The sequence below is a fragment of the Halomonas sp. NCCP-2165 genome, from assembly GCF_023708045.1.
In the GTDB taxonomy this organism is placed as follows: domain Bacteria; phylum Pseudomonadota; class Gammaproteobacteria; order Pseudomonadales; family Halomonadaceae; genus Bisbaumannia; species Bisbaumannia pacifica.
Genome location: NZ_BRCY01000025.1, coordinates 1 through 43,689, shown reverse-complemented (window position 1 = coordinate 43,689; position 43,689 = coordinate 1). Strand labels below are relative to the sequence as shown.

Genomic DNA, 43,689 nt, shown 5'->3' with positions numbered 1-43,689 from the left:
GGGGCCGGTATCTGCTGGTTTGGCTTCACCAGTACAACTGGCATCGACCGCATGCCAGCTTGGATTACCATCCTCCGGTTAGCCGGCTAGGTCTTTCCGTGAACAACCTGGTGGGTTTACACACCTAGCCAGGCCATCGCCCTGCAGCGGGAGTTGGCGCGGCGGGTCGAGCGCCGCGATCGCCTGGACCCGGTGAGCCATATCGCCGGCGTCGATATCGGTTTCGAAGCGCAAGGCACCATCACCCGGGCCGCGGTGGTGGTACTGGCCTGGTCCCCCGAGGCGCCATCGTCGGGGCCGACGCTGGTCGAGCGGGTCGTCCACCGGGAGCCCACCCGCTGGCCCTATATTCCCGGCCTGCTCTCCTTTCGCGAGGTGCCCGCCGCGCTCGGCACCTTCGCCCGCCTGACGCTTCGTCCGCAACTGGTGATGGTGGACGGTCAGGGCATCGCCCATCCGCGCCGCCTCGGCGTGGCCTCCCACCTGGGACTGTGGCTCGACCTACCGACCATCGGCGTGGCCAAGTCGCGGCTCTGCGGTCGCCATCAGGAGGTCGGGCCCGAGCGCGGCGACTGGACGCCGCTGCGAGATGGCGACGAGCCGCTCGGCGTGGTGCTGCGCTCCCGGGCCGGCGTCAAGCCGATCTACGTCTCCCCGGGGCACCGCCTGGGGATCGAGTCGGCTCGGGAGTGGGTGGTGCGTTGCCTGGGCAAGACCAAGCTTCCCGAGCCCACCCGTTTGGCGGATCGCCTCGCCTCCCGGCGGGGCGATCTCTGACCTCCTGTTCTCAAGGCTTTGTCCGAAAAGTCGGCGAGCGAAGGTTAGACAAGGCAAAAATTGGCGAAAAGACGGAGTTTACGGGGTGTAAATGAGTACTTTGAGCCGATTTTTAACGCCGTATAGCCGAGCGCAGCCAGTTTTCGGGCATAGCCTAGACGATATCCAGTGGTAACTTGCGCGTCGGCGCCGGGAAGGCCGCCTCCAGGCGCGCCAGGCTCGCGTCGTCGAGCGGGATATCCAGCGCCTTGGCGTTCTGTTCCACATGTTCCGGCTGGACCGCCTTGGGGATGGCGATCACCTCGCGCTGCTCCGCCTGGGCGCGAATCGCCCAGGCCAGCAGCACCTGGGCGGGAGTGGCGCCCAGTTCGCCGGCGACCTCCAGCAGGGCCGGTTGGCCGAGCAGGTCGCGACGCAGGCGGCCGGCCTGGGCCAGGGGGCAGTAGGCCATCAGTGGCATGCCCCGTTCGCGCATCCAGGGACGCAGGGCGTAGTCGATGCCCCGGGAGCCCAGGTGGTAGAGCACCTGGTTGACGGCACAGGCCTCGCCGCCGGGCAGGCCATGAAAGGCGGCCAGCTCGTCCACATCGAAATTGGAGACCCCGAAGCGACGGATCTTGCCCGCCTCCTGCAGCCGCTGGAAGGCCTCCAGGGTCTCTTCCAGGGGAATCGAACCGGGCCAGTGCAGCAGGTAGAGGTCCAGGTGGTCGGTGCCGAGGCGTCGGAGGCTACGCTCGCAGGCGGCGATGGCGCTATCGCGGCCGGCGTTCCAGGGGTAGACCTTGGAGACCAGGAAGGCCCGGTCGCGGCGGCCCACCAGCGCCTCGCCCACCACCTCTTCGGCGCCGCCTTCCGCATACATTTCGGCGGTATCGATCAGCGACAGGCCCAGCTCCAGGCCCTGCTGCAGGGCGCGCACCTCGTCGCGGCGCGGGGCCAGCCCCTCGCCCATAAACCAGGTGCCCTGGCCGATGGCGGGCAGGTCGACGGCGGCCTGGCCGGCGGTGGCGGGCAGGGTGACATGGGGACGTACGCTCATCGGGGCCTCCGGAATTCGCTATGTAATCGTGGAATGCATTTCTATAAATATGCTCGACCAGGCGGGGGCGGAATGCAAGATACGCTAGGGGTATACTGCCAGGCCAATTGCCAGCCGAGCCCTGCCATGACCGCTACTGACGCCTGCCTCGCCGCCACCCGCACCTGGGTGGAGACCTTCGTGGTCGCCGAGAACCTCTGTCCCTTCGCCGGACGCGAGGTGCAGCGCGGCAGCATCGACTACCGGGTGATCGATGGCAGCGACTGGCCCCGGGCCCTGGCGGCCTTGATCGCCGCCTGCCGTGAGCTCGAGGCGACGGAGGCGATCGAGACCTGCCTGCTGGTGATCCCCGAGGGGCTTGAGGCCTTCGACGACTACCTGGATTTCCTCGAGCTGGCCGAGACGCTGATGACGGATCAGGGCTACGAAGGCATCTTCCAGCTGGCCAGCTTCCATCCCGACTACTGCTTCGCCGATGCCGAGCCGGAGGATCCCGCCAACTACACCAACCGCTCCCCCTGGCCGATGCTGCATCTGCTGCGCGAGGCGAGCCTGGAGCGGGCCCTGGCTGCCTACCCGGATCCCGAGGCGATTCCCCAGCGCAATATGGACCGGCTCCGGGAGATCGGCGACGAGCCGCTGGCCCGCGCCCTGGCGGCCCTGCGCGACAAATAGGGGGAGGGGAGACCTAGGACGGCTCAGGTCTGTGCCTGCCAGGCCTGCTGGCTTGGAGAGAGCGGCGGCCTGACGCCACTTAGGCGAGACATGGGACGGCTCAGGTCTGCGCCTGCCAGGCCTGCTGATGACGGCGGGCGGCATCCACCAGGGCGCGAATCAGCCGCTGCTGGGGGCGATTGAAGATCAGCCACTCCGGATGCCACTGCACGCCGATCAGGAAATCGTGGCGGGCGGATTCGATGCCCTGCACCAGCCCCTCGCGGTCCCGGGCGACGATCTCGATGCCCTGGCCGGCCCGCTGCACCGCCTGATGGTGCAGGCTATTGATGCGACACCAGCTCACCCCGAGGATGCGATGCAGCTGACTGCCGCCGACGATATCCACCGTCTTGCGGGGCAGCACGGTGCGCCGCCGCTTGAGGCCCTGGTGGGTGGTGTAGATATCGCCATCCAGGGTGCCGCCCAGATAGACATTGATCATCTGGGCGCCCCGGCAGATGCCCAGTACCGGGCAGTCCCGGGGAATGAAGCGCGCCAGCAGCGCCAGCTCCAGCTCGTCCCGCTGGGGGTCGACCCGCACGTCCAGCTGCATCTCGCCGCCATAGAGGTGCGCCTCGATATCGTCGCCGCCGCCGATGATCAGGCCATCCAGGGCCTCGGGCACCGGCCGCGACGGCGACAGGCGCAGCGGCCGCCCGCCGTGGCGCCATACCGCCAGCCAGTCGAAGAACCAGGCGATGCGGCTCTTGTGATCCGAGGTGGTGATGCCGATGCGCGGTCGGGTCATTCGTCCATCCAGCCGCGCAGCTTGTCGAGCCAGCGGGTCATCGGCGATTGACGGTGATGGGCCACGTAGGCGGCGGCACGTTCGATCAGCAGGGGCGGATCGGCGGCCAGGCGCTCCACCTCCAGCCAGCGATTCCACTCCACCACGGCCCCCCAGCCGGGGCGCGATAGCTGGGCATTGGGCAGCCGGTAGTGGAAGGTGGGGCGCGGCTTGACCAGGTCGTCGGCGAGCAGCGGGCTGGGGTGTCCGGGGCAGAGGTGGGCGAAGAGCGGGAAGAGGTCCAGCTCGCGGTTGCGGGTGGGATTATCCACCAGGTAGTCGTCGATCAGGGTGGTCAGGTCCGGCGAGTAGTCCGGATCGAGCACCTTGAGGGCATACTCCTTGGGGAAGGGGTTGGCATGGGGCAGCACCTCCCGGGTGATATCGATATCGATATCCCGGCGCAGCCACTCCGCCAGCAGCAGGTAGGCACGCAGATGCGCCAGCAGGCCGGTCACCGAGGTATCGGCCAGCTCCGGGTTGAGGTGCAGGCCGAAACCGTAGAGCAGGCTGGCGTCGGTACCCTTGGCCCCATGGTCGCGGAGCCCCTCGAAGAGGGCGTCCAGCTCGCCCAGTTCCGGCCAGGGCACCGGCGGGCAGACCACCTCGGTGGGCACCAGCCCCGCCACCACGTCGCCGATCAGCTCCCGGGTACGGCAGTGCAGGTCGAGGCGCAGCTCATGGCGTAGCCGCTCCCACTCGCCGTTGCCCGCGGGGGCGCGGTCGGTGACCCGGGCATCGGGGTGGGCATACTTGGCGTCCAGCTCGAGGGTGAAATCGCCCCAGCGGGCGCCTTCCACCTTGAGGCGATGGGGGCTGACCGGCCGCGCCCTGCCACCGAAGCGCTCGATCACCACTTCGGCGGCCTGGGCCGGCGCGATGCCGGCAAACTCGATCTCCACCCCGATGCGGCGGGGGTGACCCTCGGGGTTGGTGGCGCAGGGGGGCGCTTGCGGTTCCATGCGCTGACTCCTGGTGGCCTCACGGGGTTGGAGTCCCGAGACTAGCATAGTCCCCGGCGCGGTATGCACCCGGGGTGGTTTTCCCCGGGCGGCGGCTCCATTACTCTTGCCGCATTCCCCCTTGATTCGGAGTCACTCATGCCCCGTCCCCTGCCGATGCCTGTGTCGTTGCCGCTGCTGGGGGTCTGGCTGCTGTGCCTGGTGCTGTCGTCGCTGGCCGGGCCGGCCCAGGGGCAGGGGCTGAGCCTGCCGGGGCTCGCCGGCGAGAGCGAGGGGGCCACGACCAGCGACCCGGAGGCGCTGCGGCGCTCCCTGGACGAGGTGATCGCGACCCTGGAGGACGGCCAGCGCCGCGATGACCTGGTGGCACGGCTCAAGGAGCTGCGCGCGGCCACCACCCGGTTGGACGGTCCGGCCGGCGAGCTGCCCCGCCAGGGGTTGCTGGGGGCCCTGGCGGATACCTTCAGCGACCTGGGCGATCAGGCCGAGTCGGGGCAGTCGCCCCTCGACGCCTGGCAGCGCCAGCTGGCCCAGGCCGCCGAGGAAGCCGGCGAGCTGGCCCGCCAGTCGAGCCATGCCCAGATGGCACGCTTCGCCCTCGAGGCGGCGGTCCTGCTGGCGGTCTGGCTGTCGCTGCTCAGCCTGCTGATAGCCCTGGGCCGCTGGCTGACCCGGCGCCGCGGGCTGCCGGCGGCCCTGCCCAGGGAGCCCAAGGCCTGGCTGGTGGGGGTGCATTTCCTGCGCCGGGTCCTGCCCTGGCTGCTGGCCTTCCTGATGACCCTGGCCCTGGGCCAGTCGCTGGCCCCCAATCCGGGGCGTGACCTGGTCCTGGTGGTGGCCTATGTGGCCCTCTGCGGGCGCCTGGTGGCGGCGGTCTGGGAGGCGCTGATCTCGGTGTTTACCCGCGGGCATCGTTTCGTCGCCGTGCGGCAGCTGCGCCAACGCAGCCCGCGCCGCCTGTTCGTGATCGGCGCCCTGGTGGCCCTGGCCGATGCCCTCGACTCGGCGCGGCTGATCACCCTGGTGGGCGGTGATCTGGCGAGTTTCCTCTCGGTGGTGGCCAATGCCCTGGCGGCGCTGCTCAGCGGCCTCTTCGTGGTGCGCTTCAAGCGTCCCATCAAGCACCTGATCCGCAACCGCCCCTACCATCAGCGCCGCGAGGGCAAGACCATCCTGGAACTGGTCCGGGTGCTGGGCGGCCTCTGGCATATTCCGGCGCTGCTGATGGTGGGGGCCTCGCTGCTGGCGATCTTCGTCTCGGCGGGGGATGCCGGGGGCGCCCTGACCCGCGCCCTGGCCAATGCCTTGCTGCTGATCCTGACCCTGGTGGTCGCCAGCCTGATCCGTCGCCACGGCGCGACGGTGACCCGGCGCAAGCGCATCTCCCAGTATCGCCGGCGGCTGGAGCGCTTCGGCTATGCCCTGGCGCATATCCTCTGCTGGCTGACCTTCGCCGAGCTCTCCCTGCAGGTCTGGGGGACCTCGCTGATCGGCTTCGGCGGCGAGGCGGTGGCCAGCGCGCGGATCGGCAAGGCGCTGCTGGCCATCGGCTTCACGGTGCTGCTGGCCTGGCTGGCGTGGATCTTCGCCGATACCGCCATCCAGCGTGCCCTGACCAGCTCGGCCCGGGCCCGCGGGCGGCGGGTCAACCAGGCCCGCGCCCAGACCATCACCCCGATGATCCGCAATATCATCTTCGCCGCCATCGTGATCATCGCCGCCATCGTCGGCCTGGCCAACCTGGGGGTCAACGTGACCCCGCTGCTGGCCGGTGCCGGGGTCATCGGCCTGGCCATCGGCTTCGGGGCCCAGACCCTGGTGCAGGACCTGATCACCGGGATCTTTATCCTGATCGAGGACTCCCTGGCGGTGGATGACTTCGTCAGGATCAACAGCCACATGGGCACCGTGGAGGGGCTGACCCTGCGCACCGTGCGGCTGCGCGACCTGGATGGCGTGGTGCATATCATCACCTTCAGTCGCATCGACTCCATTCACAACATGTCGCGGCAGTTCGGCACCGCGCTGATGAAGATCCGCATTCCCCACGACATGAAGATCGATGACGCCATCTCCCTGATGCAGGAGACCGCTCAGGCGCTGCGCCAGGACCCGGTGATGCGCCACCATATCTGGTCGCCGCTGGAGATGCAGGGCATCCAGGCCTTCGAGGAGGGGTGTCCGGTGCTGCGCATGCGCTTCCGTACCGCCCCGGAGATGCAGTGGGACGTGGCCCGGGCCTTCAACCTGCTGCTCAAGCAGCGCATGGAGGCCATGGGCGTCGACCTGGCCATGCCGCGCCTCAATATCAGCATGGAAGGACGCGGGGGCGGCCCGTTGCCGGCGCACGCCGAGGCGATGCATGGGGTCGATCCCCCGGGGCAGGCGCCGGGGGCGGCGGGTGGCGGCGACGCCGCCCCGGATCCCGGGCGCTAGGCCAGTAGCCAGTGGCAGGCGGCGGCGCCGGCCACGAGGCCGAGCAGGAAGAGGCCGAGCCCCAGGGCCGGGGCCCGCCAGCGGCGCCAGCGATCGTGGGCCAGGGCAGCGCGGCTCAGGCGCCGCATCAGGGCCTCGTGGTGGGAGCCGGCCAGGTCGGCGGGGCAGGAGAAGTCGTCGGCCAGGCCATCCCGCCAGTGGGCGCCATGGGTCAGGCCGAGGCGTGCCCGCAGCCGGCCGATATCGCCGAGGGTGGCGTGGAGGGCGTCGTACTCCCGGCGATGCTCGGCCACGCTCAGTGCCGCCTCGGCGTCGCGCCGCAGGGTGCGGTGCTCGCAGGCCTCGAGGGCCCGGCCCAGGGCCTCGCTATCGCTGTCCGGCGTCACCCCCAGGCGACGGTAGAGATCACGCATCAGGAGACCTCCCGCATCAGAAAATCGTAGGCCTGCTTGATGCGCTGGAAGCGTCGCGAGGCGCTGGCCATCACCGCCTCGCCCTCGGCATGGAAGCGATCCGGGTGGTGAGCCTGGGCCAGGCGGCGATAGGCGCGGCGAATCTCCTGGCGGCTGGCGCCGTCGGAGAGTCCCAGCACCCGGAGGGCGCGGCTCTGGCGTCCGGGGGGCGGCTGGTGCCGGCGTCGCTCTTGCCATTCCCGCTCGCGTTGTCGCCGCTCCCGTTCCTCTCGGTGGCGGCGTGCCTCGTCGTCTTGCCGGCGTTGCTCCTGGCGGCGCCGCTCTTCCTGGTGGCCCCAGCGCCTCTCGCCGTCCTCGCTTCGCCTGCGCCTGGCCTCGTCCCCTTGCCCGCGCTTAGCATCGCGCTGTTTCTCCTCCCTCGCCCGGGCCTGCGCCTCGGCCTGGCGGCGGGCCTCCTCCTGGCGCGCGCGCTCCTCGAAGCGGGGCTGCCAGTAGGCGTGGCGGCTAGGGTCGTCGGGCTCCTGCAGCGGGCGCTGGCTGGTGGCTTCGAAGAGGGCGGCGAACTCCTGAGGGGGGACCCCCAGCAGGTCGGCGAGAAAGCGCAGCACATGATGGTTGGCCGGGCTCGGCTCGCCCTGGCCGGCGGCCAGGGCGATGGCCAGGCGCAGGAAGGGATAGCCGCCCCGGGCCTCCCGTTGCAGTACCTCGGCGGCCAGCTGGATGGCGTCCAGGTCCTGGGCGGCGGCGATCTCCAGCAGTGGTTCCAGGGCATGGCCGTGGCGAAAGTCCCGGGTCAGGCTCGCCAGCCGAGCGCGCTGGGTCTCGCCCACCGGTCCCTGGTTGACCAGCACCCAGCCCAGCAGCAGCAGGGCGGCGGTGTCGGCCTGATGGCGGCTGGTGAGTAGTAGCCGCTCGAAGGGCGTGAAGCGGGCGATGGACATAACGGGCTCCGGGGCATGGGCTGGGACGGCTCGCCTGGCGACATATCGGCGGCGGGGCGGCAAACTTGAATCGTCCCCCTGTGATATAAAGGGAAGATCGGGGCGGAGGGCAAGTCATTGATCACGCTGGAGCGCAGGGACGGGTTTCATCTCAAGCTGTCACGGGTGCTGCGGGAGTCCACCTCCCACAAGCTCGACCTCTACCTCTTCGTGCCCGCCGAGCTGGACCTCTCCGCCGAGGTGATCTCGGAGCAGGCCTTCTACCATCACGCCATTCACCTCAGCCGTACCTACTACAGCGACCGCCATCAGCTGCCCCTGGTGCATAGCCGCCTGGCGCGACGCGGCGAGCCGGACAGCGACCAGTATCGCCTCAGCCTGAGCCTCTATGCCTACCAGTATGTGGTGGCCCTGGAGCGCTCGGTGCGCGAGTTGCGCGCTTATCTCCGGAGATCCCGGGGCGACAAGCGCCGGGAGGCGAGGCATGAGGAGGCCGCGGCGCTGGAGGCGCGTGTCGAGGAGGTGCTGGCCCTGGCCCTGGATATCCTCAAGCGGCTGCGGCGCAGCGTGCCGGAGCGCGAGAGCCTGCTCAAGTACTACACCAATATCGACAACTACCTCTCCTGGTTCACCGAGCAGCGGCTGCTGGAGCTGCTCGCCCAGTTGCCCCGGGAAGCGGACTATGCCGGCGTGCGCCGGCGCCTGGTGGCGCTCTGTCGGGCGGAGGCGGCGCACCGGGAGGCGGAGGAGTACAACTCGCCGCGGGTGGTGGAGGACCCTACCCGCCTGTCCAACAAGATGCGCCTGCTGCGGCGCCTGATCGAGTACCCCCTGACCCTGCGCCAGCGCACCCAGGAGCTGGGCGGCGGAGAGCAGAAGGCGGTCAAGGCCCTGGCCACGGCGGTGGTGATGATCTTCGTCTCCCTGGGCCTGCTCCAGGCCCGGGAGTCCCTGGGCGATATCACCCTGCTCTTCGTGCTGGCGATGGCGGCGATCTACGCCCTGCGCGAGGTGTTCAAGGACGACCTGCGCAATACCCTGTGGCGACTCCTGCGCAAGGGGCGCCCCAAGTGGCGGCGCCAGTACCTGGATCCCACCAGTCAAGCGCTGGTGGGGCGGCAGCTGGAGTGGTGCGACTACCAGCGCTACGCCAAGCTGGATGAGCCGATCAAGTGGGCGCGCAAGCGCAACCTGGCCCAGCGGGAGGAGGTGGTGCTGCACTACCGCTCCAGCTCGCGGCTGTCGCCGACCCGCTTCCTGAGCGGTTACGAGCAGGTGCGCGAGACCCTGACCCTCGACCTGAGCCTGGTGGCACGGCTGATGGACAAGGCCAGCCACCTGGTCTATCGCCTGGAGGGCGAGGAGGTGAGTCGCGAGCGGGTGGAGCGTCGCCACCTGATCAACCTGGTGACCCGGGAGCGCCGCGGCGACGGCGAGGCGGTGATCCAGCGCTGGAAGGTGGTGATGAATCGCTCGCGGATCGTCGATATCGAGGAGGTGGCGGTGGCCCCCCGACAAGAGCGGGGGCAATAGGGTATGCTGGCGCGCTAGCTTTCCCCATCATCACGAGGATGCCATGCGAGTGCTGATTCGCTATTTCTTTCGCACCCTGCGCCTGCTGCTGACGCCGCCGATGCTGCTGGCCGAGAAACTCTCCACCCCCAAGGCGGCGGTACCTCGCAGCGACGAGGCCCAGGCCGAGGTGGATCGCCAGTGTCGGTCGCTGGCGCTCTACCAGTTCCGCGCCTGCCCCTTCTGCGTCAAGGTGCGCAAGGAGATGGCGCGCCTGGGACTGACCATCGAGCGGCGCGATGCCCAGCGCGATGCCGACCATCGCCAGGCGCTCGAGGCCGGGGGCGGGCGGGTCAAGGTGCCCTGCCTGCGTATCGAGCAGGCCGACGGCCGTGTCGAGTGGCTCTACGAGTCCGACGCGATCAACGCCTGGTTGCGCGAGCGCTTCGCCACGAATGAGGCCATGCCCCAGCAGGGCTGACGCGGCCTGCGGTTCCCGAACGCCCCCGGCGGATTCGTTTCGCCGGGGGCGTCGTCGTTTCGGGGACTACGCCAGGGCCAGGAAGAAGCCGGCGATGGAGGCCGACATCAGGTTGGAGAGGGTGCCGGCGAGCACCGCCTTGAGGCCGAGGCGGGCGATATCGTGGCGGCGGCTGGGAGCGATGCTGCCCAGGCCGCCCAGCAGGATGGCCACCGAGGCCAGGTTAGCGAAGCCGCACAGGGCGAAGGAGAGGATCGCCACCGTATGCGGGGTCATCGCCTCGCCGGTGGCCGCCACCAGCTGCTCGCCCGAGATATAGGGCGCCAGATTGACATAAGCCACGAACTCGTTAACCACCAGCTTCTGGCCGAGGAAGGAGCCGGCCAGCGTCGCCTCCTCCCAGGGCACGCCGAGGAGGAAGGCCAGCGGCGCGAAGAGCCAGCCGAGCAGCAGCTCCAGGCTCAGCGACTCCATGCCCAGCCAGCCACCGAGGCCGCCCAGCACGCCGTTGATCAGGGCGATCAGGCCGATAAAGGCGATCAGCATGGCGCCCACATTGGCGGCCAGCTTGAGCCCCGAGGCGGCTCCGGCCGCGGCGGCGTCGAGCACATTGCTGGGGTGGTCCTCCTCCTCCTCGAGGCGCGCCTCGACGGCGGAGACGCTGTCCTCCGGTGCCTGGGTCTCGGGCAGGATCAGCTTGGCGAACAAGAGCCCGCCCGGGGCGGCCATAAAGGAGGCGGCCACCAGGTACTCCATGGGAATGCCCAGGGCCGCATAGCCGGCCAGCACCGAGCCGGCCACCGAGGCCAGGCCGCCGCTCATCACCGCGAACAGTTGCGACGGGGTCATCCGCGCGATAAAGGGACGCACCACCAGGGGCGCCTCGGTCTGGCCGACGAAGATATTGGCGGTGGCCGACAGCGACTCGGTGCGCGAGGTGCCCAGCACCCGTTGCAGGGCACCGCCCAGCAGGCGAATCACCCACTGCATGATGCCCAGGTGGTAGAGCACGGCGATCAACGAGGAGAAGAAGACGATTACCGGCAGCACCTTGATGGCGAACACGAAGCCGACCCCGCTGGGGTCGGCCAGGCCGCCGAACAGGAAGTCGATGCCGTCGTTGGCATACAGCACCACCTGGCTGACGGCGCCGGAAACGGCGGCGAGCATCGCCTGGCCGGCGGGCACATAGAGCACGAAGGCGCCGATGCCGGCCTGGATGGCGAAGGCGCCGCCCACGGTGCGCAGGCGGATGGCGCGGCGATGGGAGGAGAAGATCAGGGCGATGGCGATCAGGCTCGCCATGCCGACAAGGCTCATGGTGATTGTCATTGGAGTTCCTTCATGATCCGGGCTGTCGGGGCGCCGGGCGCCCTCACAGGAGGTTGAACTTGAGGGTGTAGATCATGGCGTTCTGGTAGGCGTCGGGGGTGCCCAGCTTGTCTTGGGCGTAGCGGTACTGCACCCCGGTGGTGAGGCGTTCATGGGGGTGCCACCAGAGGCTCACCGCGCCGTTGGTGCCGACGGAGCCGGCCGCCTCGCCGACATAGTTCTGGGCGAGGTAGGCAGCGTCCCGGTCGAAGGTCTGCTCGTGCCACTGGGTGAGGCTGAAATCCTGGCCGAAGGCCTGGAAGTCGTAGCCGGCGACCCAGCCGGCCATATAGCCGTTGCTGCCATCGAAGCCGCCGCTGCCGCTTTCGACCCAGGCCCTGGCGAGAAACGGCTTGATCCACAGGCCATTGGCGAAGGTATGGCGGTAGCCCAGGCCGAGGACCCGGTCCTGCTCCTCCACCTCGAAACCGTAGTCGCGGAAGTCGTAGACATGGGCATAGAGGGAAAAGGGCGAGTCGCCCAGGTAGAGGTGAGAGGTGACCTTGAAGGCGCTGCGGCGGTTGTCGCGTCCGTCCTCCTCCAGGCTGTCGTTGTGCGGGTTCTCGAGGTCGTAGAAACCGTAGAACTCGCCCCAGGAGAAGCCGGCGCCCCCTTCGGCCTCGAGGTAGAAGAAGTCGCCCTTGGCGGCGTTGTCGGCGGTGCGAGCCTCGGTGCCGTCGGACCAGTCCAGGTAGTTGAGCGAGACGTTGGCGAAGGACCAGACGGGTGACAGGGTATCGGCCTGGAGGCCGGTGGGCAGCAGCAGGGCGCCGCCGAGCAGGGCCGGCAGCAGGCGACGGGAAGCGTGGGAAAGAGGCATCTTGTTCTCCTTGTCGGGGTAAGGGGCTCAGGCGACTCGCTCGAGCAGGGCATCGAAGGCATGGTCGAAGGCGGCCAGGCCTTCCTGTTGCAGGACCTCGCCCTCGGCGTCGAGGTCGATGCCCAGCGTGGCCAGCTCGGCGAGCCGCCGGTGGGCGGTGTCGAGGTCCCGGGTCAGGGTCGCGGCGGCCTCGCCGTGGTCGGCGAAGGCCTCGAGGGTCGCCGCCGGCACGGTGTTGACGGTGTCGGGGCCGATCAGCTCCTCCACGTAGCGCACGTCGGAGTAGGCCGGGTCCTTGGTGCCGGTGCTGGCCCACAGGCAGCTCGGGGGCCGGGCGCCGGCGGCGCGGAGGGCGGCGAAGTCGTCGCCGCCGAATACTTCCTTCCAGCGGGCATAGCCGGCCCTGGCGGAGGCGATGGCGATGCCGCCGCGCAGCGCCGGGGCGACTTCCGCCAGGCGCGGATCGAGGCGGGTATCAACCCGGCTGAGGAAGACGCTGGCCACGCCGCGCAGGCCGGCCACCGGGAGTCCCGCGGCGTGGCGGGCGGCGAGGCCCTCGCGGAAGGCGGCGAAGACGGCGTCGAGCTGGCGCGGCGAGAAGATCAGGGTGACGTTGATATTGATCCCGGCGGCGACGGCGTCGCGGATCGCCGGCAGGCAGGCTCGGGTCGCCGGGATCTTGATCATGGCGTTGGGGCGGTCGATATCCGCCCACAGCCGGCGGGCCTCGGCCAGGGTGGCGTCGGCGTCCTGGGCCAGGCGCGGCGAGACCTCGAAGCTGACATAGCCCTTGTCACCTCGCGATTCGTCGTAGCGGGGGCGCAACAGGTCGCAGGCCTCGCGGATATCGGGCAGCACCAGGGCCTCGAAGCGTCGCTCCGGGTCCGGCTCCTCGGTGCGCAGCCGGGCCAGGTCCTCCTGGTAGAGCGGGTCCTCGGCGATGGCCTGCTGGAAGATCGCCGGGTTGGAGGTGACTCCGGCGATGGCGTCCTCCTCGATCAGGCGGCGCAGTCGGCCGCCGCGCAGCCACTGGCGCGACAGCTGGTCCAGCCAGACCTGCTGGCCGAAATCGGCGATACGACGTAGACGACTCATGATGAGACCTCCTGGTGGGGGAGAGTGGATGTCAATAGCTGGCGCGCCCTTTGGGTCACGGCGTCGGCGGTAATGCCGAAGTGGGCATAGAGGGCGTCGGCCGGGGCCGATTCGCCGAAGGTGTCGAGCCCCACGACATCGCCCTCGAGGCCCACATATTTGCGCCAGTAGTCGGTCACGCCGGCCTCCACGGCCAGGCGGGGGACCCGCGGAGGCAGCACCGCGTCGCGATAGTCGCGGTCCTGGCGATCGAAGGCGAAGGTTGAGGGCATGGAGACGACGCGCACCTGGATGCCATCGGCGGCCAGGCGCTCCTGGGCCTGGATCGCCAGCTCGACCTCCGAGCCGGTGGCGATCAGCACGATATCCGGCGTTCCGCTTTCGTACCGGAGCACATAGCCGCCGCGGCGGATCGCGGTCAGTTGCTCGGCATCGCGGGGCTGGGCGGTCAGCGCCTGGCGGCTGAGGATCAGGCTGGTGGGGGTGGCGGTGTGCTCGAGGGCGACCCGCCAGGCCACCTGGGTCTCGACGGCGTCGCAGGGGCGCCAGACGTCCATGTTGGGCATCAGGCGGAGGGTGGCGGTCTGCTCCACCGGCTGGTGGGTGGGGCCGTCTTCGCCGAGGCCGATGGAGTCGTGGGTGAAGACGAAGATCGGGTTGATCTTCATCAGGGCGGCCATGCGCAGGGCGTTGCGGGCGTATTCGGAGAACATCAGGAAGGTGCCGCCGAAGGCGCGCAGGCCGCCATGGAGGCACAGGCCGTTCATGACGGCGGCCATGCCGAACTCGCGCACGCCATAGTGCAGGTAGTTGCCCCCGCCATCACGGGTGATCGCTTTGGCCTGATCCCATAGCGTCAGGTTGGAGCCCGCCAGGTCGGCCGAACCGCCGACGAGCTCCGGCAGTTGCGGGGCGAAGGCCTGGATGGCCTGCTGGCTGGCCTGGCGGGTGGCGAGCCGCTCCGCACGCTCGGCCACGGCCTCGAGGTGGCGCTGCGCCCGCACCGCGAAGTCGTCCGGTAGGGCGCCGTCGAGGCGGCGCTCGAAGTCCGCGGCGGCCTGCGGATAAGCCTCGGCATAGCGGGCGAACAGTGCCTGCCAGGCGGCCTCGTCCCGGGCGCCGCGTTCCCGGGCGCTCCATTCGGCGGCGACGGCCTCGGGGATCTCGAAGGGCCCGTGGGGCCAGCCCAGGGCCTCGCGGGCGGCCTGGATCTCCGTGTCACCGAGCGGCGCGCCGTGGCTTTCGTGGCTGCCCTGCTTGGTGGGGGCGCCTTTGCCGATCAGCGTCCGGCAGCCGATCAGGGTGGGGCGGTCGTCGGTCTTGGCCCGGGCGATGGCGGCCTCCACCGCGGCGACGTCATGACCGTCGACGGTGGCGATCACCTGCCAGCCGTAGGCCGCGAAGCGCTGCGCGGTATCGTCGGTGAACCAGCCCTCGACCTCGCCGTCGATGGAGATGCCGTTGTCATCGTAGAGGACGATCAGCTTGCCGAGCCCCAGGGTGCCGGCCAGGGAGGCGGCCTCGTGGCTGATGCCTTCCATCAGGCAGCCATCGCCCACGAACGCATAGGTGTGGTGGTCGACGATGGCCAGGCCGTCGCGGTTGAACTCCTCGGCCAGCAGCTTCTCGGCGAGCGCCAGGCCCACCGCGTTGGCCAGGCCCTGGCCGAGCGGGCCGGTGGTGGTCTCGACGCCGGGGGTATAGCCGAGCTCCGGGTGCCCCGGGGTGCGGCTGTGCAGCTGCCGGAAGGCGGCGAGGTCGTCGGCGGAGAGGTCGTAGCCGGTCAGGTGCAGCAGGGCATAGAGCAGCATGGAGCCGTGGCCGTTGCTGAGCACGAAGCGGTCGCGGTTCGGCCAGTCGGGGTTGGCCGGGTTGTGGCGCAGATGGCGATGCCACAGGGCGACGGCGATCTCGGCCATGCCCATGGGCATGCCGGGGTGGCCGGAGCCGGCGCGCTGCACGGCGTCCATGGACAGGGCGCGCAGCGCGTTGGCGAGGGTGTCGGTATCGGGTGTTGTCATTATGGGGGTCGTCCAGCGTTGAAGGTTCTTGTCGGGGAAAGCGAGCTCCTGCGTGGCCGTCAGGCCGGATCGACCGGGGCCGATTCCGCGTCGATAAAGGTCTCCTTAAAGAGTGCCAGCAGGCGCTCGGCGTCGACGGCCACGCAGGCCTGCTGGGAGGGCAGGCCGTCCCAGTCGCCGGGGGGAAAGTCCCGGTCGTCGGGACGCTGCAGGGTCTGGCCCATGGCGATGCCGGTGGTCACCGCCCTCACCGGGCCCCGGCGTACCTCGAACAGGCTCGGTTCGATCACGTAGGCCACGGCGCTGGAGTCGTGGACATAGCAGCCGTCGATGGCCTCCCGGGCCGAGTAGAAGTCGACGTAGTGGCGGGAGATCTGCCACATGAAGGCGCCATCCTCGCCGCCCCGCTCGCGCAGTTGGGCGAAGTCGGCGTTGCTCATCAGCACCCGGTGGGTCACGTCCAGGCCCACCGCGGTGACCGGCCAGGGAGCGGTGAAGACCAGGTCGGCGGCCAGGGCGTCGCCGTGGATATTGGCCTCCGCCGCCGGGGTGACATTGCCGCCCTGGCCGTCGACGCCGAAGGCGCCGCCCATGATCACCACTGCCTTGACCAGCTCGGCGATCGCCGGGTCCTCCTTGAGGGCCAGGGCCAGGTTGGTCAATGGCCCCACCGCGATCAGGGTCACCTCGCCGGGGTGAGCGCGAACGGTATCGATGATCCAGCGATAGGCGGGACGCGGGTCCGGCTCGCGGCTGGGCGTGAAGCTCAGGCCGACGTTGCCCAGGCCGTCGTCGCCGTGAACCATGGCCGGCGATGCCGACTTGGCCATCGCCAGGGGTTCCCGGGCACCGCGGGCGACGGGCGCCTCGATAGCGAAGCGCTCGGCCAGGTAGCAGGCGTTGCGGGTGGTGGTGTCGATGTCGGCATTGCCATGCACGGTGGTGATGCCGAGCAGCTCGATGGCCGGGTGACGATGCAGGAAGAGCAGCGCCATGGCGTCGTCGACGCCCGGGTCGGTATCGAAGATCACCTTGTGAGCGGGGGCGGAGGTCATGGACATTCTCCTCAGGAGGTGACGAGGGGGAGTTCGTGGCGATGGGGGATCGCCGCCTGGGCACCGGGGCGGGTGACGGCGATGGCGGCGGCGGCCTGGCCTTCCTGGAGTGCCGTGGTCACTTCGGCGCCGCGGGCCAGGGCCGCGGCGAAGGCGCCGACGAAGGTGTCGCCGGCGCCGGTGGTATCCACCGCCGCTACCGGCCGGGCTGGGGCGTGGTGGCGTCCCGATTCGAGGCCCGCCACCACGCCCTGGGCGCCCAGGGTGATCAGCACCCGGCGACAGCCCAGGGCCTGCAGCCGGGCGATGGCCCGGGCCGCCTGGTCGGGGTCGGTCACGGGGCAGCCGCTAAGGGCCTCGGCCTCGCTCTCGTTGACCACCAGCCAGTCGACCAGGGCCAGCAGGTCGCCGGGCAGCGCCATGGCCGGGGCGGCGTTGAGCAGGGTGGTGGCGCCATGGGCCCGGGCGCGCTTGAAGGTGTGACGCACCGTCTCGAGCGGCACTTCCAGTTGGCAGACCACCAGCTTGGCCGCGGCCAGCAGGGCCTCGGCGGCGTCCACATCGTCGGGGGTGAGTTCGGCATTGCTGCCGGGGATCACCACGATGCTGTTCTGGCTGGCGTCATCGACCTGGATCATGGCCACGCCGGTTGCCCCGGCGGGGCTGGTGCGCACGGCCTGGTGGCGGATGCCTTCGCGAGAAAGGTTGTCGCGCAGGGCCCGGCCGTAGGCGTCATCGCCGAGGCGGCCGATCATCGCCGTGGTGGCGCCGAGGCGTGCCGCGGCCACGGCCTGGTTGGCGCCCTTGCCGCCGGGGGTGGTGGCGAAGCCGTGGCCGAGCAGGGTCTCGCCGGGGACCGGGTGGCGCGGCGTGCGTACCACCAGGTCCATGTTCAGGCTGCCGACGACGACCACCTCGGGGGCGGTGCTGCTTGAGGGGGTGAGGGGCATAGTGAGTGTCACCGTGTTGATCCTGGGAGTTGGCGGAAAGACACCGAGTCCTGGGGCCGGAGGGCAGGCAGCCGCGGGTCGCCGGCGGGGGCGGAGCGGGAAGATGCCGAAGCGGGGGCGCCGCGAGTGCCGGGGCGGATAGCATGGTCGGCGCGGGGCGAGTATCGGTGCCGGCCACAGGCAGGTGATGCGTGGGCTGCCATGGGGTTACCTCAGGACTTGTGGTTGTTTTCTGCCTACCCTAGGCAAATAAAAACGTTTGCGCAATCGTTTTCTTTGCTCCGGTTCGCTAGCCTGTCGATAGGGGGAAGGCACCGCCAGCCGGGCGTCTGCGGCGATTTCGGCAGGTGGCTTAATCACAAAATCAAGGGGTTATATTGTGTGGCACTGGGCGATGGCGGCCCGGATCGCGTATCCTGAGCGTCCCGCCCGGGACGATGGGCATTTCACGAGCGCACTGGCGGAGGCTGGCAATGGTGACGATTACCGATGTGGCGAAGGCGGCGGGGGTCTCGGTCTCCACCGTTTCCCATGTGGTGAACGGCACCCGCTTCGTCAAGCCGGAGACCCGGGCCCGGGTGATGGCGGCCATCGAGCGCCTCGATTACACCCCCAGCAGCTCGGCGCAGTCGCTGAAGAAGAACGTCACCCATACCGTCGGCATGATCGTCACCAGTTCCACCAACCCCTACTTCGCCGAGGTGGTCTCCGGCGTGGAGGCGGCCCTCTATGCGGCGGGCTTCAACCTGATGCTGTGCAACTCCGGGCGCGATATCGACCGGCAGCGCAGCTATATCCGTACCCTCAAGGGCAAGCGCATCGATGGCCTGCTGGTGCTGGAGTCGGTGATCTCCGAGGAGTTCCTGGAACTGCTCACCGCCTGTCCCTTCCCGGTGGTGCTGATGGACAATGAGGCCCCGACGCTGACCAGCGTGGTCGACGACTCCGAGCAGGGCGGTTACCTGGCCACCCGTTACCTGATCGAGCAGGGTCACCGGGCCATTGGCTGCATCACCGGCCCCGCCGACCACTACCAGTCTCGGCAGCGCTATCGCGGCTTTCGCCGCGCCCTGGACGAGGCGGGGCTCGTCCTCGAGGAGGCCTGGGTCCAGGCCGGTAACCTCGAGGTGAGTGGCGGCGAGGCGGCCATCCAGGCCCTGGCCGCCGGGCCGCGGCGCCCCACGGCGCTGTTCGCCTTCAACGACCTGCTGGCCCTGGGGGCCATCGGCGAGGCGACGCGCCGGGGCTGGCGCGTACCCGAGACGCTGTCGATCATCGGCTACGACGATATCGAGATCGCCCGCCTGCTGACTCCCTCCCTGAGCACCCTGCGCCAGCAGACCGATCGCCTGTGTGGCGAGGCCTGCCGGCTGCTGACGGCGGCCATCGCCGCCAAGGCAGCGGTCACCGAGCATGTGCGCATCGCCCCCGAGCGGGTGATTCGCGACTCGGTGTGCGCGCCGCCGACGGATCTACACTGAGAGGTGTCGCGCCGGAAGGCATCGCCTTCCGGAATCCCTAGAGGAGGCGTCACCATGAACGATACCGTCAAGCTGCACCCGTCGGTGGATAACGGCATCACGCCGGCCGATCCGGCCTTCGACGGGGCCACCCTGCAGTGCCATTGCGAGGAAAATCCCGTGGTGGTGGCCATCCACGAGCAGTGCCAGCACAACCACCTATGCGGTTGCACCAAGTGCTGGAAGCCCTCGGGGGCGCTGTTCTCCCAGGTGGCGGTGGTGCCCCGGGCCAGCGTGCATGTCATCGCCCACCCGGAGAAGCTCGAGATCCTCGACCGCAAGGCGGTGATTCGCCGCCACGCCTGCACCGGCTGCGGAGTGCACCTGTTCGGGCGCATCGAGCAGAAGGACCACCCCTTCCATGGCCTCGACTTTATCCACCCGGAGCTCTCCCACCACGGCGGCTGGGCGCCGCCGAGCTTCGCCGCCTATGTCTCGTCGATCATCGAGGCCGGGGTCGATCCGGGGCGCATGCCGGTGATTCGCGAGCGCCTGCGCCGACTCGGCCTGGAGCCTTACGACTGCCTGTCGCCGACCCTGATGGATGCCATCGCGACGCATGTCGCCAAGGCCAGGGGCGAGCAGGCCGCCTGAGGAAGCGTCCCATCGGAGCCGGTGCGGTGACAGGGCCCTCGGGGGCGTCGGCTTAACGCCGGCAGGTATACAGATGAGCCGGCAGGATATTGAGCGGCTCGAAGCCCTTCTCCACTCGCGAGAAGAGCCGCCTGAGGTCGTCGCCCACCTTGGGGGAGAACTGGTAGATCAGCATGGCCCCGTCATCGGCCAGGGCCGCGTGGCTGTCGCCGAGGATACCCTCGCGACAGGCGGCGGGCATGGTGCTGAAGGGAATGCCGGCGAGGATATAGTCCGCCGGCGGCAGGCCCAGGCGGCTGAGCTCCGCCTGAATGGTCTCGGCGGAGCCGGCCACCAGCTGCAGGCGGGGGTCGGGGAGCGACTCGCCCAGGTAGGCGACGAACTCTGGGTTGGTCTCCAGGGCCAGCAGGGTGGCATCCGGGGACAGTCGCGCCAGGATCTCTCGAGTGATGGTGCCCACCCCGGGGCCGTACTCCACCACCACCCGGGCGCGTGCCCAGTCCACCGGGGCCAGCAGGCGCCGGACCAGGAAGGGCGAGCTGGGGATGATCGAGCCGAGCATGCGTGGATGCTTGAAGAAATTGCTGGCGAACAGCGAGAGCTGGGCGCGTCGGGAGGGAGCCTGCATGCGACTGGGGCGGTCGGGCACCGTCATGGGAGCACTCCTGGGGTGGCGGCTATGACTCCACTCTAGGAGGCCGCCGGTGTTAACGCGAATTGGCCGCCAGGGCGCGCCATACGCAGGCGAGTCTCGACCGCTTGTCCTGGATCAAACCCGGCGTACCGCCGCTCTGCTACATTCAGAAGATACCGATATGCCCCGGGGGGTATTCCAGGCCTCCCGGGCACAGCCGACGAGGGAATGCTATGCAAGCCGTGGATATCATGACGCCCAGTGTCGTCACCGTCGCCCCGGATACCCAGGTTCAGGAGGTGGCGCGCCTGTTGCTGGAGAACCATATCAGCGCGGTACCGGTGGTGGATGCCGAGCAGCGGGTGCTGGGGATCGTCAGCGAGGGCGACCTGCTGCGCCGCATCGAGGGCAGTGGCGAGCGCCCCCGGCACTGGCTGCGCGCCCTGTTCGAGACGCCGGCGAGCCCGCTGGACTATATCAAGTCCCATGGCCGTACCGCCGAGCAGGTGATGACCTCCCCGGTGATCGAGGTCGCCGGTGACATGCCCATCGACGATATCGCCCGGCTGCTGGAGAAACATCACATCAAGCGGGTGCCGGTCACCGAGAACGGGCGCCTGGTGGGCATCGTCAGTCGTGCCAACTTGCTGCGCGGCTTCTCGGTGGCGGGGCTGGAGGAGGGCGCCACAGTAGACGATCGGGCCATCCGTGATCGTCTCCACAAGGAGCTGGAAGAGACCCTCGGCCTGGGCCAGATCAATGTCATCGTGGTTCAGGGCGAGGTACAGCTGTGGGGCCTGGTGGACAGCAAGGAGCAGCGCAAGGCGGCCCAGGTGGCGGCGGAGGACATTCCCGGCGTCAAGCGGGTGGAGAACAACCTGGGCATGCTGCCCCGGGGCATCAACCGGGTCTGACGTCGTCGAGGCGAATAAGCGAAGGGGTGGCCACAGGCCACCCCTTCGTCGTTGGTGCGGGTCGGAGCCTAGTCCAGTTGGTCCAAGGCCGTCGCCAGTGTCGCCACGCTGCGCTCCACGTCGAGCAGCTTGTCGAGGCCGAAGAGGCCGATGCGGAAGGTCCGGAAGTCATCCCCCTCGTCACACTGCAGGGGCACCCCGGCGGCGACCTGCAGGCCGGCGGCCATGAACCTGGCGGCGATGCCGGCATCCTCGGTGTAGCTGACCACCACCCCGGGGGCGGCGAAGCCCTCGGCGGCCACGCTGGCGAAGCCCCGGGCCGCGAGCAGTTCGCGGACCCGGCGGCCGAGTTCCAGCTGGGCATCGCGAACCCGCGCGAAACCGACCCGCTCGGTCTCCTCCATGATATCGCGCAGGCGGCGCAAACCATCGGTGGGCAGGGTGGCATGGTAGGCATGGCCGCCCTGCTCGTAGGCCTGCATGATGGCGTGCCACTTGCCCAGATCCATGGCGAAGCTGCTGCTGGTGGTGGCCTCGAGGCGCTCGCGCCCCCGCGCCGAGAGCATCACCATGGCGCAGCAGGGCGAGCCGCTCCAGCCCTTCTGGGGGGCGCTGATCAGCACGTCGACCCCGGTGGCCTGCATATCCACCCAGAGGGTGCCGGAGGCGATGCAGTCCAGCACCAGCAGGCCGCCCACCGCATGCACCGCGTCGGCCAGGCGACGGATATAGTCGTCCGGCAGCAGCATGCCGGAGGCGGTCTCCACATGGGGGGCGAAGACCAGGGCCGGGCGTTCGGCGGCGATGCTGGCCTCCACCTCCTCGATGGGGGCGGGGGCGAAGGGGGCCTGGGCGCCCTCGCCCTGGCGGCGAGCCGGGTGCACCACCTCGCGGGCGGGGATATCGCCCATGGCGAAGATCTGACTCCAGCGGTAGCTGAACCAGCCGTTGCGGATCACCATCACCGTCTGGTCGGTGGCGAACTGACGGGCCACCGATTCCATGCCGAAGGTGCCGCTCCCCGGCACGATCACCGCCGCCTCGGCGGCATAGACCCGCTTGAGGGTAGCGGAGAGGTCGGTCATCACCGTCTGGAAGGCGCGGGACATATGATTGAGGGCGCGGTCGGTGTAGACCACCGAGTATTCCAGCAGACCATCGGGATCCACATCGGGCAGCAGGCCGGACATCGTTTTCTCCTGAGTCGTCGGGGAACTGCTAGCAAGGATATTCGCTCGCTAGGCTAACGGCCAGTGCAGGCCACTAGGCAGGCCGGGAAAGAGAGTCCGCTTCCGGTCAGCAGAGAAATGCCTGAAAACATTTCATTTGCGCCGGGGAGGCGTGGGACCCACACTTCATCAGGCGTTAAAAAACGCTGTTCTTTAATGGAGGTGGTCATGAGATTTCTTGTTGCCGCATCTACCGCCGCCTTGCTGGCGGCCGGGACCTTCGCCACCACGGCGCAAGCCAATCAGCATGGCTTCTATCCCCAGGGATACGTGGGGGGTGATGTCATGTTCTGGGAGCTGGACCCCGATGGGGCGAGCTCCGTCGACGATATTGGCCTGCGGCTGCGCGGGGGCATGCAGTTCAATGATTACTTCGCCGTGGAGGGGCACCTGGGTACCGGTGGCTCCGATACCGTACAGGGCGTCGAGTCCGAGCTCGATTATCTGGTCGGCGCCTTCGCCAAGGGCATCCTGCCGATTTCCCAGGAGTTCCGGCTCTATGGCCTGCTCGGCTACTCCGAGGTGGATATCGACCTGAACCCGGGAGGCAGCGACCGGGATGACGGCTTCTCCTATGGCGCCGGCGCCGAGTACGAGGTGGCCCCCAACCTCGCCGTGGGAGCCGATTACATTCGTTATCTCGACGAGTCCGAGGGCGACTTCGACGCCGCCAGCCTGGGGCTGCGCTACCGTTTCTGATGGGCTCGGTGTCATGCCCCATGGCCCCCGCCAGCCCGCTGGCGGGGGCCATGTCGTTTACACCTCCTGGTAGAGCTCGCTACCCGTGTGGCGGAACTTCTCCGCCTGCTCCTCCATGCCTTTCATGACCGCCTCCTGATCGCCGTCGAGGCCATGCTCGCTGGCGTAGTCGCGCACCTCCTGGCTGATCTTCATGGAGCAGAACTTGGGCCCGCACATGGAGCAGAAGTGGGCCACCTTGGCGGAGTCCTTGGGCAGGGTCTCGTCGTGGTACTCCCGGGCGGTGTCCGGGTCCAGGCCGAGGTTGAACTGGTCCTCCCAGCGGAACTCGAAGCGCGCCTTGGAGAGGGCGTTATCACGGCGCTGGGCGGCGGGATGCCCCTTGGCGAGGTCGGCGGCGTGGGCGGCGATCTTGTAGGTGATGATGCCGGTCTTGACGTCGTCCTTGTTGGGCAGGCCCAGGTGCTCCTTGGGGGTCACGTAGCAGAGCATGGCGCAGCCGTACCAGCCGATCATCGCCGCGCCGATGCCGGAGGTGATGTGGTCGTAGCCGGGGGCGATATCGGTGGTCAGCGGCCCCAGGGTGTAGAAGGGCGCCTCGTCGCACTCGCTGAGCTGCTTGTCCATGTTCTCCTTGATCAGGTGCATGGGCACGTGGCCGGGGCCCTCGATCATCACCTGGACGTCGTGCTTCCAGGCGATGCGGGTCAGCTCGCCCAGGGTCTCGAGCTCGGCGAACTGGGCCTCGTCGTTGGCGTCGGCCACCGAGCCGGGGCGCAGGCCGTCCCCCAGGGAGAAGGCGACGTCATACTGCTTGCAGATCTCGCAGATCTCCTCGAAGTGGGTATAGAGGAAGCTCTCCTGGTGGTGGTAGAGGCACCACTTGGCCATGATCGAGCCGCCCCGGGAGACGATGCCGGTGACCCGCTTGGCGGTCAGCGGCACATAGCGCAGCAGCACCCCGGCGTGGATGGTGAAGTAGTCCACGCCCTGCTCGGCCTGCTCGATCAGGGTGTCGCGGAACACCTCCCAGGTGAGGTCCTCGGCCACGCCCTTGACCTTCTCCAGGGCCTGGTAGATGGGCACGGTGCCGATCGGCACCGGGGCATTGCGGATGATCCACTCCCGGGTCTCGTGGATGTTCTGGCCGGTGGAGAGGTCCATGATGGTGTCGGCGCCCCAGCGGATGCCCCAGGTCATCTTGTCGACCTCTTCCTCGATGGAGGAGGTCACCGCGGAGTTGCCCAGGTTGCCGTTGATCTTCACCAGGAAGTTGCGGCCGATGATCATCGGCTCGGATTCCGGGTGGTTGATATTGTTGGGGATGATCGCCCGCCCCGCCGCGACCTCGGCACGCACGAATTCCGGGGTGATCTCCTCGGGCAGGCGGGCCCCGAAGCCCTGGCCGGGATGCTGATGGCCGAGGATACGCTCCACCTCCGCCGTGCCCAGCGCCTGGCGACGCTGATTCTCGCGAATGGCGATATATTCCATCTCGGGGGTGATGATGCCCTGGCGGGCGTAGTGGAGCTGGGTGACGTTCTTGCCGGGCTTGGCACGGCGCGGGGTGCGGGTCAGGTCGAAGCGCAGCTGGGCCAGGGTCGGGTCGTTGGCGCGACGCTTGCCGTACTCGCTGGTCGGGCCGTCGAGGAACTCGGTGTCGCCGCGCTCCTCGATCCAGGCGCGGCGCAGCTCGGGGAGCCCCTTTCGCAGGTCGATTTGGGCCTGCGGGTCGGTGTAGGGGCCGGAGGTGTCGTAGACCAGCAGCGGCGGGTTCTCTTCATCGGCGCCGGAGGTCTTGGTGGGCGAGAGGGCGATCTCGCGGAAGGGCACGCGGATATCCGGGCGCGAGCCTTCCACATAGACCTTGCGCGAGCCGGACAGCGGCTGGACGGCGGCGGCGTCGACCCGGGCGGTCTCGGCGAGGAAGTGGGCGGTCTTGCTCATGGTGTTCTCCCTAGGGTTGTCGGGGTCTTGTCAGGGAGGACAGCTGGGGAGGACAGGGGCGGTCGGGCAGGGGCGCCCGGCGGCGTGTCGCTTGATCCCTACGCTGGTCCTAGCCAGTTCAGGTTCAACGGGATCCATGCTCGAATGCTGCATGATCTCAGCCGTCATCAACGGCACCCCGTCAAGCGTGGTGGTGCCCGCTATCACCAGCGGGCGGGTTTATTGCCGGGAAGTCTCTGCCTGGAGTTCGGGGCTGATCCGGCGACAGGTCTACGAGGGGGCGCTGTGAACCCCTCCCTGGGCGCTACCGATGCCATCCCTGGCATAGGACCCCCTCTACGACCTGTCCCCGGCGCCCCTCACGTCCGCGCAGCGGCAATAGGTATCAAGGCTGTGGGCTAGTCGGCGCGATCCAGGCCCATCTGCCAGAAGTCGATCTCGAGGCGCGTGGCATCGCGGAATACCGTGGCCAGCTCCTCGAAGCGCCGCGGCGTGACCTCCGCCAGGCGGCCATTCAGCCAGGCGATCTCGTCGCGCATGGCGGCCTGGAAGTCGTCGCCGGCGTACATGGCGATCCAGGCGTCATAGGGGTTGGCCTCGCCGCGCACCGTGAAGGACTGGGCGGCCAGCCACTGGGCGATCTCGCCATAGCCCACCAGGCAGGGGGCCAGGGCCACATGCAGGTCGAGGAGGTCGCCGCGGTTGCCGGTATCCAGCACATAGCGGGTATAGGCCAGGGTCGCCTTGGCCTCCGGCAGGGCGGCGAGCTCCGCCTCGTCGATACCCCAGTCGCGGCAGAAGTCGATATGCAGCTGCAGCTCCACGTCGAGGATGGTCTTGAGGCCGGCGTGGGCATGGCGCAGGTCGGCGAGACTGCGGCTCTTGTAGGCGGCCAGGGCATAGGCCCGGGAGAAGTGGATCAGGAACAGGTAGTCCTGCTTCAGATAGTGGCGGAAGGCGCCGGCCTCCAGGGTGCCGGCGCCCAGCTGGCGCACGAAGTCGTGCTCGATATAGGCGCGCCAGTCATGATGGCAGGCCCCCTTGAGATCGTCGAAAGCGTAGCCCATGTCACCTCCGGTGGTGGGATCCGGGGTGGGGCGAGAGGGGGAGGGCGAATGGCGACCAGGCCAGGGCCCGCCTGATTCCCTACGCCGGTTCATATGGGCGCCGAGGCGCGCCATTCACCCGGATCAGGTTCTACGGGATCGGCGCTCGGTGGCGACCCTGTGGTCCACCAACCCGCGCCATCTCAGCCGGTCTACCGGCACCCCGTCAAGCGTCGGGCCTAGTCTAGCAGCTTGGCAGAGAGTTACCAGGCGGTTTTATGGAAATATTTTCCATTTCATATATGGGGCTAGTAGAGGCGGAAGGAGCCATGGTCGGGATGCCCCTGCTGCTCTTCGATCACCTTGCGGTAGCGCTTGTATTCCCACTGGTACTGGGCCGGCGCCAGGGCGATGGCGGCCTCGACGCTGGCGTTGACGCCGGCGGCGGCGATGGCCTCGTCCGGGTCATGGACTCGCGCATCGGCGGCCAGGAAGTGTATCTCGAAGCCCTGGCCGGGCACCCGGAGGGCCACGCCGGTGACCACTCGGGCCTGGGTACGCGCCACCAGCTTGGGCAGCAGGGTGGCGGTATAGGCCAGGCGCCCGTAGAAGGGGGCGAAGACGCCGCTGCCCCAGTCCGGCTCCTGGTCGGGGAGGATGCCTACCGCCTCGGCGCGCTTGAGGGCCTTGAGCAGGGCCGCCACGCCGCGCGCATTGGTGGGCACCAGGCTCGCGCCCAGGCGTTCGCGTCCCCCGCGGATCACCGGGTCCAGGTCGGGAATCTTGGGCGGCTCGTACATGGCGGTGAAGGGAAAGTGCCCGGAGAGCCAGAAGTTGAGCACTTCCCAGTTGCCGAAGTGGGGGGCCAGCACGATCACCCCCTGGCCGGAGGCGCGGGCCTCGTCGAGCAACTCGCGGCCGTGGACGGCGAGGATCGAGGCTTCCACCCGCTCCGGGGGCGCCATCCAGGCGAGGCCCAGCTCCAGCATGGTGGCGGTGGAGTGGGTCAGGCTGGCCCGGGCCAGGCGCCGCCGCTCGGCGGCGTCCCGCTCGGGGAAGACCTCGGCCAGGTTGATCTCGGTGACCTCCCGCTCGCGACGGCTGAACCGGTACACCAGGGGACCGGCCAGGCGGGCCAGGCGCCACAGGGTGCCCAGTCGCCGCCCGGCCAGCAGGCGCCACAGGGCGGCGACGGCCCGGGCCTGGCGTTGCAGCTTGGCCTCACTCATCGCCTAGATCAGCCAGGTGTCCACGTTACTGGGGGCGCGCTTCTCCTGCAGTCCCTTGAAGCCCTTGACGCAGCGGATGATCATCCAGACCGCCAGGAGCAGCAGCAGCGGGAAGCCGATCAAGACCAGGGTCAGCAGGCCGGCGATCACGCCGTAGACCAGGCCGATCCAGAAGGTACGGATCTGGTAGCGGTAGTGCTCGTCGAGCCACTGGGGGCCCTTGCCGCGGTAGATATAGGCGATCACCAGGCCGACGATGCCGGTAAAGCCGACCACGAAGCTGGCCAGGAAGAGGGCATAGACCACCATGGCCATGGTGGTGTCCGGGGCCTGGCTCTGTTCGGCCACCAGGGTGTCGTCGTTGCGCGGGTCGTTCATCATTCATCATCCTTGGGAAAGACAGATCGGCCGCCCATGATACCCGCTCGGCGAGTCGTTGCCATCAGTTGGCGGGGCGACAGATCTCCAGCAGGTTGCCCTCCGGATCGCGCAGATAGAGGGCCTCGATGGGGCCCGCGGCGCCCAGGCCCGAGACCGGCCCCTGTTCGAGGGGGATGCCCAGGGCGTCCAGGTGGCGACGTATCTCGTCCAGGGGCAGGCGGCTGCGCAGGCACAGCGCCTGGCTGCCCGGCGTCGGGGTGGCGGCCTGCAGGTCCGTCGCCCGGGCGGGATCGAGCAGCCGCAGGGCCAGGCCATCCAGCAGCAGGTCGACCCGCCCGGCGTCCCGGTAGCGGACGTCCAGGCCGAGCACGCGACTGTAGAAATCCACGGCGCGGGGCAGGTCGGAGACCGGAATCAGCAGATGATCGAGGGCGGCAAGCATGGGAAAGGACTCCTGAAGGGGTGTCAGCGGCCGCCAAAGCGGGTAGCCTGGGCGCCGCCGTTGACCAGAAGCATACGATGATGACGCCCTCCCTGTCCCTACCCGCCGTCCCCCCACCACTCTCGCCGAATCCCTGCCCGTTGTGTGGCGATCGGCGGGCCGCTCACTTCCATCGGGACGCCCGCCGCGACTATTACCGCTGCCCGCGCTGCGCCCTGGTGCATGTGCCGGCGGCCCAGCGGCTCGATCCCGCGGCGGAGCGGGCGGTCTATGATCAGCACGAGAACTCGCCTCTGGATTCGGGTTACCGGCGCTTCCTGGGACGGCTCTTCGATCCCCTGAACGCGCGGCTCGCCCCCGGCGCCGAGGGCCTCGACTTCGGTGCCGGCCCCGGCCCGACCCTCTCGGTGATGTTCGAGGAGGCCGGGTACCCCATGGCCATCTACGACCCCTTTTACGCTCCCGACGCGGGTGTCCTGAGCGGACGGTACGACTTTATTACCGCCACCGAGGTGGTGGAGCACCTCTTCGCCCCCGGCGAGGAGCTGGCGCGGCTGGCGAGTCGCCTGCGTCCCGGCGGCTGGCTGGGGCTGATGACCAAGCGAGTGACCTCGAAGGAGGCCTTCGTCGGCTGGCACTATATCCTCGACCCCACCCATGTCTGCTTCTTCGACGAGGCGACCTTCCACTGGCTCGCGACGCACCTGGGCATGACGGTGGAATTTCCCGCCGCCGATGTGGTGTTGCTGCAGAAGCCCCACCGCGAGGCATAACCGAAGGCGCCGGCGAGGTTTTTCGAGACGTTCGATAACGTCGTGTTATTGAAGGGAAAAACCGCCCAACGTCGGCGAAAAATGCTTGGCGGTGCGGCGGGTCGGACGTATAGTCGCCACGCGATCTCCTGGCTTGGCCGTTCCGGCTCGGCCGCGCACTCCTTTCTTGCTTGCGCTTGTTCGCTTTCTCGTTGCGAGGCTTCGCTTATGTCGCGGCAGTTGTTGGCCATGGCGCTGGCGCCCTTGCTGGGGCTCTTTATCCTCGGCATCGGCAACGGCTTCCTGTCGACCCTGATCACCCTGCGTCTGGATGGCGCCGGCTACTCGGCGCTGGCTATCGGCTGGGTGTCGTCGGCCTACTTTATCGGCCTGGCCCTGGGGGCCCTGTTCAATGATCGCCTGCTGCTGCGCATCGGTCATATCCGCGCCTATGGTGGCTTCGCCTCCCTGGTGGCGGTCACCGTGCTGCTGCAATCGCTGTGGCTCGATCCCTACGCCTGGTTCGTGCTGCGCCTGATCGGCGGCTGGGCCACGGTGGGGGTCTTCCTGGTGATCGAGAGCTGGCTGCTGACCGCCGCCGATCCCAGGGTGCGCGGTCGCCTGCTGGCGCTCTACATGATCTCCGTCTATGCCGCCGGGGTGATCGGCCAGTTGCTGCTGGGGGTCACCGATGCCGCCGGCGAGATGGTGCCCTTCGTGGTGATCGGCCTGCTGGCGTCGTTATCGGTGCTGCCGATGGCGATGATCCCGCGGGTCTCGCCGCTGATCGAGCACGCCGAACCCTTGCCGCCCCATCGACTGATCACCGTGACCCCCACCGGGGTGATGGGCAGCTTCGGCTCCGGCCTGGCGGTGGCCGCCATCTATACCCTGTTGCCGCTCTACCTGCAGCGCGGCGGCCTGGGCGTCGACCGGGTGGGACAGATGATGGCGGTGGTCATCCTCGGCGCCATGCTGCTCCAGTACCCCATCGGCCGCTGGTCCGATCGCCACGACCGCCAGCAGGTACTGATCCTGATCGGGGCCAGCTGCGCGCTGATCGCCATGGGCATCCTCTGGCTGCCGAACGACCCCTGGCTGCTGGCGGGGCTGCTGTTCTTCCTCGGCGGCGGTGTCTTCGCCCTCTACCCGGTGGCGGTCAGCCACGCCGCCGACCGGGCGCCCGCCGGTGCCCTGGTGCGCATGAACCAGGGCCTGCTGCTGATCAACGCCATCGGCGCCACCCTGAGCCCGCCGTTGATCACTCCGGTGATGACCGCCCTGGGCGATGCTGGCCTGTTCTGGTCGCTGGGCGGCCTGGGCGCCTTCCTGGTGCTCTTCTTCGCCTGGCGGCGCCGCGTGCGTCCGGCACCCTTGCCGGTGGCACCCTTCGTGGCCACCACGCCCCAGTCGGTGGCGGGTGCCGAGTTCGCCGTCACCGAGGAGCTGGTGCAGGGGGCCCTGGATCATGAGCACGTCGAGGACCTCTCCGAGGTGGTGCCGGAAGTCGATGTGGCCGAACCGTTGGTCGGCCCGCCCCGGGAGGAGGACGATCATATCGAGTACTTCGATACGGATGCCGAGGCGCGGGCAAAGGGGTAAAACGCGGCTTGTGATTTTATAGACGCCTGGTCTATATTTGCCGGCATGACTTCATCGCCCCTCAAGCCACGCCGTGGCCGCCCCCCCAAGTCGCCGCGTGCCGATCAGGATACTCGCGCCGCCCTGATTCGCAGTGGGACCGAGCTGCTGACCGAGCAGGGGTTCTCGGCGTCGGCGATCGATACCATCCTCAAACGCGTCGGCGTCCCCAAGGGATCCTTCTATTACTACTTCGCCAGCAAGGAGGCCTTTGGGCGCGCCATCATGGAGCACTATGGGGCCTATTTCGCCAACAAGCTGGATCGACACCTCCTGAACCCCCGGCTGTCCCCCCTCGATCGGCTCGTGGCCTTCGTTGCCGATGCCGAGGCCGGCATGGCGCGGCACGAGTTCCGGCGTGGCTGCCTGGTGGGCAACCTGGGACAGGAGGTCGCTAGCCTGCCGGAGACCTATCGACACTGGCTACGGGAAACCCTCGAGGATTGGCAACGGCGCCTGGCGCGGTGCCTCGAGGAGGCGCAAGCGGCGGGAACCCTCGCCCGGAGCGCCGACTGCGCCCGGCTCGCCGAAGCCTTCTGGATCGGCTGGGAAGGCGCCGTCATGCGTGCCAGGCTGGAGCGTAGCGTCCGCCCCATGGAAGTCTTTATTCACTGCTATCTGGAGGGGCTGCCTCGGTAGCCCTTTTTTCAGGTCATTTTGTAGACGGTTGGTCTAAAAAGGAGAAAGGCAATGTTCCAGGCGATCGTGATCGAGACATCGGATAACGAGCAGCGCGTCGGCCTCCAGAGCGTGGCGGAGTCGCAGCTTCCCGAGGGCGACGTCAGCGTGCGGGTCGAGTACAGCACCCTCAACTACAAGGATGCCCTGGCCATCACCGGCAAGGGGCCCGTGGTCAGGCAGTTTCCCATGGTTCCGGGGATCGACCTGGCGGGCACCGTCGACGCCTCGAGCTGTGATGAGTTCACGCCGGGTGATCGTGTCCTGTTGAATGGCTGGGGCGTGGGCGAGGCCCACTGGGGAGGCCTGGCGGAGAAGGCGTGCCTGCAGAGTCGCTGGTTGATCCCGCTGCCCGCGGCGTTCAGCGCCCGCCAGGCGATGGCGATCGGTACCGCCGGTTACACGGCGATGCTCGCCGTGATGGCGCTGGAGCGGAATGGCGTCCTGCCGAGCCAGGGCGACGTGCTGGTGACCGGGGCCAATGGTGGGGTGGGGAGCTACGCCATCGCCTTGTTGTCGCGACTCGGATATCGGGTGATCGCCGTCACGGGGCGCCCGCAGGAAGCGGATTACCTGCGTGGGTTGGGGGCCCAGGAGATCCTCGACCGCAGTGAGCTGTCGGGGCCCGGCCGACCGCTGGCCAAGGAACGCTGGGCCGGGGCCATCGACTCGGTGGGGAGCCATACCCTGGCCAACGTGCTGGCCGCGACGCGCTATGGCGGCACCGTCGCGGCCTGCGGGCTCGCCCAGGGCATGGAGCTGCCCGCCAGCGTCGCGCCCTTTATCCTGCGTGGCGTGACGCTGGCCGGTATCGACAGTGTCATGCGGCCCCGCGCCGATCGCCTCGAGGCGTGGCGTCGGCTGGGGGAGCTGCTCGACCCCGATCACCTGGATACCATCACGCGGACCATCGGCCTCGGCGAGGCCATCGCCACGGCGGAGGAACTCCTGGCGGGGCGCGTACGCGGGAGAGTGGTGGTCAAGATGACCTAGGCCGAGCCCCGACAAAGGAGGGATTGCCGACCAACCTAGCGTTCGCTAGGGTGAAATGGTCACGCTTCTTCTGACGTTGCCAACCGAACCAGAACCGCAGGAGCCCTTATGAGCGAGCCACTGATCGACGTCGCCGACCAGGCGGGGATCGTTACCCTGACCATCAACCGCCCCAAGGCCCTCAATGCCTTGAACGGCGCCGTGCTGAGCGAACTGGAGCGTTTGTTAGCCGAGCTCCAGGACCGCGAGGAGCTGCGCGCGGTGCTGGTCACCGGAGCCGGCGAGAAGGCCTTCGTGGCCGGTGCCGATATCGCCGAGATGCGCGACAAGACCCCGGAGCAGGCGCGCCGCTTCGCGCGTCAGGCGCTGACCACCTTCAAGCGGCTGGAGGCCCTGCCGGTGCCCACCGTGGCCCTGGTCAACGGCTTCTGCCTGGGCGGGGGCTGCGAGCTGGCCCTGGCCTGCGACTGGGCGGTGGCCAGCGATAACGCCATCTTCGGTCAGCCCGAGGTGCTCTTGGGCGTAATCCCCGGTTTCGGTGGCACCCAGCGCCTGCCGCGCCGCGTCGGCCCGGCCATGGCGCTGGACCTGTGCACCACCGGGCGCAAGATCGATGCCGCCGAGGCCCTGCGCATCGGCCTGGTCAATCGGGTCATGGCCCAGGACGAGCTGCCGGCCTATGTGGAAGAGCTCACCAAGCAGCTGGGCGGCAATGGTCCGGCCTCGGTGCGCGGTGCCAAGCAGGCCATCCACGATGGCCTGGATCAGGACCTGGAGAGCGCCCTGGCCCTGGAGACGAGCCTCTTCGCGCTGTGCTTCGCCGGGGATGAACAGCGCGAGGGGATGAGCGCCTTCGTCGAGAAGCGCAAGCCCAACTTCTGATCGGGAGTCGGTGGCAGATGACGACGGCCAGGATCCCCGGATCCTGGCCGTCGTCATTCGAGGGCCTGCCGCTCACTTGGCGAACAGCTGGCCACGGTCCCGGAAGGCCTTGAACTCCAGGGCATTGCCGCAGGGGTCGAGCAGGAAGAGGGTGGCCTGCTCGCCCACCTGACCCGCGAAGCGGACATGGGGCTCGATCACGAAATCGGTGCCCAGCGACCTGAGCCGCTCGGCCAGGGCCTCCCATCGTTCCCACTCCAGTACTACGCCGAAGTGGGGCACCGGTACCTCATGGCCATCCACCGCATTGGTATGGGCCTGCTCCTGGTGGGGCAGCTTCGGGTGTTCGTGGATCACCAACTGGTGACCGAAGAAGTCGAAGTCGACCCACTGCTCGCTGGAACGTCCCTCGGCCAGGCCGAACACCTCGCCGTAGAAGCGCCGGGCCGCCGGCAGGTCGTGGACGGGAATCGCCAGATGAAAGGGGCTAAGGGTCATGGGAGGGCTCCTGAGGTGGGGAAAGGTGCCGTCGGGCGGCATAAGCCAAGATAGCATCGATGGCGTTGTCCTCCATCAAGGCCGCGCGCGGGCTACCCTTACTAGGGCCGCTACCGCCTGGAGGGAGGCCGATGAGCAACGTCGAACGAGACCCCGAACGGATCCGCAATATCGCCCTGGTGGGCCAGGCCGGGGTGGGCAAGACCCGCCTGGTGGATGCCCTGCTGGCCGCGGCCGGCGGCGAGGCGCCGACCGACTCCCGCAGGGGCGTGCCCCCGGGCGAGTCCCCGGCGGCGGCGCAGCACTCGATCTCCGCCACCCCGCTGGGCCTCGCCTGGGACGAGACCTGGATCAACCTGATCGACACCCCCGGCTACGCCGACTTCCAGGGCGCGGCGCTCTCCATCCTTCCGGCGGTGGAGACGGTAGCGGTGGTGATCGACGCCGAGCGTGGCCTCGACGCCATGGCCCGACGCATGCTGGCCTGGGCCGAGGAGCGGGGCCTGTGCCGGCTGATTATCGTCAATCGCATCGACGCCGCCGCGTCTCGATTGCCGGCGCTGCTGGAGGCCTTGCACGAGCAGGTCGGGCCGGAGTGCCTGGCCCTTAACCTGCCGGCCCAGGGGGCGACCCGGGTGGTCGACTGCTTCTTCACCCCGGAAGGGGAGGCGGATTTCGCCTCGGTGGCCGAGGCTCACGAGCGGCTGGTGGACCAGGTGGTGGAGCTGGATGACGACCTGATGGCGCTCTACCTGGAGCAGGGCGAGGCCCTCGAACCGGGCCAGCTCCACGACCCCTTCGAGGCGGCCCTGCGCCAGGGACACCTGGTGCCGGTGTGTTTCGTCTCGGCGGCCTCGGGGGCCGGCGTCGAGGCGCTGTTGGAGGTCTTCACACGCCTGATGCCCAACCCCCGGGAGGGCAACCCGCCCCCCTTCCTGCGCCAGCTGCCGGACGGCGGTGAGCAAGCCTTCCCCGCGCGAGCGGATCCCCAGGCCCATGTGCTGGCCCATGTGGTGCGCATCGAGCACGACCCCTATCTCGGCAAGTTGGCACTGTTCCCGGTCCATCAGGGCAGCGTCGGCCGCGATACCCGGCTGTTCGCCGGCGAGGCACGCAAGCCCTTCCGCATCGGCACCCTGCTGCGTTTCGAGGGGCGACGGCCCCGGGAGGTGGCGCGCTGCGGGCCCGGCGAGCTCTGTGCCCTGACCAAGGTAGAGGAGGCGACCCTGGATGACGTGCTCCACGACTCCCATGACGAGGATCATATCCGCCTGCGCCCGGTGGCCCTGCCGGCGCCGGTGTTCGGCCTGGCCATTCAAGCCACCCGGCACGGCGACGAGCAGCGCCTCTTCGAGGCCCTGGCCAAGCTGGTGGAGGAAGACCCCGGGCTCGAGGTGGCCCAGGACGGCGTGACCCAGGAGACGGTACTGCGGGGGCTCGGCGAGCTGCACCTGCGCACTGCCCTGGAGCAGCTCGCCCAGCGCTTCAAGGTCGAGGTGGACACCAGCCCCCCCTCCATCGCCTACCGCGAGACCATCGCCGCCACCGCCGAGGGACAGTATCGCCACAAGAAACAGAGTGGCGGCGCCGGCCAGTTCGGCGAGGTGGTCCTCCGGGTGGAGCCGCTGCCCCGCGGCGCCGGTGTCGAGTTCACCGACACCGTCCGCGGCGGCGCCATCCCCGCCTCGCTGTTGCCGGCGGTGGAGAAGGGCGTGCGCCAGGGCCTGGCCGGCGGTGCGCTGGCGGGCTATCCGCTGCAGGACCTGCGGGTCACCGTGCTGGATGGCAAGACGCACCCGGTGGACTCCAAGGAGATCGCCTTCGTGATCGCCGGCCGCAAGGCCTTCCTGGAGGCGGTACGCCAGGCCAGCCCTCTGGTGCTGGAGCCGTTGACGGAGCTCACCGTGGAGGCGCCGGGGCGTGCCATGGGCGACCTGACCGCCGACCTGACGGCCAGCCGCGGGCGTATTCTCGACACCCAGACCCTGGGCGACCAGGTCAGCCTCCAGGCCCTGGTGCCACTGGCCGAGGTGCTCGACTATCCCCACCGGCTCAATGCCCTGACCGGGGGCGCGGGGACCTACGGGCTGCGTTTCAGCCATTACGAGCCGGCCCCGGAGAGCGTGCAGAAGCGGCTGATCGGCGCGTATCGACCCCGCGACGCCGAGGGCTAATTCGGTGCCGGGGACGGCGGATATTCCCCTCGCCAACGTTGGCTCGCGTGCTGTTAACCGGTGGGGGGATCTGCTTCACTGCTAAGTGACTATCACCATGGCATGGCGGGGAAGATCATGGAAGACGCGGTCCACGAGCGCAGGGCTCGCCTCCGAAAGCTTCGGCAGGCCCTGGTGGTATTGCCCCCGAGAGTGCGCCATGCCCTCCTGGTGTCGCTTTTGGTGCTATTGCTGGGCCTCGGCACCCTGGTGGTCCATGCCACCGGCGGAACCCGCTATGCCTATCCCTACCTGATGCTGATCCCGGTGCTGCTGGCGGCGGCGGGCTATGGCCTGAGCGGGGCCCTGGCTACCGCCCTGATCGCCGGTGGTCTGATGGCGGCGATGCCCCTGGATGTCTCGACCCAGCAGATGCAGCCCGTCTATAACTGGTTGATTCGCCTTGGCCTCTATCTGCTGATCGGCGGCGTGGCCGGCAGCCTCTTCAGTCTGCTTCGGCGTGCCCACGCCACCAGCGAGCGGCTGGCCTGCACCGACCCCCGCACCGGCCTATACAATCAAATTGCCCTGGACGAGGCCCTGCGCCAGCGCCTGGCCGTGGGGTGGGGGCAGTCTCGCGGCATCGGCCTGATCCTGGTGCGCCTGATCGATATCGGCGAGGTGCTGGCCTCGCTGGGCCCGGAAACCGCGGACGGCCTGGTCCGGGCCATGGGGGAGCGCCTGCGGCGCCAGGATCGGTGCATCGTCGAGGTCTACCGTTTCAGCAATGCCGAGCTCTACCTGCTGCTGGATGACATCGCGCCGGCGGAGATCGAGCGAGTCGTGCAGCGTCTCGCCGAGGCCGGCGAGGAGAACCTGGTCGTTCAGCAGATACCGTTGCGAGCCCAGTTGGTGATGGGCAGCAGTCGGCAAGACGCCCCGACCACGACCGCCGGGGATCTGATCCGCCAGTCGCGGGTCGCCATGCTGACGGCTCTGGAGCGGCATCGGCTGCATTGTCATTATTCGCCGGAGCAGGAGAGCGACAAGCGCGAGGCGTTGCGGCTGGTCTCCCGGGTGCGCGAGGACCTCGACCGCGGCCGCTTCGAGTTGCACTTTCAGCCCAAGCTGTGCCTGGCCGATGGGCAGGTGAGCGGCTGCGAGGGGCTGATTCGCTGGCGCGACGAGCGGGATCAGTTGATCGCCCCGGGGCGCTTTATGCCCAAGGTGGAGCACACCACCCTGATCGCTCCGGTGACCCGTTTCGTCGCCGATCAGGCCTGCCGCTTCGCTAGGAGCCTGGAAGGGGGCGTCAGCATCAATCTCTCGGTCCGCAACCTGCATGACGCGGCCCTGCTCGATGAGCTGCTGGGCCTGATCCGCCACCACGGCATCGCCCCTCAGCGCCTGGAAGTGGAGATCACCGAGAGCGCCCTGATGCATGACCTGGTGGCGGGCAAGCAAGCCCTGGAGCGGCTGCGTGGCCATGGCATCCGGGTCAGCATCGATGACTTCGGCACCGGTTTCTCCTCCTTCGAGTACCTTCATCACCTGCCGATTACCGGGCTCAAGATCGATCGCGCCTTCGTCAGGGAGCTCGGTGGCGATGCCCGCTCCCGCTGCCTGGTGGCCTGCATGATCGATATGGGGCATGCCCTGGGCCTGGAGATCACCGCCGAGGGCGTCGAGACCCTCGAGCAGCATCACGCCCTGCGCCGACTCGGTTGCGACCAGGCCCAGGGCTTTCTGTATGCCAAGGCCCTGCCGGCCGCCGACTACCGGGCCTGGTGTGGCGAGCATCGTCCCGCCGCCTGGCTCGAGCCGGTCGATCAGACCCACTAGCAGTCAGTCGCCTCCCTGGGTAGCCGCCCGCTGTGGGGGGCGGTGATGCCTCTGGTATAGTAGGGACGCATCCCCAGGGAACCTCCGACACGCCTATGTCCGCAGACCTGAATGACTTCGAGGAGAGCATCCGTCGCGAGATCGATGCCTTCACCCAGCCCAAGAAGCCCCCCGTCCCCAAGCCACCCAAGCCACCCAAGCCGGCCGCCAGCGGCCATCGCGTGGGCTATCGCGTCAAGCTGGCGGTCCGCCCTCGTCAGCTCGCCCTGGACGAGGTCTTCGAGTACGAATCCTCCAGCATCTCCAAGCTGGAGGCACAGCTGGAGGCCGAGAAGGCCGCCCGCCAGGCGGGCTACCCCATCATCGGTTACCTGATCGATATCGAGCGGCTCTGAGCCGGCCGCCGCCGCAAAGGAAGGCACTCATGCAGATCACCCAGATCGCCATCTATCCGGTCAAGTCGCTGGGCGGCATCGCCCTGGACGCGGCGGCACTCGGTCCCCGGGGCCTCGAGTGGGACCGTCGCTGGATGGTGGTGGACGAGACCGGGCGCTTCGTCACCCAGCGCCAGTTGCCGGCCATGGCGCGGATTCGCGTGCGCCTGGAGGCCGCGGCCCTGGTGCTGGAGCACCCGGCGGCGGCGCCGCTGCGCGTGCCGCTGGCGCCGCGGGAGCGGCTCCAGCGCTCGGTCGAGATCTTCAAGGAGCGCTGTCCGGGGCTCGACGAGGGGGACGCGGCGGCCGGTTGGCTCACCGAGGTGCTGGGCCGCGTCAGGCAGCAGGGGCTAAGGCTGGTACGCTTCCCCGAGACGCATCGCCGTATGGTCGAGCCCGACCACCTGCGCGCCGGCGAAGGCGCCCATACCGGCTTCGCCGATGGTTACCCCTTGCTGGTGGCCAACCGAGCGTCCCTGGACGCCCTCAACGCGGTACTCGGGGACAAGGGCCTGGATCCGGTGCCCATGGAGCGCTTCCGACCCAACCTCGTCGTCGACGGTGACGAGCCCTTCGCCGAGGATGGCTGGGAGAGCCTGGCGGCCGAAGGCGGGCGTTATCGCCTGGGGCTGCGCAAGCCCTGCAAGCGTTGCCAGATCCCCACCGTCGATCAGCACAGCGGAGAGATCCCCCGCCCCGGCGAGCCGCTGCAGACCCTGATCGAGATGAATACCCAGCCCCACCTCAAGGGCGGTTACTTCGGCCAGAACGCCATCCTGCTGGCCGGCGAGGGCGAAACGCTGCGGGTGGGAGATCGGCTAAGCGCCAACTAAGCTGGGAGCAGGGCCGCCGGGCCACGGCGGCCGGCCCATCGGGGCCTGTCGAGGGAGAGGCGTGCCATGGCCCAGCGACCCCTGATCCTGTTGCATGGCTGGAACGACACCGGTGAGGCCTTCGAGCGCCTGGCCGGTCACCTGCGTCGTCACCTGGCCGAGCGAGGCATCCGGCGCATCGCCCTCGGCGATTACCTCTCCCGCCACGACGCCCTGTGCTTCGATGACCTCCAGGCGGCCCTGGAGCGAGCCTGGACCCGCCACGACCTGCCCCGCACCCCGGCCAGCGTCGACGCCATCGTCCACTCCACCGGCGGCCTGGTGATCCGCGACTGGCTGGCTCGCCACTTCGCCCCCGACGCCTACCCCATCAAGCACCTGGTGATGCTGGCCCCGGCCAACTTCGGCTCGCCCCTGGCCCATCGCGGGCGCTCGCTGGTGGGACGGGCGATCAATGGCTTCTTTCATGCCCACCCGGATCAGCCGCGCTTCGAGGCCGGCGCCGAGCTCCTGCGCGGCCTGGAGCTGGCCAGCCCTTTTAGCTGGGCGCTGGCCCTGCGCGACCGCTTCGCGGGCGAGCCGGGCCCCTTCGCCCCGGGGCGTACCCTGTGCAGCGTGCTGGTCGGCAACCGGGGCTATGGCGGCATCCGCGCGGTGGCCAACGAGGCGGGGGGCGACGGCACGGTGCGCATCTCCACCGCCAACCTCAACTGCGCGCGAGGCCGGATCCACTTCGAGGAGGACCACCATGAGGGGCGCCCGGTCACGGTGCCGCGCCTGGCGGGGTGGCAGGCGTCCAGCGGGCGCTGCGCCTTTCGCATCGTCGATGGCCTGGATCACACCACCATCAAGCTCGATGCCCCGGAGAGTCGCCTCGGCGCCGCCCAGCACCGGGCCCTGGGGCTGATCCTCGAGGCCCTGACGGTCGAGGACGACGGCTTCGCGGCTCACTGCGATGCCTGGGAGGCGGCGACCGCGGCCCTGACGCGGGTCCCCGGCGGGCGGCGGGGCAAGTCCGGCTACCAGAACACCCTGGTACGGGTGGTGGATCAGTTCGGAAGGCCGGTGCCGGACTACTTGATCGAGTTCTACGACCCCCGGGACGAGTGCCGCGACGGCGGGGCCCTGGCCCGGGTGATGCACGAGGAGATCATCCTCAAGGTGCATCCCTACGGCGATGACGCCTCCTACCGCAGCTTCTATATCGACACCGCCCGGCTGCATCACGAGGTGGCCAGGGCCGGCACGGCGCTGGGCCTGTCGATCACCGCGGCCCCGATGCTGGGGCGGGAGGCGGCGGATCCCCCGGTGGGCTTTCGCACCTATGCCGACGAGGATATCGACGACCTGCGCCTGGACGCGGCCCAGTTGGCCGCCTTCTTCCGGCCGCACCGCACCCTGCTGGTGGATATCGTCCTGCATCGCTCCCAGCACGAGCGGGTCATGACGCTGCGCGACGATACGGATCAGGCGTAGTGGGGGGCGCGCACCCGGCGCAGGTCGGTGAGCACCGGGGTGCCGGTGGCCGGATCATTGAGCAGGGTGCACTCCACGTCATAGAGGGCGCGCACCAGTTCCCGGGTGACCACCTCGGCGGGGGGCCCCTGGGCGATGATGCGGCCGTCGCGCATGGCCACCAGGTGATCGGCATAGCGGCAGGCGCTGGGCAGGTCGTGGAGCACCAGGGCCAGGGTGCGTCCGGCCTCGGCCAGGCGTCGCACCAGCTCGAAGACCTCCAGCTGGTGGCCCAGGTCCAGGGCCGAGGTGGGCTCGTCGAGCAGCAGCAGCGGGGTCTGCTGGGCGATGGTCATGGCGATCCAGGCGCGCTGGCGCTGGCCGCCGGAGAGCGCCTCCAGGGGCCGCTCGGCCAGCGCCTCCAGGTCCGCCGCGGCCAGCGCCTCGCTCACCGCCCGCTGGTCGTCGGCGGACCACTGACGCAACCAGCCCTGGTGGGGCTGGCGGCCGAAGCGAATCAGGTCGCCCACGGTGAGCCCCTCCGGGGCGCTGGCCTCCTGGGGCAGCAGCGCCAGGCGCCGGGCCAGGGTGCGTGCCGGCAGGCGCTGGATATCCTGGCCATCGAGGAGCACCGCGCCGCCCGCCGGGGCGTGCAGCCGGGCCAGGCCGGCCAGCAGGGTCGACTTGCCGCAGCCATTGGGCCCGACGATGGCGGTCACCCGGCCCGGCGGCAGGCTCAGGTCGAGGCCGTCGATCACGGCCTGGCGACCATGGGCCAGGCGGAGGCCCTGGGCCTGGAGGCGATGCGGGTCGGCGGTCATGGGCGATTCCTTCTCTAGGCCAGGGGTTTCACGGCGGGGCGCAGCAGGATCCAGAGCAGCCAGGGGCCGCCGACGATGGCGGTGACGATGCCCACCGGCAGCTCGATGGGGGCCAGCAACAGCCGCCCGGTGAGGTCGGCCAGCACCATCACCAGGGCCCCGGCCAGGGCCGACGCCAGCAGCGGCACGCCGCGCTTCGAGGTCAGGGCGCGGGCGATCTCCGGGCCCACGAGTCCCACCAGGCCCACCGGGCCGGCCACCGCCACGGCCAGGGCGGTGAGCAGCACCGACAGCGACAGCACCTGCCGGCGGCGGCGGTGCAGCATGACGCCGAGGCCACTGGCCACGGCGTCGCTGAAGCGCATCAGGCTCAGCGCGCGGGACAGCGCCAGCGCCAGGGGCAGGCCGATGGCCAGGCCCAGGGCCAGCACCGTGATCGCCTGGCCGGAGCGGGCGTTGAGGGTGCCCACCGTCCAGGGGTAGGCGGCATTGGCGGTATCGATGGCCACCCGCGCCAGCAGCAGCTGGGTGATGGCACCGCACACCGCCCCCACGCCGATGCCGGCGACGATAAAGCGGTAGCCGCGGGTGCCGCCGCCGCTGGCCAACCCGAAGGTCAGGGCCGCGGCGGTGGTGGCGCCGGCCAGGGCCATGGCCGGGGGCGCCAGGGAGACTCCCAGGCCCACCACCGAGGCCACGGCGAAGGCGGTGGCGCCATTGTCGATGCCGATGATCCCCGGGGTGGCCAGGCGGTTGCGGGCCAGGGTCTGCATCAGGCAGCCGGCCACCGCGAAGGCGGCGCCGGTGAGCCAGGCCGCGATCAGGCGCGGCAGGCGCAGTTCCTGGATCAAAAAGCCCGCCAGGGGATCGCCACGGCCGACCAGGCCGGCGTAGAGCTCGTCGAGTCCCAGGGGCACGCTGCCCAGGGCCAGGTAGGCGGCGGAGGCCGCCAGCAGGCCGAGCAGCAGCAACAGGATGGCGCCCAGGTCGCGCCGGTCGATGAGCAGGCTATGGCGGCCCCAGGCCAGGCGCCAGCGCCCCGGCGGCGCGCCGACCTCGGTGGGGGCGCTGACGTGGCGGCGGCTGGTATCGATGGGACTCAATGGCATGGGGGCTCCAGGCGGCTCTCCTGACTCAGAGGCTCGGCAGGCGGCGGGCGCGCACCACCAGGATCAGCACCGGGGCGCCGCACAGGGCGGTGAGCACGCCCAGCGACAGCTCCGAGGGGGCCACCAGCAGTCGCGAGAGAATATCGGCCCCGATCACCATCAGCGGGCCCAGGGGCAGGCAGAGCCAGAGGGTACGGCGAATGTCCGGGCCGGCCAGGGCGCGGGCGGCGAAGGGCACCACCAGGCCGACGAAGGCGATGGGCCCGGCGATGGCGGTGGCCGCCCCCACCAGCAGCGCCACCGCCAGCACCACCAGGCCGCGCACCCGGCCCGGGCGGTGGCCGAGCCCCGAGGCGACGCGTTCGCCCAGCGCCAGGGCCGCCAGGGGACGTGCCACCAGGAGGGTGATGGCGAGTGCCAGGGCCAGGCTGGGCAGCACCGCCAGCAGGTCCGCCAGGCGGCGCCCGGAGAGGCTGCCGATCACCCAGAAGCGGATCTCGTCGGCGGCGCGCTGATCGAAGAGCAGCAGCAGCGAGGTGAGGGCGGCCAGCAACGCCGAGAAGGCGGCCCCGGCCAGCACCAGGCGAATGGGGTCGTTACCCAGGCCACGCAGCCGCGCCACCCCCAGCACGCAGAGGCAGCCGGCCAGGGCACCGGCCTGGGCCACCGCCACGCGCAGGGTGGTGGCGCTGGCACCCAGCCACAGGGCCAGGGCCACGGCGAAGGCGGCGCCGGCGCTGACCCCCAGCAGGCCGGGCTCGGCCAGGGGGTTGCGCGACACCGCCTGAAGCAGGGCCCCGGCCATGCCCAGGGCCAGGCCCACGGCGGCACCGACCAGGGTGCGCGGCAGGCGCAGGGAGCCCACCACGAAGCGGGCCTCGTCGTCGCCGCCGCCGGCCAGCACCGCCAGGGCGCGGGCGGGCGTCACCTCGCCGGCGCCCAGCAGCAGACTGGCCAGCATCACCAGGCTCAACACTAGGGTGAGGCCGGCCAGCGGCAGGGCGAGCCCCTCGGGCAGCAGGCGGCGAGGCAGGGCGGCGATCACGGCAACAGGGCGGCTTCGATATCGTCGAGGATCGCCTGGGCCGCCAGGGGCCCGTTGGCGCTGGTCCACAACTGACCATCCACCGGTACCACCCGGTCGTTGGCCACCGCCTCGAGGCGCTCGAAGGCCGGCGAGGTGCGCGCCGCTTCCAGGGCCTCCTGGCCGTCGGCATTGAGGGTGGCCAGGAACAGCCAGTCGCTATCGACCCGGGACAGGTTCTCCAGGCTCAGCGGGTCGCTGTGCACGCCGCGTTCGTTGACCAGGTCGCCGTCGCTGAAGGTCAGGCCGGTCGCCGCGAGCAGCCCACTGGCGAAGAGCCGCTCGGACATCACCAGGGGGCCCTGGGGCATCCAGCGCACCAGGCTCACTTCGCCGCCCACGTCGGCGTCGGCGAGCGCCTCGGCCAGCGCCTGGGCGCGCTCCTCCACCGCCTCGATGGCCGCCTCCAACTGGGCCTCGCGGCCCAGGGCCTGACCGTAGAGGCGGGCTTCGTGCTTCCAGTTATCGGCGGCCAGGGGGCGGGTGGGCGGCACCACGGTGG

The 43,689-nt window shown here is 69.4% G+C and carries 42 protein-coding genes, 1 pseudogene and 2 riboswitches; of the genes and pseudogenes, 20 read left to right on the top strand and 23 right to left on the bottom strand.

What is annotated here, in order from left to right; genetic code table 11:
- Together NFU04_RS12865 and nfi are read left to right on the top strand one after the other, a co-directional pair.
- Positions 1-128 (top strand): annotated as a pseudogene (locus NFU04_RS12865) (IS481 family transposase); the annotation flags it as partial.
- 7 nt (positions 129-135) lie between these two features.
- Positions 136-777, top strand: a complete 642-nt coding sequence (gene nfi / locus NFU04_RS12860; RefSeq protein ID WP_251309869.1) for a deoxyribonuclease V — start codon at positions 136-138, stop codon at positions 775-777.
- A 154-nt stretch (positions 778-931) separates the two neighbouring features.
- On the opposite strand, the gene NFU04_RS12855 is transcribed toward nfi, so the two are convergent.
- Positions 932-1,816, bottom strand: a complete 885-nt coding sequence (locus NFU04_RS12855; RefSeq protein ID WP_251309866.1) for an aldo/keto reductase — start codon at positions 1,814-1,816, stop codon at positions 932-934.
- Positions 1,817-1,942: 126 nt separating this feature from the next.
- On the opposite strand from NFU04_RS12855, the gene NFU04_RS12850 reads away from it, so the two are divergent.
- Positions 1,943-2,491 carry a DUF1415 domain-containing protein gene (locus tag NFU04_RS12850; RefSeq protein WP_251309865.1) on the top strand — a complete coding sequence of 183 codons (549 nt, stop codon included), beginning with the start codon at positions 1,943-1,945 and terminating at the stop codon, positions 2,489-2,491.
- A 100-nt stretch (positions 2,492-2,591) separates the two neighbouring features.
- On the opposite strand, the gene NFU04_RS12845 is transcribed toward NFU04_RS12850, so the two are convergent.
- Complete coding sequence (locus NFU04_RS12845) at positions 2,592-3,281, bottom strand: gamma-glutamyl-gamma-aminobutyrate hydrolase family protein (RefSeq protein ID WP_251309864.1); 690 nt, start codon at positions 3,279-3,281, stop codon at positions 2,592-2,594.
- Complete coding sequence (locus NFU04_RS12840) at positions 3,278-4,282, bottom strand: amidoligase family protein (RefSeq protein ID WP_251309863.1); 1,005 nt, start codon at positions 4,280-4,282, stop codon at positions 3,278-3,280. Before NFU04_RS12840 ends, NFU04_RS12845 begins: the two co-directional genes overlap by 4 nt.
- Positions 4,283-4,420: 138 nt before the next feature.
- On the opposite strand from NFU04_RS12840, the gene NFU04_RS12835 reads away from it, so the two are divergent.
- The gene (locus NFU04_RS12835; RefSeq protein WP_251309862.1) at positions 4,421-6,718 is read left to right on the top strand and encodes a mechanosensitive ion channel domain-containing protein; all 2,298 of its coding nucleotides are present in this window, start codon (positions 4,421-4,423) and stop codon (positions 6,716-6,718) included.
- Here NFU04_RS12835 and NFU04_RS12830 read toward each other — a convergent pair.
- Positions 6,715-7,131 carry a hypothetical protein gene (locus NFU04_RS12830; protein WP_251309861.1) on the bottom strand — a complete coding sequence of 139 codons (417 nt, stop codon included), beginning with the start codon at positions 7,129-7,131 and terminating at the stop codon, positions 6,715-6,717. The two genes, NFU04_RS12835 and NFU04_RS12830, sit on opposite strands and share 4 nt — an antisense overlap.
- Positions 7,131-8,072, bottom strand: a complete 942-nt coding sequence (locus tag NFU04_RS12825; protein WP_251309860.1) for a J domain-containing protein — start codon at positions 8,070-8,072, stop codon at positions 7,131-7,133. Before NFU04_RS12825 ends, NFU04_RS12830 begins: the two co-directional genes overlap by 1 nt.
- Before the next feature lie 117 nt (positions 8,073-8,189).
- Here NFU04_RS12825 and NFU04_RS12820 point away from each other — a divergent pair, with 117 nt between their 5' ends.
- Positions 8,190-9,605 carry a hypothetical protein gene (locus NFU04_RS12820; RefSeq protein ID WP_251309859.1) on the top strand — a complete coding sequence of 472 codons (1,416 nt, stop codon included), beginning with the start codon at positions 8,190-8,192 and terminating at the stop codon, positions 9,603-9,605.
- Positions 9,606-9,648: 43 nt separating this feature from the next.
- Positions 9,649-10,065, top strand: coding sequence for a glutaredoxin family protein (locus NFU04_RS12815; RefSeq protein WP_251309858.1), 417 nt, complete (start codon positions 9,649-9,651; stop codon positions 10,063-10,065).
- Between the two features lie 66 nt (positions 10,066-10,131).
- On the opposite strand, the gene NFU04_RS12810 is transcribed toward NFU04_RS12815, so the two are convergent.
- The 6 genes from NFU04_RS12810 to rbsK are packed head-to-tail and all read right to left on the bottom strand — an operon-like array spanning position 10,132 to position 17,389.
- Positions 10,132-11,397: a NupC/NupG family nucleoside CNT transporter gene (locus tag NFU04_RS12810; protein WP_251309857.1), complete on the bottom strand. Its 1,266-nt coding sequence runs from the start codon at positions 11,395-11,397 to the stop codon at positions 10,132-10,134.
- Between the two features lie 43 nt (positions 11,398-11,440).
- The gene (locus NFU04_RS12805; protein ID WP_251309856.1) at positions 11,441-12,256 is read right to left on the bottom strand and encodes an outer membrane protein OmpK; all 816 of its coding nucleotides are present in this window, start codon (positions 12,254-12,256) and stop codon (positions 11,441-11,443) included.
- A 27-nt stretch (positions 12,257-12,283) separates the two neighbouring features.
- Positions 12,284-13,351 carry a transaldolase gene (tal, locus tag NFU04_RS12800; RefSeq protein WP_251309855.1) on the bottom strand — a complete coding sequence of 356 codons (1,068 nt, stop codon included), beginning with the start codon at positions 13,349-13,351 and terminating at the stop codon, positions 12,284-12,286.
- Complete coding sequence (tkt, locus tag NFU04_RS12795) at positions 13,348-15,372, bottom strand: transketolase (RefSeq protein ID WP_251309854.1); 2,025 nt, start codon at positions 15,370-15,372, stop codon at positions 13,348-13,350. The genes tal and tkt overlap by 4 nt, the downstream gene beginning before the upstream one ends.
- Before the next feature lie 59 nt (positions 15,373-15,431).
- Positions 15,432-16,427 carry a nucleoside hydrolase gene (locus NFU04_RS12790; RefSeq protein ID WP_251309853.1) on the bottom strand — a complete coding sequence of 332 codons (996 nt, stop codon included), beginning with the start codon at positions 16,425-16,427 and terminating at the stop codon, positions 15,432-15,434.
- A gap of 11 nt (positions 16,428-16,438) precedes the next feature.
- Positions 16,439-17,389 (bottom strand): ribokinase, encoded by a 951-nt coding sequence (gene rbsK, locus NFU04_RS12785; RefSeq protein ID WP_251309852.1) that lies wholly within the window; start codon positions 17,387-17,389, stop codon positions 16,439-16,441.
- A 461-nt stretch (positions 17,390-17,850) separates the two neighbouring features.
- On the opposite strand from rbsK, the gene NFU04_RS12780 reads away from it, so the two are divergent.
- Both NFU04_RS12780 and gfa read left to right on the top strand, forming a co-directional pair.
- On the top strand, positions 17,851-18,858 hold the full coding sequence (locus NFU04_RS12780; RefSeq protein WP_251309851.1) for a substrate-binding domain-containing protein: 1,008 nt from the start codon (positions 17,851-17,853) through the stop codon (positions 18,856-18,858).
- Between the two features lie 54 nt (positions 18,859-18,912).
- The gene (gene gfa, locus NFU04_RS12775) at positions 18,913-19,491 is read left to right on the top strand and encodes an S-(hydroxymethyl)glutathione synthase (RefSeq protein ID WP_251309850.1); all 579 of its coding nucleotides are present in this window, start codon (positions 18,913-18,915) and stop codon (positions 19,489-19,491) included.
- A 52-nt stretch (positions 19,492-19,543) separates the two neighbouring features.
- On the opposite strand, the gene NFU04_RS12770 is transcribed toward gfa, so the two are convergent.
- Positions 19,544-20,146 (bottom strand): class I SAM-dependent methyltransferase, encoded by a 603-nt coding sequence (locus NFU04_RS12770; protein ID WP_251309849.1) that lies wholly within the window; start codon positions 20,144-20,146, stop codon positions 19,544-19,546.
- A gap of 212 nt (positions 20,147-20,358) precedes the next feature.
- On the opposite strand from NFU04_RS12770, the gene NFU04_RS12765 reads away from it, so the two are divergent.
- Entirely contained in the window at positions 20,359-21,039 is a 681-nt protein-coding gene (locus tag NFU04_RS12765; RefSeq protein ID WP_251309848.1) for a CBS domain-containing protein, read from the top strand.
- A gap of 68 nt (positions 21,040-21,107) precedes the next feature.
- Here NFU04_RS12765 and NFU04_RS12760 read toward each other — a convergent pair whose 3' ends face one another.
- Positions 21,108-22,229 carry an aminotransferase class V-fold PLP-dependent enzyme gene (locus NFU04_RS12760; RefSeq protein ID WP_251309847.1) on the bottom strand — a complete coding sequence of 374 codons (1,122 nt, stop codon included), beginning with the start codon at positions 22,227-22,229 and terminating at the stop codon, positions 21,108-21,110.
- A 207-nt stretch (positions 22,230-22,436) separates the two neighbouring features.
- Here NFU04_RS12760 and NFU04_RS12755 point away from each other — a divergent pair, with 207 nt between their 5' ends.
- Positions 22,437-22,967: a porin family protein gene (locus tag NFU04_RS12755; RefSeq protein ID WP_251309846.1), complete on the top strand. Its 531-nt coding sequence runs from the start codon at positions 22,437-22,439 to the stop codon at positions 22,965-22,967.
- Between the two features lie 57 nt (positions 22,968-23,024).
- Here NFU04_RS12755 and thiC read toward each other — a convergent pair whose 3' ends face one another.
- The 5 genes from thiC to NFU04_RS12730 all read right to left on the bottom strand — a co-directional run bounded on the left by thiC (position 23,025) and on the right by NFU04_RS12730 (position 28,012).
- On the bottom strand, positions 23,025-24,914 hold the full coding sequence (gene thiC / locus NFU04_RS12750) for a phosphomethylpyrimidine synthase ThiC (protein ID WP_251309845.1): 1,890 nt from the start codon (positions 24,912-24,914) through the stop codon (positions 23,025-23,027).
- 78 nt (positions 24,915-24,992) lie between these two features.
- Positions 24,993-25,105, bottom strand: a riboswitch (TPP riboswitch).
- A gap of 207 nt (positions 25,106-25,312) precedes the next feature.
- Positions 25,313-25,981 carry a thiaminase II gene (tenA, locus tag NFU04_RS12745; RefSeq protein WP_195861842.1) on the bottom strand — a complete coding sequence of 223 codons (669 nt, stop codon included), beginning with the start codon at positions 25,979-25,981 and terminating at the stop codon, positions 25,313-25,315.
- A 58-nt stretch (positions 25,982-26,039) separates the two neighbouring features.
- Positions 26,040-26,196, bottom strand: a riboswitch (TPP riboswitch).
- 72 nt (positions 26,197-26,268) lie between these two features.
- The gene (locus NFU04_RS12740) at positions 26,269-27,189 is read right to left on the bottom strand and encodes a lysophospholipid acyltransferase family protein (protein ID WP_251309844.1); all 921 of its coding nucleotides are present in this window, start codon (positions 27,187-27,189) and stop codon (positions 26,269-26,271) included.
- Between the two features lie 3 nt (positions 27,190-27,192).
- Positions 27,193-27,567 carry a DUF4870 family protein gene (locus NFU04_RS12735; RefSeq protein WP_146803912.1) on the bottom strand — a complete coding sequence of 125 codons (375 nt, stop codon included), beginning with the start codon at positions 27,565-27,567 and terminating at the stop codon, positions 27,193-27,195.
- A gap of 64 nt (positions 27,568-27,631) precedes the next feature.
- Positions 27,632-28,012, bottom strand: coding sequence for a VOC family protein (locus tag NFU04_RS12730; protein ID WP_251309843.1), 381 nt, complete (start codon positions 28,010-28,012; stop codon positions 27,632-27,634).
- A gap of 80 nt (positions 28,013-28,092) precedes the next feature.
- Between NFU04_RS12730 and NFU04_RS12725 the strand changes: the two genes are divergently transcribed.
- The 5 genes from NFU04_RS12725 (at position 28,093) to NFU04_RS12705 (ending at position 32,958) form a co-directional block, all read left to right on the top strand.
- Positions 28,093-28,785, top strand: coding sequence for a class I SAM-dependent methyltransferase (locus NFU04_RS12725; protein ID WP_459382092.1), 693 nt, complete (start codon positions 28,093-28,095; stop codon positions 28,783-28,785).
- 207 nt (positions 28,786-28,992) lie between these two features.
- Complete coding sequence (locus NFU04_RS12720; protein WP_251309841.1) at positions 28,993-30,366, top strand: MFS transporter; 1,374 nt, start codon at positions 28,993-28,995, stop codon at positions 30,364-30,366.
- Between the two features lie 45 nt (positions 30,367-30,411).
- The gene (gene acuR, locus NFU04_RS12715; protein WP_251309840.1) at positions 30,412-31,044 is read left to right on the top strand and encodes an acrylate utilization transcriptional regulator AcuR; all 633 of its coding nucleotides are present in this window, start codon (positions 30,412-30,414) and stop codon (positions 31,042-31,044) included.
- 51 nt (positions 31,045-31,095) lie between these two features.
- Positions 31,096-32,076, top strand: a complete 981-nt coding sequence (acuI, locus tag NFU04_RS12710) for an acrylyl-CoA reductase (NADPH) (RefSeq protein ID WP_251309839.1) — start codon at positions 31,096-31,098, stop codon at positions 32,074-32,076.
- Positions 32,077-32,184: 108 nt separating this feature from the next.
- Positions 32,185-32,958, top strand: coding sequence for an enoyl-CoA hydratase-related protein (locus NFU04_RS12705; protein WP_251309838.1), 774 nt, complete (start codon positions 32,185-32,187; stop codon positions 32,956-32,958).
- A gap of 72 nt (positions 32,959-33,030) precedes the next feature.
- On the opposite strand, the gene NFU04_RS12700 is transcribed toward NFU04_RS12705, so the two are convergent.
- Positions 33,031-33,456 (bottom strand): VOC family protein, encoded by a 426-nt coding sequence (locus NFU04_RS12700; RefSeq protein WP_251309837.1) that lies wholly within the window; start codon positions 33,454-33,456, stop codon positions 33,031-33,033.
- Positions 33,457-33,587: 131 nt separating this feature from the next.
- Between NFU04_RS12700 and fusA the strand changes: the two genes are divergently transcribed.
- From fusA to NFU04_RS12675, 5 genes are all read left to right on the top strand, one after another.
- Positions 33,588-35,630, top strand: a complete 2,043-nt coding sequence (fusA, locus tag NFU04_RS12695) for an elongation factor G (RefSeq protein WP_251309836.1) — start codon at positions 33,588-33,590, stop codon at positions 35,628-35,630.
- 222 nt (positions 35,631-35,852) lie between these two features.
- Complete coding sequence (locus NFU04_RS12690; protein ID WP_251309868.1) at positions 35,853-37,451, top strand: putative bifunctional diguanylate cyclase/phosphodiesterase; 1,599 nt, start codon at positions 35,853-35,855, stop codon at positions 37,449-37,451.
- A gap of 95 nt (positions 37,452-37,546) precedes the next feature.
- Positions 37,547-37,846, top strand: coding sequence for a hypothetical protein (locus tag NFU04_RS12685; RefSeq protein ID WP_251309835.1), 300 nt, complete (start codon positions 37,547-37,549; stop codon positions 37,844-37,846).
- A gap of 29 nt (positions 37,847-37,875) precedes the next feature.
- Complete coding sequence (locus NFU04_RS12680) at positions 37,876-38,718, top strand: MOSC domain-containing protein (RefSeq protein ID WP_251309834.1); 843 nt, start codon at positions 37,876-37,878, stop codon at positions 38,716-38,718.
- A gap of 66 nt (positions 38,719-38,784) precedes the next feature.
- The gene (locus tag NFU04_RS12675) at positions 38,785-40,194 is read left to right on the top strand and encodes an esterase/lipase family protein (RefSeq protein WP_251309833.1); all 1,410 of its coding nucleotides are present in this window, start codon (positions 38,785-38,787) and stop codon (positions 40,192-40,194) included.
- On the opposite strand, the gene NFU04_RS12670 is transcribed toward NFU04_RS12675, so the two are convergent.
- From NFU04_RS12670 to NFU04_RS12655, 4 genes are all read right to left on the bottom strand, one after another.
- Positions 40,185-40,994 carry an ABC transporter ATP-binding protein gene (locus NFU04_RS12670; RefSeq protein WP_251309832.1) on the bottom strand — a complete coding sequence of 270 codons (810 nt, stop codon included), beginning with the start codon at positions 40,992-40,994 and terminating at the stop codon, positions 40,185-40,187. The two genes, NFU04_RS12675 and NFU04_RS12670, sit on opposite strands and share 10 nt — an antisense overlap.
- A gap of 14 nt (positions 40,995-41,008) precedes the next feature.
- The gene (locus NFU04_RS12665) at positions 41,009-42,103 is read right to left on the bottom strand and encodes a FecCD family ABC transporter permease (RefSeq protein WP_251309831.1); all 1,095 of its coding nucleotides are present in this window, start codon (positions 42,101-42,103) and stop codon (positions 41,009-41,011) included.
- A 25-nt stretch (positions 42,104-42,128) separates the two neighbouring features.
- Positions 42,129-43,064 carry a FecCD family ABC transporter permease gene (locus NFU04_RS12660; protein WP_251309867.1) on the bottom strand — a complete coding sequence of 312 codons (936 nt, stop codon included), beginning with the start codon at positions 43,062-43,064 and terminating at the stop codon, positions 42,129-42,131.
- Positions 43,065-43,144: 80 nt separating this feature from the next.
- On the bottom strand, positions 43,145-43,689 hold a 545-nt coding region (locus tag NFU04_RS12655; protein WP_251309830.1), incomplete at its 5' end, for an ABC transporter substrate-binding protein.

What these genes read in the sequence shown, in the direction of transcription:
- NFU04_RS12855 (WP_251309866.1), bottom strand. Translation starts at nt 1,816, where the DNA reads ATGAGCGTACGTCCCCATGTCACCCTGCCCGCCACCGCCGGCCAGGCC.
- NFU04_RS12850 (WP_251309865.1), top strand. Translation starts at nt 1,943, where the DNA reads ATGACCGCTACTGACGCCTGCCTCGCCGCCACCCGCACCTGGGTGGAG.
- NFU04_RS12845 (WP_251309864.1), bottom strand. Translation starts at nt 3,281, where the DNA reads ATGACCCGACCGCGCATCGGCATCACCACCTCGGATCACAAGAGCCGC.
- NFU04_RS12840 (WP_251309863.1), bottom strand. Translation starts at nt 4,282, where the DNA reads ATGGAACCGCAAGCGCCCCCCTGCGCCACCAACCCCGAGGGTCACCCC.
- NFU04_RS12835 (WP_251309862.1), top strand. Translation starts at nt 4,421, where the DNA reads ATGCCCCGTCCCCTGCCGATGCCTGTGTCGTTGCCGCTGCTGGGGGTC.
- NFU04_RS12830 (WP_251309861.1), bottom strand. Translation starts at nt 7,131, where the DNA reads ATGCGTGATCTCTACCGTCGCCTGGGGGTGACGCCGGACAGCGATAGC.
- NFU04_RS12825 (WP_251309860.1), bottom strand. Translation starts at nt 8,072, where the DNA reads ATGTCCATCGCCCGCTTCACGCCCTTCGAGCGGCTACTACTCACCAGC.
- NFU04_RS12815 (WP_251309858.1), top strand. Translation starts at nt 9,649, where the DNA reads ATGCGAGTGCTGATTCGCTATTTCTTTCGCACCCTGCGCCTGCTGCTG.
- NFU04_RS12810 (WP_251309857.1), bottom strand. Translation starts at nt 11,397, where the DNA reads ATGACAATCACCATGAGCCTTGTCGGCATGGCGAGCCTGATCGCCATC.
- NFU04_RS12805 (WP_251309856.1), bottom strand. Translation starts at nt 12,256, where the DNA reads ATGCCTCTTTCCCACGCTTCCCGTCGCCTGCTGCCGGCCCTGCTCGGC.
- tal (WP_251309855.1), bottom strand. Translation starts at nt 13,351, where the DNA reads ATGAGTCGTCTACGTCGTATCGCCGATTTCGGCCAGCAGGTCTGGCTG.
- tkt (WP_251309854.1), bottom strand. Translation starts at nt 15,372, where the DNA reads ATGACAACACCCGATACCGACACCCTCGCCAACGCGCTGCGCGCCCTG.
- NFU04_RS12790 (WP_251309853.1), bottom strand. Translation starts at nt 16,427, where the DNA reads ATGACCTCCGCCCCCGCTCACAAGGTGATCTTCGATACCGACCCGGGC.
- NFU04_RS12780 (WP_251309851.1), top strand. Translation starts at nt 17,851, where the DNA reads ATGGTGACGATTACCGATGTGGCGAAGGCGGCGGGGGTCTCGGTCTCC.
- gfa (WP_251309850.1), top strand. Translation starts at nt 18,913, where the DNA reads ATGAACGATACCGTCAAGCTGCACCCGTCGGTGGATAACGGCATCACG.
- NFU04_RS12770 (WP_251309849.1), bottom strand. Translation starts at nt 20,146, where the DNA reads ATGACGGTGCCCGACCGCCCCAGTCGCATGCAGGCTCCCTCCCGACGC.
- NFU04_RS12765 (WP_251309848.1), top strand. Translation starts at nt 20,359, where the DNA reads ATGCAAGCCGTGGATATCATGACGCCCAGTGTCGTCACCGTCGCCCCG.
- NFU04_RS12760 (WP_251309847.1), bottom strand. Translation starts at nt 22,229, where the DNA reads ATGTCCGGCCTGCTGCCCGATGTGGATCCCGATGGTCTGCTGGAATAC.
- NFU04_RS12755 (WP_251309846.1), top strand. Translation starts at nt 22,437, where the DNA reads ATGAGATTTCTTGTTGCCGCATCTACCGCCGCCTTGCTGGCGGCCGGG.
- thiC (WP_251309845.1), bottom strand. Translation starts at nt 24,914, where the DNA reads ATGAGCAAGACCGCCCACTTCCTCGCCGAGACCGCCCGGGTCGACGCC.
- tenA (WP_195861842.1), bottom strand. Translation starts at nt 25,981, where the DNA reads ATGGGCTACGCTTTCGACGATCTCAAGGGGGCCTGCCATCATGACTGG.
- NFU04_RS12740 (WP_251309844.1), bottom strand. Translation starts at nt 27,189, where the DNA reads ATGAGTGAGGCCAAGCTGCAACGCCAGGCCCGGGCCGTCGCCGCCCTG.
- NFU04_RS12735 (WP_146803912.1), bottom strand. Translation starts at nt 27,567, where the DNA reads ATGAACGACCCGCGCAACGACGACACCCTGGTGGCCGAACAGAGCCAG.
- NFU04_RS12730 (WP_251309843.1), bottom strand. Translation starts at nt 28,012, where the DNA reads ATGCTTGCCGCCCTCGATCATCTGCTGATTCCGGTCTCCGACCTGCCC.
- NFU04_RS12725 (WP_459382092.1), top strand. Translation starts at nt 28,093, where the DNA reads ATGACGCCCTCCCTGTCCCTACCCGCCGTCCCCCCACCACTCTCGCCG.
- NFU04_RS12720 (WP_251309841.1), top strand. Translation starts at nt 28,993, where the DNA reads ATGTCGCGGCAGTTGTTGGCCATGGCGCTGGCGCCCTTGCTGGGGCTC.
- acuR (WP_251309840.1), top strand. Translation starts at nt 30,412, where the DNA reads ATGACTTCATCGCCCCTCAAGCCACGCCGTGGCCGCCCCCCCAAGTCG.
- acuI (WP_251309839.1), top strand. Translation starts at nt 31,096, where the DNA reads ATGTTCCAGGCGATCGTGATCGAGACATCGGATAACGAGCAGCGCGTC.
- NFU04_RS12705 (WP_251309838.1), top strand. Translation starts at nt 32,185, where the DNA reads ATGAGCGAGCCACTGATCGACGTCGCCGACCAGGCGGGGATCGTTACC.
- NFU04_RS12700 (WP_251309837.1), bottom strand. Translation starts at nt 33,456, where the DNA reads ATGACCCTTAGCCCCTTTCATCTGGCGATTCCCGTCCACGACCTGCCG.
- fusA (WP_251309836.1), top strand. Translation starts at nt 33,588, where the DNA reads ATGAGCAACGTCGAACGAGACCCCGAACGGATCCGCAATATCGCCCTG.
- NFU04_RS12685 (WP_251309835.1), top strand. Translation starts at nt 37,547, where the DNA reads ATGTCCGCAGACCTGAATGACTTCGAGGAGAGCATCCGTCGCGAGATC.
- NFU04_RS12680 (WP_251309834.1), top strand. Translation starts at nt 37,876, where the DNA reads ATGCAGATCACCCAGATCGCCATCTATCCGGTCAAGTCGCTGGGCGGC.
- NFU04_RS12675 (WP_251309833.1), top strand. Translation starts at nt 38,785, where the DNA reads ATGGCCCAGCGACCCCTGATCCTGTTGCATGGCTGGAACGACACCGGT.
- NFU04_RS12670 (WP_251309832.1), bottom strand. Translation starts at nt 40,994, where the DNA reads ATGACCGCCGACCCGCATCGCCTCCAGGCCCAGGGCCTCCGCCTGGCC.
- NFU04_RS12665 (WP_251309831.1), bottom strand. Translation starts at nt 42,103, where the DNA reads ATGCCATTGAGTCCCATCGATACCAGCCGCCGCCACGTCAGCGCCCCC.
- NFU04_RS12660 (WP_251309867.1), bottom strand. Translation starts at nt 43,064, where the DNA reads ATGCTGGCCAGTCTGCTGCTGGGCGCCGGCGAGGTGACGCCCGCCCGC.